We start from the raw sequence: 56,380 nt of genomic DNA, 5'->3' as shown, positions 1-56,380 counted from the left end.
GATCCCCTGCTCGTCCCTGATGCTCGCGGCGTGATGGTGCGTCGCCCCGGCGGACGGTTCGAGGACCTCCTCGCGCCGGTCCGGGGCCGGTCGTCCGTCGTCGCGTCCCGCGGGGGAGTGCCCGTGCACCCGGGGTCCGCCGTCCGGGATTCCTGCGCTGCTCGACTCGCTCATCGTGCTCCTCCTCGCGCCCCTGTGCGGGCATCGGTGCCGCTCGACGCCGCCGATCAGGGGTTCCGATCGCGCCGTGTCAGAGGCGGTAAGTATGCTTATGATAAGGGACCGCAGGTCCCGGGAGTTGCCCTTACAAGGAGGTAAGACAATGGCTGGATACTTCAAGCTGGTGGACGCCCACGACGACGGTTTCCGCGTGAAACTGACCGCTCCGGATGGATCTCTCGTGGCAGTGTCCACCTACTACGCATCGAAGGAAGAGGCGGTCGCGGGGATCGAGCTCATCCGCGAGATCGCCGGCACCGGTCCCGTCGTGGACCACAGCCGCGTCGAGTCCCCCGAGCAGGCCGCATTCCTGTTCGGACTGCAGGCCGGCCCGGGGACCGGCGCTGTCCACCACGAGGCCTGACACGGGCGGCGTCGGCCGCACCAGAGGCGTTCGGGGACACGGTGTACGACTGTATACAGTGTCCCCGGTCGTGGAATAGGATGAAGCTATTCCACAACCTCTCTGAAGGGAGCCAACGTCATGTCGACCGCGGACTCATTCGGCGCGAAGGGCGTTCTCGACGTCGCAGGCGCCAACTACGAAATTTTCCGGCTCAGCGCCGTCGAAGGCGCCGAGAACCTCCCGTTCAGCCTCAAGGTGCTGCTGGAGAACCTCCTCCGCACGGAGGACGGCGCCAACATCACGGCCGACCACGTCCGCGCCCTCGCGGAGTGGGACGCCGCGGCGGAGCCCAGCACGGAGATCCAGTTCACGCCCGCGCGCGTGATCATGCAGGACTTCACGGGCGTGCCCTGCGTCGTCGACCTCGCAACGATGCGCGAGGCCGTCGCGGATCTCGGTGGAGACCCCAAGCGCGTCAACCCGCTCGCACCCGCCGAGATGGTCATCGACCACTCCGTCCAGATCGACGTGTTCGGCAACGCCGGCGCCCTCGAGCGGAACATGGAGATCGAATACCAGCGCAACGGGGAGCGCTACCAGTTCCTCCGCTGGGGACAGACCGCGTTCGACGACTTCAAGGTCGTCCCGCCGGGCATGGGCATCGTGCACCAGGTCAACCTCGAGTACCTCGCCCGCACCGTCATGACCCGCGAGGTCGACGGCGTGCTCCGCGCGTATCCCGACACGTGCGTCGGGACCGACTCGCACACCACCATGGTCAACGGCCTCGGCGTGCTCGGGTGGGGCGTCGGCGGCATCGAAGCGGAAGCGGCGATGCTCGGCCAGCCCGTCTCCATGCTCATCCCGCGCGTCGTCGGCTTCAAGCTCACCGGCGAAATCCCCGCCGGCGCCACCGCCACCGACGTCGTCCTCACCATCACGCAGATCCTGCGCACGCACGGCGTCGTCGGCAAGTTCGTCGAGTTCTACGGCGAGGGCGTCGCGTCCGTGCCCCTCGCCAACCGCGCGACGATCGGCAACATGAGCCCCGAGTTCGGCTCCACCGCCGCCATGTTCCCGATCGACGACGTCACGCTCGACTACCTGCGCCTCACGGGCCGCCCCGCCGAGAACGTGGAGCTGGTCGAGGCGTACGCCAAGGAACAGGGCCTCTGGCACGATCCCTCCCGCGAGATCCGCTTCTCCGAGTACCTCGAACTGGACCTCTCTACCGTGGTCCCCTCGATCGCCGGACCGAAGCGCCCGCAGGACCGCGTGGAGCTCACCAAGGCCAAGGCCCAGTTCCGCGAGGACCTGCGCAACTACTCGGACGACCCGGACCTGACCTTCGCGCCGGGGGGCACGGTGGACGAGGCCTCCCAGGAGAGCTTCCCCGCCTCCGACGCCCCGAGCTTCACGCCCGGCACGACGTCGACGGTCACCGACGAGAACGCCGCACCACGCGAGACGGTCGACGCCGGCACGAACGGCTCCACCCGCCCGTCGAAGAAGGTCGGTGTGTCCATGAAGGACGGCCGCGAGTTCGAGCTGGACCACGGCGCCGTGAGCATCGCGTCCATCACGTCCTGCACCAACACGTCCAACCCGTCCGTCATGCTCGCCGCCGCCGTCCTCGCACGCAACGCCGTCGAGAAGGGCCTCGTGTCCAAGCCGTGGGTCAAGACCTCCATGGCCCCGGGCTCCAAGGTCGTCACCGACTACTACGAGAAGTCGGGCCTGATCCCGTACCTGGAGAAGCTCGGCTTCTTCACGGTCGGCTACGGCTGCGCCACCTGCATCGGCAACTCCGGCCCGCTGGAGGACGAGATCTCGCAGGCCATCCAGGACAACGACCTCGCGGTCACCGCCGTCCTGTCCGGCAACCGCAACTTCGAGGGCCGCATCAACCCGGACGTGAAGATGAACTACCTGGCGTCGCCGCCGCTGGTGGTCGCCTACGCACTGGCCGGCACCATGGACTTCGACTTCGACACCGAGCCCCTCGGCCAGGACGAGGCAGGCGCCGACGTCTTCCTGAAGGACATCTGGCCCAACCCGGTCGAGGTCCAGCAGGTCATCGACGCCTCGATCGACGAGGAGATGTTCACCTCCAGCTACAGGACCATCTTCGAGGGCGACGAGCGCTGGCAGTCCCTGCCCACGCCCGACGGCGACACCTTCGCCTGGGATCCGGAGTCCACCTACGTGCGGAAGCCCCCGTACTTCGACGGCATGCAGCGGGAGGCGAGCCCGGTCGAGGACATCGCCGGCGCCCGCGTGCTGCTGAAGCTCGGCGATTCGGTCACCACCGACCACATCTCGCCTGCAGGGTCCTTCAAGTCGGACACCCCGGCCGGCCGGTACCTCACCGAGAAGGGCGTGCAGCGCAAGGACTTCAACTCCTACGGCTCGCGCCGTGGCAATCACGAGGTCATGATCCGCGGCACGTTCGCGAACATCCGCATCAAGAACCAGCTGCTCGACGGCGTCGAGGGCGGGTTCACGCGGGACTTCTCGCAGCCGGACGCGCCGCAGGCCGCCGTGTACGACGCCGCCGAGAACTACCGCGCGGCAGGCACGCCGCTCGTGGTCCTCGCCGGCAAGGAGTACGGCTCCGGCTCGTCCCGTGACTGGGCGGCCAAGGGCACCGCGCTGCTCGGCGTCAAGGCCGTCGTCGCCGAGAGCTACGAGCGCATCCACCGCTCCAACCTCATCGGGATGGGCGTCCTGCCGCTGCAGTACCCCGCGGGCCAGAACGCCGAGTCCCTCGGGCTCACGGGCACGGAGACGTTCGCGGTCAGCGGCGTCACCGAGCTCAACGAGGGCCGCACCCCCCGCACGGTGAAGGTCACCGCCACCCCGGCCGACGGCGGCTCGCCGATCGAGTTCGATGCGGTCCTCCGCATCGACACCCCGGGTGAGGCCGACTACTACCGCAACGGCGGCATCCTGCAGTACGTGCTGCGCCAGCTCGCGAGCTAGCGACCCGGGTCCCGGGCCGGGGGGAGGCCCCCCGGCCCGGGACCGTCCGCAGGGCCTGCCCTGCCCATCCGCCACGAGACCTCCGAGGAGGGCGCCATGACCGAGTCCGCGGAACTGTCGGCGCGCGTGGACGGCGACACGATCTTCCGCGTCCTCCGCAGCGAGATCCTCGCCGGTGTGCACCCGCCGGGAACGGCGCTGCGGGAAGTGGTGATCTCGGAACGGTTCGGGGTGTCCCGGACACCGGTCCGCGAGGCCCTCAGCCGGCTGCAGCACGAGCGCCTGCTCGAGCGGGCGGCGCGCGGCCTCCAGGTCCCGCAGATCGACGCGCAGGAGGTCATCCAGATCTACGACCTCCGCGTGATGCTCGAGGAGGAAGCCGCAGGCCAGGCCGCCCTCAACCGTGGCGCAGCCGACATCATGCGCCTCGAGGCGCTGCTGGAACGCGACCGCGCGGCCGTCGATCCCGACGACACCACCAAGGTCACCCACAACCTCGAGTTCCACACCTCGCTGTGGGCGTCGGCCCGCAACCCCATCCTCATGGACCTCCTGCAGCGGCTCTCCACCCACCTCATCCACACGCCGCGCTCCACGCTGTCGGTCGGGGACCGCTGGCAGGAGGTCCTCGTCGAGCACGAGGCGCTCATCAGCGCCATCACCGAACGGCGCAGCGACGACGCCCGGGCCATCGCGCGCCGGCACATGGAGACGGCCCGCACCATCCGCCTGCAGCTCCTGCGCACCACGGCGGCGGACTGACGGTGGTGCCCGACGGCGGCCCGCACCGCCTCCTGCTCGACGTCGACACGGGCATCGACGACGCCGTCGCCCTCCTGTACCTCCTCGGGACGCCGGACGTGGCGCTGGAGGCCGTCACCTGCACCGCGGGCAACGTCGGTGCGCGGCAGGTCGCCGAGAACACCCTCGCCCTGCTCGAGCTGTGCGGCCTCACCGGGGTGGAGGTCGCGATCGGCAGCGAGGTACCGCTGGAGATCCCCCTCGTCACCACGGAGGAGACGCACGGGGACCAGGGCGTCGGGTACGCCGTGCTGCCCCCGCCGCGCGGCGGCATCTCTGAGCGCCACGCCGTCGACGTCTGGGTCGGGGCCGTCCGGGACCACCCCGGCGAGGTCACCGGGATCGTCACGGGCCCGCTCACCAACCTCGCCCTCGCGCTCCGCGCCGAGCCGCGCCTGCCGATGCTCCTGAAGGGCCTCGTCATCATGGGCGGCGCGTTCAACCATCCGGGGAACACGACGCCGGTCGCCGAGTGGAACACGCACGTGGACCCGCATGCGGCCAAGGAGGTCTACGCGGCGTACGAGGGCCTGCCGTTCGGGAAGCTGCCCATCGTGTGCGCGCTGGAGACCACGGAGCGGATCGAGTGCACGCCCGCGCACGTCGACGCCCTGTCCCGTGCCGCCGGCGCCGGTCCCGAGATCCTCGACCCGGGGGAGCCCGAGGGGACGCGCAGCAGGAACGGCAATGCCGTCGTCGCCTGCGTGTCCGATGCCCTCCGCTTCTACATGGAGTTCCACCGGCTGTACGACCAGGGCTACGTGGCGCACCTCCACGACCTGTTCGCCGCGATGGTCGCGACGGGGGAGGCGGCCTTCGAGGATCGTCCGGCGACCGTGGACGTCGAGACGGAGTCCTCGCTGACGTTCGGGCAGACGGTCGCCGACGTCGCCGGCATGTGGAAGCGGGCACCGAACGCGCGGATCGTCACGGCCAACGACCCCGTGGCCGTGTTCGAGCTCATGGTGCGCCGGCTGTCCGACGTCGCCCGCCGGCACGGCTGAGGGCGGGCCCTGTTCCTGTCGCCCGGGTCTCCGGGTGCTTCCGTCCCGACACGCGCTGCGGCGGTGCGGGTCCGTGGGGCAGGTGCCCCGCGTCCGGGCGCCCGGCATGGTGGCGCGACCCCCGGTAGACTGGTGGGGCCGCGCGCTGCTGCGCGGCCGGCGCCGAGGTGACATGAGGTGCGTCCCGCCACCCCATCGCGCCCAAGGACTATCGTGAGTTCCTCCCTGACCCTCGCCACCGAGCCCGCCGCCCAGCGGCCGCGCCGGCTCCTGATCGGCCTCGGGGCCGCACTCATCGCGGCCACCTACGTGTTCCTCGTCGTCGTCCAGCCCGCCGAGATCGCCGGCGGGATGGGCAGCACGGCGTCGCTCGTCTCGCTCTTCGGCTTCCTCGGGGGCGGCGCGCTGCTGGTCGGGGGGATCCTCCCGATGCTCAGCACCGGTTCCCTCGTGGTCATGCCGCTGGGCATCGCCCTGAACATCGCGATCGGGCAGATCGCCGGTTCCCTGGGGATGCAGATCTATCTCGACGCCATCGGCACCGTGCTCGTCGCCGTCCTGGCCGGCCCCGCCGCGGGCGCCGCCACGGGTGCGATCAGCAACGCCATCTGGGGCCTCTTCAACCCGTTCGCGCTGCCCTTCGCGGCGGGGGCGGCCCTCATCGGGCTGCTCGCGGGCCTCGCCGCACGGTACGGCGCCTTCCGACGCGTGTACCTCGTGCCCGTCGCAGGGCTCGTCGTCGGGGCGGTGGGCGGACTCGTCGCGGCGCCGGTGGCCGTCTTCATGTTCGGCGCTGCCGGGACGTTCGGGACCAACGCGATCATCGCCGTCTTCCGCTCGATGGGGGACAAACTGCTGGTCGCCGCCACGAAGCAGGGCCTGCTGTCGGACTCGCTGGACAAGATCGTGGTGTTCGTCGTCGTCGCCCTCATCGTCTACGCACTGCCGCAGCGGGCCGTGCGCCGGTTCCCGTTCGCCCGCACGTACCGGGTGCTCGGCAACAGGACCGGCACCCCGGGAAGCAACCCGACCCGCGCCGCGGCCGGCACTTCCACCGCCACCGGTGAAGCCTCCACCCCCGGTGAAGCCTCCACCCCCGGCCGCGGGAACGACACCAGCGTCGCCTGAGCCATGCCCCGCCGCAGGATCTACAACCCCCTGACCGAACTGCTCGCCGCGGTCCTGCTGGTGGTGCTCGTCCTCGTGGTGGACCGCTGGGGTTTCTCCCTCGCCGTGCTGGTCCTCGTGGTGCTCCCTGCCGTGCTGCTGTCCGGCCGGCCCCGGCAGATCGGCCTGGCGATCACCGTCCTCGCGGGGCCCCTGCTCGTCTCCTCCCTGCTGCTGCACGGGCTCTTCTTCCCCGAGGGGACCACCGTCCTGGCCGACCTCGGCGTCGCCCGGGTGACAGCCGAGGGCCTGTCCTTCGCCGCCCTCATGGGGCTCCGCATGACCGTGTTCACCGCGGTGCTGCTCACGGCGGCGATGACGCTGGACATCCCCGACCTCCTCGCCACCATGACGCACCGCGGCTGGAACCGGAAGCTCGTCTTCGTCGTCGGATCCGCCGTCGGGCTTCTCCCGCACGTCGCGCAGCGCGCACGCCACATCACGCGGGCCCAGCAGGCCCGCGGGCTCATCGTGGGGCGCGGTCCGCTCTCCCGCGCGCGGGCCCTGCTGACCGTGCTCACGCCGCTCGTCATCGGGCTGCTCGTGGACGCCTCCGAGCGCACGCGCATGCTCGAAGCCCGCGGCTTCTCGTCCACCGGCCCGCGCACGAGCTACCTGCCGGACACCGACACGGCAGGCCAGCGTGCGGCACGCCGCGCCATGGTCGCCGTCGTCGGTGCGGCCTCCGCCGCCTGGCTCGTGATCGCGGCATGATCAGCCTCGACGGCACCGCCTTCGCCTACGACGACGGCACCCCGGTGCTCGCCGGGATCGCGCTCACCGTGCGCGCGGGGGACCATGTGGTCGTCGCAGGACCCTCCGGGTCCGGCAAGACGACCCTCGCCCGGCTGCTCGCCGGGCTGACCGGCGCCGATGCGGGCTCCACGTTCGCGGGCACCATCACGCTCGACGGCGAGACCGTGCGCTTCCGCGGAGAGCCCGAGGACCCGCGGATCGACCCCGCCGGGTGGAGCGCGAGGGTGGCGTACGTCGCGCAGGGCGCCTGGGGGCAGCTGTCCATGATGTCGTCGACGGTCGCCGAGGAGATCGCCTTCGGCCCTGCGAACCGGGGCGTGCCCGCCCGGGAGCTGCGGCAGGCCGTCGACGACGTCGCGGCCGCCCTGAAGCTGACACCGCTCCTGGCCCGTGATCCCCGACGGCTCTCCGGCGGGCAGCTCCAGCGCGTCATCATCGCTGCGGCGGTGATCCAGCGGCCCGCGATCCTCGTCCTCGACGAGCCGTTCCAGGGGCTCGACGACGACGCCGCCCAGGATGTCTCCGCGGCCCTCGAGGCGCTCCGGAGGACCGGCACCGGGGTGGTGGTCACTGCACCGCTGCTCCCGAGGGAGGCACCGGAGGGCGCGCGCGTCCTGGCCCTGGCCGACGGCCGTCGCGTGTTCGACGGATCGCTGGTCGAGGCCCGGGCGGCCGGACTGCGTCGCTTCGGCATCGGCACGGCGGGGGACCCCCTCCGGTCGGCCGGCCACGCTGTGCCGCGCCCCGTCGATCCCTCGGGGCCCGAGCTCGTCGCGGTACGGGGCCTCGTCCTCCACTACCCGCGGGAGCCCGGCACCACGGCTCCCGCGGGGCTGGCCGGCATCGACCTGTCCGTCCGGGCGGGGGAGGTGGTCGCCGTGCGCGGGCCCAACGGGTCCGGCAAGTCCACCCTGCTGCAGCACCTGAACGGGCTGCACCGGGCGGAGCGCGGCTCGGTGACGTCGGGGGGCGTGCCGGTCGGCCGCCAGCCGACGGGAGCCCTCGCGACCACCGTGGGGTACCTGTTCCAGGACACGGACCAGCAGCTGTTCGAGCGCACGGTCCTGCGTGAGGTCTCCTACGGTCCACGGGCTGCCGGGTTGCGGAAGGACGACGCCGCACGGCGGGCCGCGGCCGCCCTCGACGCGGTGGGGCTCGGCGCCCTGGCGGGGGCCCACCCGTACGAGCTGGGCTTCGTGCAGCGGCGCATGGTGGCGCTGGCGTCCCTCATGGCGACGGGTCCGGCCGTCTGGGCGCTCGACGAGCCCACCGCGGGCCTCGACGAACCGGCACGCGCGTCGTTCGCCGCCCTCGTCTCGCGCCACACCCGGGAGGGCGGCTGCGTGCTCATGGCGACGCACGACGCCGCCTTCGCCGACGCCGTCGCGCACCGGAGCATCTGGCTGGACGGCGGCAGCGTCCGCGCCGACGGTGCGACACCGGGCTGACGTGCTCCCCACCGGGAGGACGCAGCCCCTAGGGTGAACAGCATGGACCTCTTGCGCGAAAGGCAGCGGACGATCGAGGCAGCGGGCGCCGACCTCGCCGTGTTCGAGTACGGCCTCGATCCGGGCCCGTCCACGCCGACCCTCGTCTTCCTGCACGGTTATCCCGATGACCACCGCGTGTTCCACCCGGTCCTCCGGGAGCTCGCGCCCACGCATCACCTGGTCGCGTTCGACACCCGGAACGCGGGCCGGTCCCGTGTCCGCGAGGGTGCGGGCTTCACCGTCGCGGAGCTCGTCGACGATGTCTTCGCCGTGCTCGACGCCGTGGACACGCCGGGCGGGGTGCGCCTGGTGGGTCATGACTGGGGGTCGATCCAGGGCTGGGCAGCGATGCAGGACGAGCGTGCCCAGGGGCTGATCCTCGACTACACCAGCATCTCCGGCCCTGACCTGCGTCACTTCTCCCGGTGGCTGCACGCGCGGTTGCGGACGCCCCGCCTCGCGCCGCAGGGTGCGGGGCAGATGCTGCGCAGCTGGTACGTCGGGTTCTTCCGGCTGCCCGTCCTGCCCGAGGCGCTGTGGAAGTATGCGCTGACCCGGCGCTACGAGCTGACGGCGCGACGCAACGTAGGGCAGGACCCCGTGCGGGGCCTCGCCCTCTACCGGACCAACATGTCCTCGGCGGTGAAGCTCCCCCCGCGGCGTCCCATCACCGTGCCGGTGCACGTGATCGTCCCGCTGAAGGATCCCTTCCTGTCACCGCATCTCGCCGACGGGCTCGAGGAGTGGGTGTCGGACCTGACCGTCACGAGCGTCCCGGGCGGGCACTGGTGGATCGCGGCCCGGCCCCGTGCGTTCGCCGAACTGCTCGATCCTGCGCTGCGGAACCGGGACGCTTCCGACTGATCCCGCGCTACCGGCCAGGGCGCGGCGAGGACCGGCCTACGCCTCCAGCAGCCCCCGGATGTCGTCCGCGGTCAGGGCGGAGGAGAAGACGGCGTCGTCGTCCATGACGGACGTGAACAGCTTCGCCTTCTTCTCCTTGAGCTTCATGACTTTCTCCTCGATGGTCCCCCTGGACACCATGCGGTAGACCATGACGTTCTTGGTCTGGCCGATGCGGTGGGTGCGGTCCACGGCCTGGGCCTCGGAGGCCGGGTTCCACCACGGGTCGAGCAGGAAGCAGTAGTCGGCCTCCGTCAGGTTCAGGCCGAACCCGCCGGCCTTGAGGCTGATGAGGAACACGGGCGCCGTGCCGTCCTTGAAGGAGTCGATGACGTCGCCGCGGTTGCGGGTGGAGCCGTCGAGGTAGGCGTACTCGATGCCGCGGGCGTCCAGCTGCTCGGCCGCCTTCGTGAGGTAGGACGTGAACTGGCTGAACACGAGCGCCCGGTGCCCTTCCGCGAGGACGTCCTCGAGATTCTCGAACAGGACGTCGAGCTTCGCGGACGGGACGCCCGCGTGCGCCGGGTCCACGAGCGAGGCGTCGAGGCTGAGCATGCGGAGCAGGGTGAGGGACCGGAAGACGATCATCCGGTTGCGGTTCATGTCCTCGATCAGTCCGAGGAGCTTCTGCCGCTCGCGCTGCAGGTACGTCTCGTAGATGTGCCGGTGCTCGGGGTGGAGCTCCACCTCCAGGACCTGCTCCTGCTTCGGTGGGAGGTCGGACGCGACGGCCTCCTTGGTGCGGCGCATCATCAGCGGGCGGATGCGCTTGCGGAGCCGCACGAGCGGACGGTTGTCGCCGGTCTTCTCGATCGGCGTGCGGTAGTCCTCGGTGAACCTGCGGGCCGAGGGGAACAGCCCAGGCGCGACGATGGTGAACAGGGACCACAGCTCCATGAGGTTGTTCTCCATGGGGGTGCCGGTGATCGCGAGCTTGAACGGCGCATCGAAGTCCTTCGCCGACTGGTGCACCTTCGACGCGCGGTTCTTCACGAACTGCGCCTCGTCCAGGACGAGCCCGGACCAGGAGTGGTCCTGGTAGGCGGGGAAGTCCAGGCGGAAGAGCGTGTACGAGGTGATGACGACGTCGGCGTCGCCCACCTGCTCGCCGATCGGGACGCCGGAGGCGCCCTGCGTGTCGGTGATCGCGACGACCTTCAGGCCCGGCGCGAAGCGGTGCGCCTCGTTCGACCAGTTGGGCACCACGGAGGTGGGCGCGACGACGATGAACGGCGCGTCGAGCCCCGACGTCTCCTTCGCGTGCACCATGAGGGCCAGGGCCTGCAGGGTCTTGCCGAGCCCCATGTCGTCGGCGAGCACGCCCCCGAGGCGGTGGCGCCACAGGAACGCGAGCCAGCTGAAGCCCTCCGCCTGGTACGGGCGCATGTCGGCGACCAGGCCCGCCGGGGCCGGGGTGGCCTCGACGTCCTCGAGCTCGAGCAGTCCGCTCACGGCGTCCCGCCAGGACTGCGCCTGCTCGGTCTCCTCGGCGAGATCCTCGAGATCCGCCCACAGCCCGGCCTGGTAGCGGCTGATCTGCAGCCCCGACTCCGGGTCCCACTCGCTGAGCGCCCGCGCTTCCTCGATGAGCTCACGGAGCTGCTCGAAGACGGGCTGGTCGAGCGAGAGGTAGCTGTTGTCGACGAGCTTCAGTTTCTTCTGGCCCTGGGCGAGCGCACGGAAGACGGAGTCGAAGGGGATGGTGCGGCCGCTGACCGTCACCATCACGCCGAGATCGAACCAGTCGCGGTCGTCCGTCTCGACGGTGCTGATCCGCAGCGTCGGTGTCTCGGTCAGTTCCCGGTAGTCGGGCTTCTCGCCGACCACCTCGACGCTCACGCCGTCCAGCTCCAGGAGCCGTGGCAGGACGTCCTCCGCGAAGTCGACGGCCTGCATATCCTCGAGCCTGATCGAGCGCAGCGGGACGGGTCCGAGGGCCTGGCGTGCCGAGGCCGCGAGGGCGTCCTCGACGTCGGCCTCGCGGTAGCCGTCGTCGCTGCCGGGACCTCCGCGGCGGAACGGCCGGCGCTGCACGGCGTCGCCGAGCGCGTAGTCGAAGTGCCAGTCGAGGACCACCGACCCGTCCGCGCCGTACGCCGTGGTGAGGACCAGCGTCGGGGGCTGGATCTCGGGGAGCTCGACACTGCCGTCGCTGCTGTCCACGTGGATGGACTGCCGCAGCTTCGGGTAGTAGTCCCGCAGGAAGAGGGACTTCTCCTCCTCGGGCACGACGACGGCGTGGCCACGCTGCAGGAGCTCGATGTCCTTGGGCGTCAGCCGGCGGGACGTCGGTGCGAGGGTGATGGTGTCATCGGGGGCGACGGTGTAGACGCCGTGCGTGCTGATGACGTGGGCGGTCTCGGACGGGTGGGGCCGGCCGTCGACGTCGAGGGCCGGGCACAGGCGCAGCGAGCCGTCCTCCGCCTCCGTCGCGTCGAGCTTCAGCGTGGCGCGGTCCGCGAGGTCGATCGTCACGGACTTCTTCGAGCCCACGAATGCGATGCCGAGGCGCCGGGCCTCGTCCAGCAGCTGCCAGAGCATGGGGTTGCTGAAGTCGTCCAGGTACAGCCAGGAGTCGTTGTTGCCGAAGTAGTTGACGCCGGTGCCGCGGTGCAGCGCGGGGAACTGGGAGAACCACCGGTGCTGGTCCGGGTCCAGCGTCAGGCCGTACGTCTGGTAGCTGATGCTGCCCCACGACAGGTTGTTCTTGATCCACTTGCCCTTGCCGTTCTGGCTGACGGGGCGCACACCGAGGCGCGTGTTGAGGGTGCGCTGGCCCTGGCGCTGGGCGGCCGAGCCCCAGCGCTGCACGGCGACCTCGGGGGTGCGCAGCTCGAACTGCAGGCCGAGAGGCGTGCGCGGCGCGGGGGAGTCGACGGCGGTACCGGCCTCCAGCAGGTCCGTGAGGGACGCCTGCCAGCCCGCGGGGACCGACGAGGGGGGAGCGGTCCGGGCACCGAGGTCGCGCTCGTGCTGCGCGAGCAGGTTCTCCGTGTTGCTCTGCAGGGCCGTGGCCGCCACGTGCTTGCAGTCCGCGCCGACAGGGCAGCTGCAGAAGTTCTCGAGCGGACGGAAGCGCCCGTCGCCCTTCAGTCCGAGGCGCAGCTTGGTCCGGTAGTCGTTCGGTGCGGTGCCGCGGACCTTCCCGGTCAGCAGCTTGGAATCGGCGTCCCACGTGAGGGAGCTGACGGCACCGTCCTTCGCGTAGGTCTGCCCGCGCTGGAACGCAGCGCCGCCCACGATCCGGATGATGTCGGTGACATCGACCATGGGGTGGGTGGAATTGGGCATAATTCCATGCTCTCATGCGGTGGTGACGCTCCCCTCGCCCGGCGCTGCGTTTCGGGGGAGAGGCGCGGGCGCCGACGGGGGCGCGGTCGGATCGGGACGGGAAGCACACCCGGAGCCGATCCCGAAACCGCCGGTCGGGCCGTGGCCGCGATCCTGCGGTGCCGGGGCCTGCCCTACTGTTGACAAGGGGACTCATGGCCGCCGCGGGTGGTCCCGACCGGAAGAGGAAGAACGTGTTCGAAGCAGCAAGCATCATCTACGCGGCAGCAGGGCTCGCCGTGTTCGCGGCTGCCCTCCTGCCCCGCCTGCTCAGCCGGGCCCCCGTCTCGATGCCGATGGTCTTCCTCGCCGCCGGGATCCTCATCTTCTCCTTCGCACCCGACCTGCCCACCCCGGACCCGCTCGAGTACAGCGACGTCACCGTCCACCTCAGCGAGGTCTGCGTCATCATCTCGCTCATGGGGGCAGGGCTCGCACTGGACCGCAGGATCGGCCGGCGCCGGTGGTCCACCACCTGGCGCCTCCTCGGGATCGCCATGCCCCTGTGCATCCTGGTGCTGACGCTGCTCGGGATGTGGGTGCTGGGCCTCGGCATCGCGTCGGCCCTCCTGATCGCCGCCGCGCTGGCTCCCACGGACCCGGTCCTGGCCTCCGAGGTCCAGGTGGGCGAGCCCTCCGAGTCCGAGGAGGACCTCGAAGCCGAGGACGAGGTCCGCTTCGGGCTGACCTCCGAGGCCGGCCTGAACGACGGCCTCGCGTTCCCGTTCGTGTACCTCGCGATCCTCCTCAGCACGGTCGGGACCGCTCCCTCCGCGTGGTTCCCGGAGTGGATCCTGCTCGACGTGCTCTGGCGCATCACGATCGGCTGCGTGTTCGGGTACGGCGTGGGCAAGCTGCTGGGCCGGATCTTCTTCCGCACGCCCCTCAAGAGCGTCCGCCTCTCGAACTACTCCGAGGGTTTCGTCGCGCTCGCCGCCACCTTCCTGACCTACGGGGTGACCGAGGCCGTGGAAGGGTACGGCTTCATCGCCGTGTTCGTGTGCGCGGTCACCATCAGGGCGGGGGAGCAGACCAACGGCTACCACGGGGTCCTCCACAGCTACATCGAGCAGCTCGAGCGCCTCCTGACCATCGTCGTGCTCGTCCTGCTCGGCGGCGCCGTGGCCCGCGGCCTGTTCGACGGCCTGCGCCCGCTCGAGGTCGTGGTGGCCGTCGCCTTCATCCTGCTGGTCCGCCCGATCACCGCCTGGCTCAGCCTCGCCCGCGGCAAGACGGGGCCCCGGGAGCGGGGCGTCCTGGCATTCTTCGGCGTCCGCGGCATCGGCACCGTCTACTACCTCGGCTATGCACTCTCCAAGGGTGATTTCTCCGCCGACGAGAGCACCGTGTGGCGTATCGGCGGCCTCGTGGTCGTCCTGTCGATCGTGGTGCACGGCATCACCGCAGGGCCGGTCATCAATGCCCTCGACCGCGCGCGCATGCGCAAGGCGGCCGCGCAGGGCGACGAGGCGCAGGCGCCCGTCACTCCGGTCTAGGCACCCCGCCCGCCGGACGGTGAGCCGGTCGCGCGGCGTTCGAGCATGCTCCGGACCGCGAGCCCTCCGACGAGCGCCCAGAACGCCCCGCCGATCCCCAGGACGGACAGGCCGGACGCCGCGAGGAGGAAGGTCACCGCGCCGCTCATGCGACCTGACGCGTCCCTGAGGGACGCCGTCACCGCCGTCGCCATGGTGCCGATCAGGGCGAGCCCGGCCACCGCCTCCAGGAGCCCGGCGGGCGCGGCGCCGACGACGACGACGAGCGCGCCCGAGCCTGCGGCGAGCACCAGGTAGGACAGCCCGGCGGTGAGGGCCGCGATCCACCGGCGGTCCCGGTCCCCCGCCCCCTCGCCGGCGGTCAGCGCGGCGGACAGGGCAGCGAGGTTGACGGCGTGTCCGCCGAACGGCGCGACGACGGCGGTCCCGGCTCCCGTGAGGGCCAGGGCGGGCCGCCAGGGGGCCTCGTAGCCGAAGGAGGAGAGCACGGCGACGCCCGGGAGGTTCTGCGACGCCATCGTGACCACGTACAGCGGCAGGGCGATGCCGAGGACGGCGGCCGGTTCCAGCACCGGGACGGTGAACGCCAGGGATGGCGCCAGGGACGACGCGTCGATCGCCGTGCCCGCGAGTCCGAGCTGGACGCCGATGACGCCCAGGGCCGCGACGAGCGCGAGGGGGACCGACCACTTCGGGGCGAGGGCCGATGCGGCGAGCCAGACGAGGATCACCGGCAGCACCAGGAGCGGGATGGTGCCGATCGACTGGAACGGCGCCAGGCACAGGGGGAGCAGCACGCCTGCGAGCATCGCCTGGGCGAGATGCTGCGGGATGCGGGCCACCAGCCGGCCCAGCCACGGCACGGCCGCAGTCAGCGCGATCAGGACGCCGGTGACCAGGAAGGCGCCGACCGCCGCGGGCCAGCCGCCGGACGGGACGGCGGCACCGGCGAGCAGCGCGGCGCCCGGGGTGGACCACGAGAGCGTGACGGGGATGCGGTACCGCAGCGACAGCAGGACGATCCCGAGACCGACGACGACGGTCAGCGCCAGCAGCCCGGAGGCGGCCTGCTCGGCCGACGCGCCGGTGGCCCGCAGGCCCGCGAGCACGACGGCGAACGACGAGGTGAAGCCCACCAGCGCGGTGACGATGCCGGCGAGGACGGGTTCGTGCAGGCCGGGCCGCACGGAGGATCCGGTGTGCACCGCGTGACTCCTGTCGGTGGCGCCGCAGCGCCCTCGGAATTCGTTCTGTATACGGAACGGCCAGAGTAGGATGCGGGGATGCCCCAGGACAAACCGGACCGTAATGAGTCGCTGCGCTCCGCCGTCGCCCGCAGGATCACCGCCCTGCGCCACGACCGGGGGCTCTCCCTCAGTGCCCTGGCGCTGCAGGCGGGCATCGGGAAGGGGACGCTGTCCGAGCTGGAGGCGGGGACCCGCAACCCGACCCTCGGAACGCTGTACGCGCTCGCGGGTCCCCTCGGGGTGCCGCTCACCGGACTCGTCGGGGACGGGACGGGGCGCGGTGTCTCCGACGGCGTCGTCGAGGCCCGGCTGCTCACGGTACGCGCGCACGACGACGGCGGGATCACCGAGGTCTTCTGGCTCACCATCGCGTCCCCGGGGACGCGGGTGTCACCGGCCCACGGAGCGGGAACGGTGGAGCACTTCCGCGTGGTGCGGGGCAGCGCCCGCGTGGGTGTGCGCGGCGCCGAGCAGGACGCGCAGGCCGGCGAGACGCTGTCCTGGCGCGGGGACGCGGTGCACTCCTACGCGTCGACGGACGGGGTCGCGGAGGGGGTCCTGACCATCGAGACGCCGGTGCGCCCGGACCGACCGCGCGCCGGCGGGTAGCCGGTCAGGCGTGGCGTCGCTGCCCGAGCTCCCGCTGGACGGCCTCCACCTCGCCGCTGAGCGCCGGCAGGCGGGGGAAGTCCTGTTCCACCGCGAGCCCGCGGACGAGCAGATCCGCGAGGGGCCCGGCGCCGTCCTCCGTCACAGGGGCGTGACGTAGGCGCCGGCGATCCCGCCGTCGACCATGAACTGGCTCGCCGTGATGAAGGACGAGTCGTCCGAGGCGAGGAAGGCGACGGCGGCGGCGAGCTCGTCGGGCTCGGCGAAGCGACCCAGCGGGATGTGGACGAGGCGGCGCCGGGCCTGTTCGGCGTCGCTGGCGAACAGCTCCCGCAGCAGGGGGGTGTTGACCGGACCGGGACAGAGCGCGTTCACCCGGATGCCCTGCCGGGCGAACTGGACCCCCAGCTCGCGGCTCATGGACAGCACGCCGCCTTTCGAGGCGGAGTAGGAGATCTGGGACGTGGCGGCGCCGAGGACCGCCACGAAGGACGCCGTGTTGATGATCGAGCCTCGTCCCTGCGCCTGCATGTAGGGCAGGACGTACTTGCAGCAGTAGTACACGCTCGTCAGGTTCACCTCCTGGACCCGGCGCCACGCGTCGATCCCCGTGTCGAGGATGGAGGAGTCGTCGTCGGGTGAGATCCCCGCGTTGTTGAACGCGATGTCGACGGAGCCGTAGGTCTCCAGGGCGAACGCGTACATCGCCTGGACATCGTCCGCGCGGGTGACGTCGGCGCGGATGAAGCTGCCGTCGAACTGCTCTGCCAGCCCCGTCCCGACCGCGTCCGGGCAGATGTCGGCGATCACCACACGCCCGCCCTCGTGGGCGAGGCGGCGGGCGGTGGCCAGGCCGATCCCCGATGCGCCCCCGGTGACGACCGCCGTCCGCCCCTCCAGCCGGTTGGTCACGAGTCCGTTGTAGGGCAGGGCTGTCATGGGCTCTCCTTGTGGTCGATGAACGATGGTCGGGGGACGCGGTTCAGGCGTCGGTGGCGAGGAAGACGTTCTTGGTCTCGCTGAACGCGTCGAGGGCCTGGGGCCCCAGTTCCCGGCCGAGGCCGGACTGCTTGAAACCGCCGAACGGGGTGGAATACCGGACGGAGGAGTGCGAGTTGACGGAGAGATTCCCGGCGTCGATGGCCCGTGAGACGCGGAGCGCACGGCCGACGTCCCGGGTCCAGATGGACCCGGACAGGCCGTAGGCCGAGTCGTTGGCGATCCGCACGGCATCCGCCTCGTCCTCGAACGGGACGACGCAGACCACCGGGCCGAAGATCTCGTCGGTGAAGGCGGCGGACCGCGGATCCGACGGCGTGATGACGGTGGGCGGGAACCAGAAGCCGGGCCCGTCCGGGGCGGCACCCTGGAAGGCGATGTCCGCGGTCTTCCCGTCCCCGTCGTAGACGAACCGCGCCACGGAGTCGCGCTGGGCGGCCGAGATCAGCGGACCCATGCGCGTCTCCTCGAGCCGGGGGTCGCCCACCCGCACGGATTCCACCGCCGCTCCGAGCATGCCGAGGACGTCGTCGTAGACGGACCGCTCGACCAGCACCCGCGACCGCGCGCAGCAGTCCTGCCCCGCGTTGTCGAACGCCCCGTCCGGTACGGCTGCCGCGGCCTTCTCGAGGTCGGCGTCGGCGAAGATGACGTTGGCGCTCTTCCCCCCGAGTTCGAGGGTCACGCGCTTGACCTGCTGTGCGCAGCCCGCCATGATCTGCTTGCCCACGCCGGTGGAGCCCGTGAACACGACCTTCCGGACCGCCGGATGGGTGACGAACCGCGCGCCGACGACGCCACCCTTGCCCGGCAGGACTGTGAAGACCCCCTCGGGGATCCCGGCCTGCAGGGCGAGCTCGCCCAGCCGCATCGCCGTCAGGGGGGTGAGTTCGGCCGGTTTCAGGACCACGGTGTTGCCGGCGGCGAGCGCCGGGGCGAAACCCCAGGCGGCGATCGGCATCGGGAAGTTCCACGGGACGATGATGCCGACGACGCCGAGCGGCTCGTGGAAGGTCACGTTCACTCCGCCCGCGACCGGGATCTGCTGCCCCAGGTGGCGTTCCGGGGCTGCCGAGTAGTACGTCAGGACGTCGCGCACATTGCCGGCCTCCCAGCGCGCGTTCCCGATCGTGTGGCCGGCGTTGGCGACCTCGAGTGCGGCGAGTGCCTCGATCTCGGCATCGACGGCTGATGCGAAGCGCCGAAGCAGCAGGGCGCGGTCCGCCGGAGCCACCTGCCGCCACGCGGGAAAGGCGGCGGCTGCACGCAGGATCGCGGCGTCGGTCTCCTCGAGCCCCGCCATGGCGACCGTGCCGATGGCCTCCTCGGTCGCGGGGTCGAGGATCTGGTGGGTGGAGCTCATGACGCGGTCCTTTCCGAGGCGCGATGGATGGCGAAGGCGCGGGCGGCGTCGACGAAGCCCCCGAACAGGCGCCTGTCCTGCCCGTTCTCCTCCGGGTGGAACTGGACGCCGAGGATCCACCCTGCGGGCCCTCCGGCGGCCGCTTCGACCACCTCCACCGTCCCGTCCGCGGCCAGCGCCGTCACGCACAGTCCCTCGGCGACCCGGTCCAGGCCCTGATGGTGGTAGCACGGGCTCGACGCCCGCTTCCCCAGCAGCTGCCGGGCGATGGATCCCGGTTCGGTGGTGAAGTCGACGCTGCCGAAGACGCCCGGGGCGGGCTGGTACTGCGCCGCATCCCGCCGCACCTCGGGCAGGTGCTGGTGCAGCGTCCCGCCGAGGGCGACGTTGAGGATCTGCGCGCCCCGGCAGATGGCGAACAGCGGTATGCCGGCGTCCAGCGCCGCGCGCGCCAACGCGAGGTCGTGGTCGTCGCGTTCGGGCTGGGCCACCGTGGTCGGGTGCGGTGCGGCGCCGTAGTGGGCAGGATCGACGTCGGTTCCGCCGATGACGATCAGGCCGTCGAGCAGGCCGAGGACGGACGGATCGGTTCCGACGGGAGGCAGCAGCACGGGGGTTCCGCCGGCCTCCACGACGGCCTGCACGTAGGTGCCCGGCACGATGGCCGCGGTGCCGTCCCAGACACCCCAGGAAGCGGACTGCCAGTAGGTGGTGAGGCCGACCCTGGGCCGGTAGGTCTCGTGTGCCGGCCCGTTCGTCAGCACGGCGTCCTAGTGTCGTTCAAACCCGCGCCGCACTTCCCAGTCCGTCACCGCGGCGTTGAACTGCGCGAGCTCGACGTCGGCGTAGTGGGTGTAGTGCTCCACCACCTCGTCCCCGAAGACCTCGTGCGCGATCGCGGAACCGGCGAAGAGGTCGCGGGCCTCCTTCATCGTGGCGGGGACGTGTTCGGCGTCCGAGTGGTAGGCGTTGCCGTCCATCCGGGGCGGCAGTTCCAGTTCGTTCTCGACGCCGTACAGTCCGCCGGCGAGCATGGCGGCCAGCGCGAGGTAGGGGTTCGCATCCGCGCCCGGCAGCCTGTTCTCGAGGCGGGCGGAGGACCCATGGCCCACGAGGCGGACCGAGCAGGTCCGGTTGTCCAGGCCCCACGCCACGGCCGTCGGCGCGAAGGAGCCCTCGGCGAAGCGCTTGTAGGAGTTGATGTTGGGTGCGTAGAAGAGCGTGAACTCGCGCATGGTGGCGAGCACCCCCGCGATGAAGTGGTCGTAGAGCGGCGTTCGCTGGTTCCCCGCCTCGTCCCAGAACACGAGTCCGCCGTCGTCGCTGCGCAGGGACATGTGGATGTGGCAGGAGGAGCCCTCCCGCTGGTTCGGTTTGGCCATGAAGGTCACCGACTGCCCCCGCTGCGACGCCATCTCCTTCGCCGAGAGCTTGTAGACACTGTGGTTGTCGGCCGTCACGACGACGTCGTCGTACTTGAACGCGATCTCGTGCTGGCCGAAGTTGCACTCGCCCTTGGCCGACTCGACGATCATGCCCGCCTCGTACATGGCGTTGCGGATGTCCCGCAGGAGTGGCTCGACGCGCAGGGACCCCAGGATCGAGTAGTCCACGTTGTACTGGTTGGCCGGCACGAGGTCGCGGTAGTTCTTCAGCCCGGCATCCTCGAACGAGTCGTTGTAGACGATGAACTCCAGCTCCGTCCCGGAGAACGCCCGCATGCCCCGGGCGGCCGCCCTCGCCGCCTGCGCCTTGAGGATGCTGCGCGGAGCGACCTGGACGGAGCCGCCGGTGGTGTAGGACAGGTCCGACTGGATCATGACCGTGCCCTCCCGGTAGGGCAGGCGCCGGATGGTGTCGAGGTCGAGGTCGAACACCATGTCCCCGTACCCGGTCTCCCAGCTCGACATCGCATAGCCGTCCACCGTGTTCATGTCGGTATCGACCGCCAGCAGGTAGTTGCACCCTTCCGTGCCGTGGCCGAGGACGGTGTCGAGGAAGAACCGGCCATGGATCACCTTGCCCTGCAGCCTGCCCTGCATGTCGGTGAACGCCAGGACGACGGAGTCGATCTCATCCGCCTGGATCGCGGAGGTGAGCTGGTCGACGGTGAGCATTCTCTCGCTGCGGGGATGCGGATCCATGAGCTTCCTTCTGTCGTACGGTGTGGCGCCGTCGCCACGGGGCGGTCAGCGGTCAGGCCAGGTCGGATTCCTCCTTCTCCAGCAGGGCGAATTCCTCCTCGGGAGCGCTCGCCACCAGGTGATGGCGGCTGTAGAACCAGAAGTAGGCGAGCGCGGCGAGGAAGATGGCCGCGGTGATGGAGGCCGCGAGGATGTCGACGAAGAAGGTGGCCACGAGGGCGATGACGGCGAGCACGAGGGCGATGCCCGTGGTCACCACGCCACCCGGCGTCCGGTAGCCCCGCTCCAGTCCGGGTTCGCGCACCCTCAGGAAGATGTGCGAGAGATTGAGCAGGACGTAGGACACCGTCGCACCGAACACGGCGATGTTGATGAGGAGCCCGCCGTTGCCGGTCAGGGCCGCGAGCAGGAAGCCGATGGTCCCCGGAACCAGGAGCGCCACCCACGGTGTGTGGCGCTTCGACGTGAGGGACAGGACGCGGGGGAGGTAGCCGGCCCTCGAGAGGGCGAACAGCTGCCGTGAATAGGCGTAGACGATCGAGAAGAAGCTCGCGACGAGGCCGGCCAGTCCTGCGTAGTTGACGAAGTCGGCGAGGACGGAGTCCCCGCCCGCTGCCGCCCGCAACGCTTCGGGGAGCGGGGAGTCCGATTGACCCATCGCCTCGGCGCCTGCCGCCCCCGGCACCAGGAAGAGCATGAGCGCGCCGAAGACCAGGAGCAGCAGCATGGCGACGATGATGCCCCGGGGCATGTCCCGTGTCGGGTCGTTGGATTCCTCGGCGGCGAGGGGGACGCCCTCGATGGCCAGGAAGAACCAGATCCCGAACACCAGCGCGGCGAGGACTCCGGAGAACCCGTAGGGCAGGAAGGCCGACGATCCGACCGACCCGTCGGGGACGATGTCGAAGAGATTGGCGGTGTCGAAATGGGGCAGGAGCCCGACGGCGGTCACCACCAGGGCGATGACGGCGACCACGGTGATGCCGAAGATCAGCTTCAGCGCCTCGCCGACGCCCCAGAGGTGGATCCCGATGAAGATGATGTAGGTCACCAGGTAGACCGGCCACGAGTTGGTGATGCCGAAGAGCCCGAGCGCCTCGATGTAGCCGCCGATGAACGTGGCGATCGCGGCGGGCGCGACCGCGTACTCGATGAGCACCGCCATGCCCGTGGCGAAGCCTCCGAGCGGGCCGAGGGCGCGGCGGGCGAACCCGTAGCCGGCGCCGGCCGTCGGCAGCGCCGACGACATCTCGGCCAGGCCGAAGACCATGCAGGTGTACATGATGCCCATCAGGATGAAGGCGATGAGCAGGCCGCCCCAGCCACCTTCGGCGAGCCCCAGGTTCCAGCCCGAGAAGTCCCCCGAGATGACGTAGGCGACGCCGAGCCCCGCCAGCAGGACCCAGCCCGCGGCCCCGCTCTTGAGTTTCCGGTGCTTGTGGTACTGGTCGTCGACGGCTGTGTAGTCGATATTCCTGTGTGCCACGAGAACCCCTTGGTTGGACGGCCGGATGGGAGTACGGGTTGGGCAGGCCTTTCTGGGCGGAGCATGTTCACGCCAGCGACATTGGACTGAAATCAGTCCAATGAGTGCCCCAATCGTCGTCGCCGCGATCCGGTTCGTCAAGAGGTGCGAGGAGGGCGGCATGTGGTCGATGCGTAAGCTGTGAGCATGGACGACCCCGCGGACCCGGCCTTCCGGCTCATCCAGCCGGCACGCAGGGGGAACGCGTTCGAGGAGACGGTCGAACGTCTCCTGCACGCCATCAAGCTGGGGGTGTTCCCCGCCGGGTCGCGGCTTCCGCCCGAACGGTACCTCGCCGAGCATCTGGGTGTCTCCCGTTCCACCCTGCGGGACGGCTTGGCGGACCTGCAGACCGCCGGTTATCTCACCGTCCAGCGCGGCCGGTACGGCGGCGCCACCGTGAGTGCGGCTCTGCCCAGCAGCAGCGGGGGTCCTGCCTCCCTGCGACGATCCGAGGTGGAGGACGTGCTCGCCTTCCGTGCTGTCGTGGAGCCCGGCGCGGCCCGCCTCGCCGCCCGGACGGTGCGCACGGATGTGGTGCGCCGCAGCCTCCTCGGAGCCCTGCAGGCGGTGGCCGAGGCGGACGCCGCCCAGTACCGTCCCCTGGATGCGCGGCTGCATCTGGCCATCGCCGAGGCGGCGGGGTCGCCGTCGTTGGCGCTCGCGGTGGCCCAGGCGCGGTCCCGCACCAATGACATGCTCGACCGCATCCCCTTCCTGGCCGTCAACCTCAACCATTCCAACCGTCAGCACGCAGCGATCGTGAAGGCGGTGCTGAGCGGTAGCCCGGAGCGCGCGCAGGCGGAGATGACAGCCCACCTCGAGGGCACCGCCGCCCTCCTGCGGGGATTCCTCCTCGACGACGCCGAACCCGACGACGCCGAACCCGACGACACCGGACCCGACGACACCGGACCCGACGACACCGGACCCGACGACACCGGACCCGACGACGCGGAGGACCGGGTGGCGGGCGGGGCGGACGCGCAGGAAGGACCGTAGCGCCGTCCGGGCCTCGTCGGGGCGCCGTGGCTTCCTCCGCGGACCTCTCCCGGCCGCCCGGGAAATAGATGTGCGCAGGCAACTGTTCCGTCAGGAGGTCCGCGGCACACCCCGCCGTGGTTCCCGAATCGGAAGGTGCACCCATGACTGTCCCGCTGTCCATCCTGGATCTGGCCCAGGTCGCCGAAGGCTCCACGCCGGCGGAGACCTTCGCGTCGAGCGTCGCGCTCGCCCAGCATGCCGAGCGGTGGGGGTACCGCCGTATCTGGTACGCGGAGCACCACAACATGGGCAGCATCGCGTCCTCGGCCACGAGCGTGCTCATCGCCCACGTCGCCGCGCACACGTCGGCCATCCGCCTCGGCTCAGGGGGCGTCATGCTGCCCAACCACTCGCCGCTCACGATCGCCGAGCAGTTCGGCACCCTGGAGAGCCTGCACCCGGGCCGGATCGACCTCGGCCTGGGCCGTGCGCCCGGCAGCGACCAGGTCACCGCCCGGGCCCTGCGCCGCGACCCCGCGGCGGCCGACAGCTTCCCCCAGGACGTCCTCGAGCTGCAGGGCTACCTGACCGGTGAGACCCGCGTGCCCGGCGTCCAGGCGACCCCGGGCAGGGGCGCGAACGTCCCGCTGTACATCCTCGGGTCCTCGCTGTTCGGTGCACGGCTCGCCGCCGCCCTCGGCCTGCCCTTCGCCTTCGCGTCGCACTTCGCACCGCAGGCGCTGCAGGATGCCGCGTCCCTCTACCGCCGGGAGTTCACACCGTCGGCACAGTCCGCGGAGCCGCACTTCATCGCCGGTGTGAATGTCATCGCCGCAGACAGCGCGAACGACGCCCACCACGAGTTCCACGAGGCGATGCTGCGCCGCGTGAGCCTGCTCCTGGGGCGCGGACAGACCTTCACGCGGGAGGAGGCCGAGGCCATCCTCGCCTCACCGGGCGGCCAGCAGATGGCAGGGATGGCGCGCTACAGCGCCGTCGGGACGCCCGACGTCGTCCGCGACTACCTGCAGCAGTTCGCGGAACGGTTCGGGGCCGACGAGCTCATCGTCGCGACCCAGGCCGGGAGCACCGGCGCCTGGCTCCGATCCTTCGAGCTGCTGGCCGATGCGATGCTCCCGATCGCCGCCCAAGGATAGCCGATCAAAGAAGTTTGGGTTCCTGCTTGCCATTACCCTCCAAGGTTTGGTTAAGTGGGTCTCGGTTGTAGTGTTGCGCATTTGTATTTCACGCGGTGTAGCCCTCAGGGCTGGACCGTGTCTCTGAAAAAGCGGACAAGCACGCCGCGACTGGGGCGCTCCGAAAGTCGGAGTGCGTCTGAATTTCAGAAGGATAAACAAAAATGGCAACAGGTACCGTGAAGTGGTTCAACGCTGAAAAGGGCTTTGGATTCATTGCTCCCGACGACGGAAGCGCAGACGTGTTCGCACACTTCTCCGCCATCAACGCGAGCGGCTACCGCTCGCTTGACGAGAACCAGAAGGTCAGCTTCGACACCGAGCAGGGCCCCAAGGGTCCTCAGGCGTCGAACATCCAGCCCCTCTAAGGCTCGGATCTTCCACTAGATCTTTCGCGTAAGAAGCAGGTCGGACCCCGGTCCGGCCTGCTTCTTCGTTTGACCTGTCAGTGTCAGCGCGGCGGGGCGGCCGCGTCGCCCGCTCCGGACGGCCCGCCGCGTGCGGACGCGACGCACGAACTGCCTCACGCCTCCTCGGCACAGAGACCGATGAACGCGCCCAGCTCCTCCAGCGCCGCCGGTGTCGAGGGCATGTGCTCGGTCAGCCGCGGTGATCTGACGACGACGGCACGCCACTGCCCCCGTGAGACGGCGACGTTCACCCGGTTGCGGTTGAGCAGGAACCCGATGCCGCGGGGGGCTTCGGCCGCGGAGGACGCCGTCATGGTGACGATCACGACGGCCGCCTGCTGGCCCTGGAACCGGTCCACCGTGCCCACCCGGACGTCGTCCAGACCGGCTGTGCGCAGCGCCTGCCGCGTGAGCTGCACCTGGGCGTTGTACGGGGCGACCACCAGGAGGTCCTCCTGCGCGAGCGGACGCGGCCCGGCCCCCTGCTCCGGCGTCCATGCCAGGCCGAGGTGGCGCCGGACCTGCGCGACGACCTCCGCGGCCTCCTCCGCGGACGCCGTCGCGTTGCCCTCGTGCGCGACGACGACGCACTCGATGCCGGGGCCCACGCCGTCGAGGTGCCGCCCGCGTGCCGCCGTGGCCGTGGTCAGCCGGCCGTCGTAGGCGAAGACGGACACGGCGCGGCACAGGTCCGGGTGCATGCGCCAGGTGTCCGCGAGGAAGTAGCCGAACCGTGCGGGCAGCGTCGCGTGCCCCGCGGACAGCCAGCCCAGCGCGGATTCGTCCACCGGCTCCGGGTGGGTGCCCTGCGTGACCTGGGGGAGCTGCTGCGGGTCGCCGAGGAGGAGGAGCCGACGCGCGGCACGTGCCACGGCCATGGTGTTCGCGAGCGAGAACTGTCCCGCCTCGTCGATGACGAGCAGGTCGAGGGAGCCCGCCGGCACCCTGCTCCCGGTCATCGTCCAGGCCGTCCCTCCCACCAGGCAGCCGCCCGCACCGCCGACCAGGCGCTCGACGTCGTCGTCGGACCGTTGCGTCCAGGGTGTGTCCGGTGCCTCCGTACGCTTGGCCACCTGGTCGGTGGGGACACCGGCCTCGACCGCCCGCCGCAGCAGGTTCTCGACGACGGCGTGCGACTGCGCGACGACGCCGACCTTCCACCCGAGGCGGACCAGCCGCGCGACGACGTCCGCACCGACGTGGGTCTTGCCGGTGCCGGGTGGGCCCTGCACCGCGAGGTAGGAGTCCTCGAGGAGCTGCAGGGCGGCGGTGATGGCCTCGGCGTACCCGTCGGGATGCGGCGGTGCCGGCGGCAGGTCGGCGCCGCCCGCGAGGCGCGGAGGGAGGCGCCGGAGGAGATCGAGCGCGGGACCCGCGGGCACGACCGGAAGTGCCCGGCCCACCCGGTCCGCGAGGGCGGCCAGCGCGTCCTGCAGGGATCTCGTCATGAGCGGCTGGTCGGGGGCCAGGGCCAGGGGCAGCTCGGGGCGTTCGGGGGCCCCGCGCCGCAGCTTCTCCCTGACCACCACGGTGGCGACGCCGTCGGCGTCCTCGGACAGCTCCGTCACCTCGACCCCGAACCAGCCGCCGCGTCCCGAGCCGCTGTCGATGCTGTCCGCCTCGGAAGGGACGGGGGCGTCGTAGACCGCGAAGCAGGTCGAGCCCTTCCGGAGGTCCGCGCCGGCCGACAGCGTGCCCGTGGCCTTCAGCAGCCGCACGGGGTTCGCGCGGGGCGTGGGCTTCGCCCAGTCCTGCACCACCTCGAGCGAGCGGAACACCAGCACGTCGCGGGCCCCGTCCCACTCCTCGGCCGGCGCCGCGAGCCTGTCGAAGTGGGACCACCAGAACTGCTTCCGTTCCCGGCGGTGGTACCCGACGGCGGCGGCGACGAGCGCGACGGCCTGCTGGTCCGGGTCCTTCGCCGTCCCAGCCGGCAGCCCGGCCAGATATTCCAGCAGCCGGGCCTCCTCGGGGGCGGGGCCGGGGACGGCGGGGTCCTCGGCCGGCGGAGCGGGACGGCCCCGGGTCGGCGGAGCGGGGGCACGGTGCCCGGCCGTCGCGGCCCTGCCGGCCGCACGATCGCGTGCGTGCGGTCCGGGACCGTGCAGCGGCGCGAGCGTGAGCAGCCAGTCGCGGAGCCCGAGCGTCGAGAGGCAGTCGTAGCGGTTGTACTCGGTGATGCCGGCGAGGATCTCCGCCGCGACGGTGTGCTCCCCGGCGTCGCGCGCTGCGCAGTAGGCCGCGTACGCGACGACCGACGCCCCGGCGTCCTTCACGTCCCCGCTGCGGAGGGCACCGCCCATGTACAGCGGCTCGAGTTTCTTGAGGCTGTAGGACCGCTCGGAGATGCGGAGGCTGTGGCGCACGGTGTCGTAGAGGTCCACGAGCACGCCCTCGCGGAGCAGGGTGTCCACGGCGTCCTCGCCGATCACGTGGACGAGGGACAGCCGCCGCAGTGCACTCTTCTCGTAGGCCGCGTAGTGGTAGACGTGCAGGTCGGGGTACTGCCGTCGCCGGTGCTGGACGTAGTCGAGGAACCCGACGAACGCCGCGCGCTCCTCCGCGCGGCTGTGGGCCCAGAAGGGGCGGAAGGGCGGCTCGCCGCCGTCGTCCGCCGGCTGCTCGACGACGCCGAACAGGTATTCGATGCCCCAGCTGCCGTCGTCGGGATCCTGCCAGAGCGGATCGCCCTCGAAGTCGAAGAAGATGTCCCCTCGGCTCCGCGCGGGCAGGGACCCCAGCGTGTGGCCGGGGAGGACGCGGTAGGACAGCGTGTGCTCCTGGCCCCCGGCGTCGTGCCAGGCGACGCCGCCGTCCACCGCGATCGTGCCCACCTGCAGACGCGCCTGTTCCTGCAGCCGCGCCAGGGCGGCGTCCTCCGGCCGGTCGGGCAGCGCGGCCAGCCCGTCGATCGTGGCGATGCCCGACTCGCGGAGGCGCGCCCTGCGGTCGGTGGTCATCCCGGCGACCAGCAGGAGGTCCCGTGAGGCCAGCACCTGCTCGGCGCAGTAGTCGCACCGCCCGCACGCCGTCACTCCGGGCGCACCCCAGGCCACCGGGTCCGGGCGGCTGCGGTGCCCGTGCACGAGCTCGAGGAAACGGGCGCGGCGCTCGCGGACCACGGGGAGGAGGTCGGGCAGCCGGTGGACGCTGCGGCTGCGGTCGCCGAGAACGAGCGTCACGTCGTCCGCCGTGGGGATGAACGCCTGCTGCAGCTGGTCGCCGTAGGCCGCGAGCTGCAGCAGGGCGCCGACCTTCGCATGGCGGGCGAGCTTCGTGTCCCACACGGCGTAGGCACCGTCGTCCTGCCGCACGAGGAAGTCCGAGCGGCCATGGAACACGCCGTCGAAGAACGCCGCCTGGAACACGACGGACGCACCGGAGCGCAGCGCCCGGAGGGACTCCTCGTGCTTGGCCACCAGGGTGGCGCGGTCCATGGACGCCGCGGGTTCGACCTCGTACACGCCCGTCGGGTTCCCCGGGGACCAGGGCCCGTGCTCGGCGGTCAGCTCGTCGAGGACCCGGTGCTCGTGCACATCGCCGAGGACGGCGGCGCGCTGCAGCATCTCGTCCACGGGGAACTCCGCCCGCGGAGCCCGCCCGAGCTTCTCGTCGAGGATCCGCAGGAGCCGGTACGGGCACTCCGACGCCGTGACGAGGTCCGTCGCGGAGAACACGAGGTCGGGGGAGGCGGCGTCGGCGGCGAGCAGGAACATGGGCCGCTGATCCTTTCGTCGTTCCGGCGGGGGACAGCAGTCCATCACGGGCTGCCGACAGTCCTGTGGCGGACGTCACCGGGAGACGCGTGTTGCCTCCGGAACGGCCGACCTCTGCACGGCGCACTGCACGGCGCACTGCACGGCGCAGGAACCACCGGCACCACAGGATACCCGGCACGGCCGGGACCGCCCCCCCGGAGGACCCGCGTCGAGCACCGACACCGGTGCGCGGGTCCCGCTGCGGACCAGGGGGGACCGCGGTGCACGCCGGGGGTCTGGGAGAATTGGGTGCACCGACCACCGACCGACCAGGAGCCCCATGAACCCCCGCACGCTTTTCCGCACCGTCGCCGCAGCGGAGGCGGTGACCTGGGCCTTCCTGCTGCTGGGCATGTTCCTGAAGTACGTCACGCGGACCACCGAGGCCGTCGTCCCGCCCGCGGGGGCCGTGCACGGTTTCGTGTTCCTCTGCTTCGTGGCCACCGTCGTCTTCGTCTGGGTCAACCAGCGCTGGTCGGTGCTGACGGGCCTGCTGGGCCTCGCCTCGGCGGTCGTCCCCTTCGCCACCGTCCCCTACGAGCGGTGGATCGAGCACCGCGGACAGCTCGCCCGGTCCTGGCGCCTGGCCCCTGGGGCCGAAGCGCCGCGCACCCGCGCGGAGCAGGTCCAGGCGTGGGTGCTGCGCAGCCCGCTCGTCGCGCTGCTGGTCGCCGTCACCGGGATCTCCGTGGTCTTCAGCGTCCTGCTGCTCGTCGGCCCTCCCGGATCCTCGAGCTGAGGTACGCATGAGCGACCTGCGGAACACCACCGACGACGAGCGCTTCTTCCTCCACAGCGGCCGCCGCTGGCGCAAGACCGACCCCTCGCTGCCCGAGGACGTGAAGGCCCGCCTGATGTCCCACCTCGGGCGCGGACGCTCGGGAGTACGCAACAGTGCCAAGGGCGACGACGGCGCCGCCCTGCCCCGCGCCCGGCGCACCGTCCAGCTCGCCAAGGAGGGCCTCGGCGAGCGGGGGACCCCCTGGTGGGAGCAGTCCGCGGCGGAACGCACCGCACGGTGGACCGCCGCACTGCAGGAGCTCGACCGCCTGCAGCCGAAGAGACCCGGCCGCGCTGCCGACCGCGGGCCGGGGGGAACGGCCGGCGATGACTGACGGCGTCACCGGACCCGCAGTGCGTGCCGAGATCCTGCGGATCGCCGAGCAGCGGGGGAGCGAGAAGACCCTGTGCCCGTCCGACGCCGCCCGCAGTATCGGCGGGGACGCCTGGCGGGACCTCATGCCGGCGGCGCGGCGCATCGCCTTCGACCTTGCGGGGGAGGGCCTGGTCCACGTCACCCAGCACGGCGAACCGGTGGCGCCCGACGCCCGCGGCCCGATCCGCATCCGCTGGATCGACGGCCGCGCCGCGACGACGGACGACGGCCCCTCGGGGGAAGCGCCGTCGTCCGGGTGATGCCGGGCCCCGGGGGGCCCGGCCTGTTCAGTCGTTCGTCAGGGACAGTTCCGTACCCTTCCACTCCACGGGTTCCGCATGCAGCGACCGGTAGGTCACCGCGGAGTCCCAGCTGTGGAACAGCAGGTAGAGCCCGCCCTCGGGAGCGGTGACCAGATCCTGTCCGCCCGGCCCGATGTAGCGGTCGCCGCCGAAGGAATCCGAGGTGAGGAAGGGTTCCGGTGCCTTGTCCCAGGGTCCCTCGAGCGCCGGGGCCGAGGCCTGGCCCACGTTGTAGGACCGCCCGCCGTAGTCGTTGCTGGAGTAGAGCAGCACGTACCCGCCGTCACGCGGCACGACGGTCGGGGCCTCGACGAGGTCGCCCTCCCACGGGAGGTCCTGCTTGATGAGCTTCTGCGGCGGTCCGGTGAGTGACAGGCCGTCCGCCGAGAGCGGCGCCGTCTGGATCCAGGTGTCCTTGTCGCAGCAGTTGCCGTCGTTCTTCCAGACCAGGTGCAGGCCCTCGTCCGTCACGAAGGTGCTGGCGTCGATGGCCCCGCCCTCGTCCTCGGGACAGACGATCATGGAGTCCCCGACGACCGTGAAGGGTCCCGCAGGATCGGTGGCCGTGGCGACACCGATGCACTGCAGCGTCGGATCGAAGTTGGTGCTGGTGAAGTAGAGGACGAACCGGCCGTCCGCGACCTCGGTCACCTCGGGCGCCCACGTCTTGCCGGGGATGATCCAGGACGGGAGCTCCGGCAGCGCGTCGTCGTCGAGCTGCTCCCACTCGACGAGGTCCGTGGACGTCGCCACCTGCACGTTCCTGCGGTTTCCCATGGTCGCGTAGGCGTAGTAGGTGTCGTCCACCTTGAGGATGTCGGGATCGGCGAACTCCGCGTCCAGGACCCGGGTGGGGTTCTGCTCCTCGGCCGTGGCTGCGGGTGCGGGTCCCGAGGTTCCCGACGGGGCGCACCCGGCGGTCGCCGCGGCAAGCGCGGCGACCGCCAGAAGGCCGAGCAGGCGGGCCGGGAGCGTTCGGCTCAACCCTTCACCCCGGACCGGGACACGCCTTCGATGATGAAGCGCTGGAGGAAGACGAACAGCGCCAGTACCGGGACGCTGGCCACCACGGCACCCGCCATCAGCAGGTCGTAGCGGACCGCATTGGCCGACTGCAGTGTGCCGAGGCCCGGCGGCAGCGTCTGCACCTCGGGGGTGAACAGCACGTAGACCGGCCACAGGAAGTCGTTCCAGTTGCCGAGGAACGCCAGCAGTGCGAGCGTCGCCATGGCCGGTTTCGCGAGCGGCAGGATGATGCGGGTGAACATCTGGAAGCGGTTCGCGCCGTCGATCCGCGCGGCCTCCTCGAGATCGTCCGGCAGGGAGATGAAGAACTGCCGCATGAAGAACACGCCGAACGCGGAAGCCGCCGTCGGCACGATGATCGCGACGAGCGAGTTCAGCCAGCCGAGGTCGCTGACGAGCAGGTAGTTCGGGATCACGAGGATGACCGGGGGTACCAGCAGCGTCGCGACGATGATCGCGAACACGATCTTCTTGCCGCGGAAGTTCATCCGCGCCAGGGGGTACGCGGCCAGGGAGGCGGTCACGACGACGAGCGCCGAGTGGAGGATCGCCGCCACCATGCTGTTGAAGAACCACCGCAGCACCGGGGTGTTGGTCCCCGGTGCCAGGAGCGTCTGGTACGCCTCCAGGGAGAAGGGATCGGGGATCCACGACGGCGGGATGGACGTCGCCTCGGCGCGCGTCTTGAACGAGGTGACGATCATGAAGATCACCGGGCTGATGAAGATCAGCGCCACCACCGCGAGGAGGACGATCTTGGCGAGGGTGCCGGGCTGGAGCTTCCGCGCCGGCTTCCCCGAGGGGTCGCCCGTCCTGGCGGTACGGGTTTCGACGGTCGAACTCATCGGGCATCCTTCCGTTCGCGGAACAGCCAGAAGACCACGAGGCTCAGGGCTATGAGGAAGAGGGTCAGCACGTAGCTCATGGCGGCTGCGCTGCCCATCTGGAAGTTGCGGAGGCCCGTGTCCGCGATCTGGTAGATCGCGGTGCGGGTCTCCCTGCCCGGTCCGCCCTGTGTCATGAGGTAGGACTGGCCGAACATGTTCACGGACGCGATGAGCGTCGTGAGGGCCACGAAGGACAGCACGGGCCGGAGTCCGGGGATGGTGACGTTGACGAACTGCTGCCAGGCGCCGGCGCCGTCCATCCGGGCCGCCTCATAGAGTTCCGCGGGGATGTCCTGCAGGCCGGCGAGGTAGATGACGGCGTTGAAACCGAGGGTCCACCACACGGTCACGCCGACGAGGGCCACCCATGCGGCCGGGGTCGACGTGGTCCAGGCGATGTCGCTCGGCAGGCCGACCAGTCCGAGGTAGTAGTTGACCAGGCCGATGTTGTTGTCCAGCAGGTAGCGCCACATCACGCCGATGACCGCGACGCCCAGGACGTAGGGCGCGAAGTAGACGGCCCGGAAGAAGTTCCGGCCCGGGAACTTCTGGGACATGAGCAGTGCCACGGCGAGCGGGATGACGAGCAGGAGGGGCACGCTGAACAGGGTGAAGATGCCCGTGGCGCGCATCGATCCCCAGAAGTTGGTGAAAGGCCCGGTGCCGGGCTTGAACAGCTCGGCGTAGTTCTCGAGTCCCACGAACGGCTTGAGCGGCCTCGTGTAGTCCCAGGTGTGGAGGCTGATCCAGGCGCCGAAGATGATGGGCACCAGGACGAAGGCGATGAACAGGACGAGATACGGGGCCAGGAACAGCCACGGCGTGGCTGCGGCCTGCTTCCGGATCCCACGGGACGATGACGTCCCCGACGGGCGGGGTGCCCCCCTCCGCGAGGAGGCACCCCTTCTTTCGTTCAGCGTGGTCATGGTACTTACTCCCCGAACGACGCTTTGTTCTCTTCCATGAGCTTCGACGCGTTGTCCGCGGCCTCGGTCATGGCGTCCTCGGGGGACTCTTCGCCGAGGACGGCCTTGTTGACGCCGACCTCGAGGGTCTCCGTCTGGACCTGACCGATACCGGGGACCGGGGGGAGGAACCGCATCGCGTCGATGTCCTCGGCGATGGCCTCCTGCGGCTTGCCGTCGAGGGCGCCCGCAGCACGGACCGATTCACGGGCGGGGATCATGCCGGAACCGGCCCACTCGGCGGAGTTCTCGCTCATCCAGGCGACGAACACCTTGGCGGCGTCGGCCTTGTCGGGATCGGGCTGCGCCTGGCGGGGCAGGAAGAAGTTGTGCGAGCTGGCCCACACGGCCTTCTCGTCACCGATCGTCGGGATGGGAGCCGCGGCGTACGGCAGGCCCGCGGCCTCGAGGTCGTTGAACTGCCAGATGCCGTCCCAGGTGATCGAGTTCTCGCCGTTCTTGAACGCGACGTACTGCGAGTCGATCGCGACGTTCGAGGGGCTGTAGCCGTCCTCGACGATGCCGCGCTGCCACTCGATGGCCTTGAGGCCCTCGTCCGACGCGAAATTGGCCTTGGAGGCCTCGCCGTCGTAGGGCTCGTTGCCGTACTGCCACTGGAGGGAGAGGTTCATGAGGTGGCTGGGCCACAGCGTCGGCATCCAGAACGGGGTCTTGTAACCGGCCGCCTGGAGCTTCTTCAGTGCGTCCTCGAAGGACGCGGCATCGGTGGGGGCCTCGGTGATGCCGGCCTTCTCGAAGTGCTCGGTGTTGTAGTACATGGCGAGGGAGTGGACATCCAGGGGGATGCCGAACCGCTCGTCCTGGTAGACGCCGGCATCCCAGACTTCCTGTGTGAAGTCGTCGCCGGTCAGTTCCAGTGCGTCCGTGAGGTCGTCGACCGGCACGATGACGTTGCGTGCCGCCATCGTGGACAGCTGGTCCAGGTGCATGACGCCGACGTCGGGTCCCTCACCGGCGGTGACGGCCGCTGGGAGGCGCTGGTAGAAGTCGGCCCACTGCATGGTGTTGGAGGTGACCTTGATGTTCTCGTGCTCGGCGTTGAAGTCCTCGATCATCTTCTCCATGAACGGGCCGTCGCCGCCGGTGAAGCCGTTCCAGAAGGAGAGCTCGACGGCGGGGCCGTCGTACTCGCCGGTGAATTCGCTGGCGGCCTGCTCGCTGCCGGAGCTGCCGCACGCGGTCAGGCCCAGCAGTGCGACGGCCCCGACGGCTGTCGCAGTCGTCAGGCGCCCGCGCAGGGATCGCTTGGGATGAGTCATGGTGTCCTCCTCGTTGAAAACGTTGCGCACTTCCAGGTGAGTGGCTCGGCGTGTGACCGAGCTTACAGCGCTGTAAAAATGGTGTCCAGCAATTCCCGCGGGAAATACCGGGCACCGGTGGCGTCGCGGGGATGCCGTTTTACACTGGGATCGACCTGAGGAGAAGCAGATGAAGAAAGTCCGGCTCGCCGATGTGGCGGAGGTGGCGGGCGTGTCGATGAAGACGGTGTCCAACGTCGTCCACGACTACCCGCACGTCGCCCCGGAAATGCGCCGGAAGGTCCAGCAGGCGATCGACGAGCTGGGGTACAAGCCCAACCTGACGGCCCGTCGCCTGGCGACGGGCAAGACCGGCATGATCGCCCTCGCGATTCCCGAGATCGACCACCCGTACTTCTCCGAACTGTCGCGGTACATCGCCGAGGAGGCGAGCCGCCGGGGCTACCGGGTCATCGTGGAGCAGACCCTGAGCAATCCCCTCACGGAGAGGAAGGTGCTGAACGACCGGGAGGCCGGACTCGTGGACGGCATCATCTTCCATCCCGTACGGATGCAGTCCGAGGAGGTCGCCCGGTTGCAGCGCGATGTCCCCGTGGTGCTCCTCGGGGAATCGACCATGCCCGTCACCGCCGACCACGTGATGATCGACAACGTGGCGGCGGCGCAGGAGGGCGTGCAGCACCTGCTGGGCGAGGGGCGGCGCCGCATCGCGTTCCTCGGCGTGGTCTCCGGGGATACGACGGGATCCACGGACCAGCGGCTGCTCGGCTACCAGCAGGCCCTCGTCGGGGCGAACCTGCCCCTGGATCCGGGCCTGGTGCTGTCGGTGGCCGACTTCACGCCCGAGGAGAGCGCGAGGGCGGTCGGTGCCGCCGTCGCGTCAGGCCTCGCGTTCGACGGCCTCGTCTGCCGCGACGACAGGTTCGCCACGGGAGCCCTGTCCGCCCTGCGGCAGGCCGGGGTGCAGGTGCCCCGCGATGTCGCCGTCGTCGGATGGGACGACACCGAGCTCAGCCGCTGGGCGAGCCCGCCGCTGACCTCGGTCGCTCCCGACAAGCGCGAGCTGGCTGCTACGGCCCTCGAACTCCTCCGGCAACGGATCGACGGCTTCCAGGGGATCGGCCGGCACCGGATCGTCCCCCACTCCTTGATCGTCCGCGACAGCGCCCCGGTGTCCCGTCCGGTTCTGATGCCCTGACCCGTGCTTTACAGCGCTGCAAATGTGCGGCAGGATATCCGCATGCGCACTCCAGATGAAGTCACAGCCAGCGCCCAGGACGGAACCTACCCGAGGCCCCAGATCGTCCGGGAGCAGTGGGCGGACCTCTGCGGCGAGTGGGACTTCAGCTACGACGACGACGACGCCGGCGTGGCGGATCACTGGTTCTCGGCGGCCCGTCCGTTCCCCCTGACCATCACCGTCCCGTTCCCGCCGGAATCGGTGCGCTCGGGTGTGAACGACACCGGGTTCCACCCCGTCGTCTGGTACCGGCGGACCATCACACGCTCGGACATCGCCGACAGCGGCAGGTCGGGCGAGGACGATCGCCTGCTGCTGCACTTCGGCGCCGTCGACTACCGGGCCACCGTATGGATCAACGGGCAGCTCGTCGGATCGCATGAAGGCGGCCAGAGCCCCTTCACCTTCGACATCACCGGTCATGCGGCGGGTGCGTCGGAGCTCTCGCTCGTCGTCCGGGCCGAGGACGACCCCCACGACGTCGCCCAGCCCCGCGGGAAGCAGGACTGGCTCGAGGACCCGCATGTTATCTGGTACCACCGCACCACGGGCATCTGGCAGCCCGTCTGGCTCGAGTCCGTTCCGTCCGCCTTCATCGAGGGCGTCGTCTGGGAACCCGACGTGCCGAAGGGCCTGGTCCGGCTCGAACTCGAGCTCTCGCCGCAGCGGCACACCGCCCGCACCGTACGGGTGGACCTGGGTTTCGCGGGGCACCCGCTCGGCACGTACACGACGTCGGCGGTGCAGCCCCGCGTCGTCCTCGACTGCGTGATACCGCACCAGGCCAACGGCCAGGCCTACGAGTCGCTGCTCTGGTCACCGGAGTACCCCCGCCTCATCGACGCTACCGTCACCCTCCTCGGTGGCGACGGATCCGTCGTCGACGAGGTGCGCTCCTACTTCGGGCTCCGCAGTGTCGGCACCGCGGGCAAGCACTTCCTCCTGAACGACCGCCCGTACTACGTGCGTTCGGTCCTGGAGCAGGGTTACTGGCCCGATTCGCTCCTCGCCGCCCCCGATGCCGGCGCCCTCCGCGAGGAGGTCCAGCTCATCAAGGACCTCGGCTTCAACGCCGCGCGCCTGCACGAGAAGGTGGAGGACCCCCGCTTCCTGTACTGGGCGGACCGCCTCGGCCTGCTCGTGTGGGGGGAGATGGGCAGCACCTTCGAGTTCTCGCCGATCGCGATGGAGCGGGTCGCCCGTGAATGGGTGAGCGTCGTCCAGCGCGACCGGTCCCACCCGTGCATCGTGACCTGGGTGCCTCTGAACGAGAGCTGGGGGGTGCAGCAGATCGCCCACAGCCCGGAGCAGCGCCACTTCGCGCAGGCCATGTACCACCTGACGAAGGCGCTCGACGGCTCCCGGCCGGTCATCTCGAACGACGGGTGGGAGCATGTGGAGTCGGATCTCTTCACCGTCCACGACTACGCGACCAACTACGCAGACCTGCACGCGCACTACCGGGACGCGGAGGCCTTCGGTGTCCTCGCTGCGGGGGTCGGCCCGGCCGGGCGTCGCCTCAGCGTGCTGCCGGACCTGCCCCGGACCGAGCCCGTCATGGTGTCCGAGTTCGGCGGGATCCTGTATGCGCCGAACAGCCCGATCGACACGTGGGGCTACTCGGTCGCCGTCTCCGGCGAGGACTTCGCCGACCGGCTGCAGGCGCTGTTCTCGGCGCTGTACGAGAGCCCTGTCCTCTCGGGGTTCTGCTACACGCAGCTGACCGACACCCTCCAGGAGGCGAACGGCCTGACGGACGAGAACCGGAAGCCGAAACTCCCGGTGGCGGAGATCCGGAAGATCGTCATGGGGAGCTCCTGGCGGGAGACGGACGCGTGACCTCCCGGGGCTGAGCGGGTCGACGCCCACACCCCGCCAACGAACGACGGCGGCACCCGGGTGGGTGCCGCCGTCGTCGTCCGTGCGGTGCGGGGTCCGTGAGGAGCTACTTCCGCGCGAGCTCGGGGTGGTGGAGTTCGGTGACGTCGGGGTGCGCGCGTGCCCGGCCCTTCAGCATGTTGGAGCCGTAGGAGGACAGCATGGGGTTCTCGGGGTCGTCCGAGATGCCGCGCGTGGCAGCCCGCAGGTCCTCGGTCAGGGGGACCGGCTCGATCACGGCGTCGAGGCGGGGGGACCAGAAGAACGGGACGGCGTAGCGGTCCACGCCGGGCGGTGGAGCGGTGACGCGGTGGATGGTCGCCGCAAGGTAGCCCTCCGTGGCGACCTGGAGCATCTCGCCGAGGTTGACCACGAGCGCACCCGGGATCGGGGTGACCGGGACCCAGGTGTCGGCGCCGTGGGGGAGGACCTCGAGGCCGCCCACCTGGTCCTGCAGGAGCAGCGTCACGAACCCGTAGTCGGCGTGGGCTCCCACGCCCTGCGAGCCGGCTCCCTCGACGACACCGCCCACGTAGTGCACGAGCTTGGCCATCCAGGCCGGGGTGCGCTCGAAGGGCTCGGCGAAGTAGTCCTCCGGGAGGTGCAGGGCGACGGCGATCGCCGAGAGGAGCTCGGCGCCGACGCGCGACATCAGGGCCGCCCACGCCATGGCCTTCTCCTCGAGTTCGGGGAGCGCGGTGCGGGGCCAGAGGTTGGGACCCTGCAGGAGCCAGAACGGCTCGTCGGCGGGATAGTCGGCCACCGGCTCCCGCTCGGGGGAGAAGTCGATCTGCTCGCGGGCATCGGGTCGGCCGCGCGTGATCTCGGTGCCGAGGCCGGCGTACCCGCGGAAGTGCGGAGACGACCGGTTGTGGATCCTGAGGCGTTCCTCCAGGGGGAGGTCGAAGAAGCGGCGGGTCACGTCGAAGAGGTCGTCCACCTGCGTGGGGGTGGCGCCGTAGTTGATGATGTGGAAGAAGCCGACGGTGTGGGCGGCGTCGCGCAGTTCCTCGATGAACCCCGGGGTGAAGGATCCATCGGCGGAACGGGCGGTGCTGAGGTCAAGGGTGGGGATCGATCCCGTGGACTGCTGCATGCGCAGGAGATTACGCCCGACGACGAACCGGCCCTTCCTTTGCGTTACGCCGTATTGCGGCTGCCCCCGTGGGCACCGTCATCACCGTCGGCGTCCCCGGCTCCCACGCCGCCGTCGGAACCGTCCGCACGCTGTCCTCCGACACCTGCCAGCGCGCGGACGGCACGCAGGCCGGCGTCGGATCCCCTCCAGTGGCGGACGAGCGCATCCGGACCGGCGGCCCGCACCACCGCCCGCAGGACGACGGCGATCACGACGACGTCGTCCGCGTAGCCGATCACGGGCAGGAAGTCCGGCACGAGGTCGATCGGCATCACGAGGTACGCCACGAGGAGGCCGAGCATCACGCGTGCACGCACCGGGACGGAACGATCCGCGGTGAGACGTCGGACGAGTCCGAGGAGGTCCGGGCCGAGGCGCAGCGCGTCCCGCAGCGGGATCACGTCGGGGTGCCGCCGCGCGTAGACGGCGAGGCACGCGAGGAGGAACGCGTAGGCGGCCAGGAGTGCGATGGCCCCGTGCAGCACCGTCTCCCAGTTCATGCGCCTCCCCGCGATCGTCGTGCCCGGACGGGCAGGCTTCGACTGTAGCCCGGCAGGGGCCCGCCGGGCCGTCAGGCGGCGAGGGCCGCCTGCAGTACCGCCGCGATGCTCTCGGTGACCTGCTCCTCCGTGATGGCCTCGGGATCGGCCGCGCACTCGACGGCCATCCCGTTCACCGTGGCCAGCAGGATGGTCGCGAACACCAGGTAGTGCGCGGGGTCCGACGGCCCGCCGAACGCGGCGGCCCGCTCGGCCAGGGTGGTGGCGAGGATAGTGCGCCGGGTGCGGCGGTGCTCCCGGAAGACGGCGCCGACGTCGGGATCACGGCCGGCCTGCAGGGCGAACTCGACGACGAGAGCGTGCCAGCGCTGCTCGCGCACCACCCCGCGGGCGAGGTGGCGGGCGGCATGCTGCACCGTCTCGTCCAGCGAGGTCAGGTGGTCCACCTTGCTCAGGACGTCGGCCGCAGTGTCGGCGAGCCGTTCGCCCAGGAGCGTGGCGAAGAGTTCCTGTTTCGAGCCGAAGTTGGAGTAGACGGCGCCCTTCGTGTAACCCGCGCGCTGGGCGATCGTGTCGAGGCGGGCCGCAACGTAGCCGATCTCCTCGAAGACCTCGAGGGCTGCCGCGAGCAGTCCCGCGCGGACGTCCTCCCGCCGCGGGCGGCGTCGGGGGCTGCCGCTCGTCGCCCCGCCGTCGGTGTGCATGGTCGTCATTCGTCCTCCTGCGATTACGATACCATTGGTATTGAATACTTCAGGTATTGAAATCGAAGGACACATGGCCATCTCCCCGCGCACCCCGCATCGCCCCCCGGCGGACGTTCACACCGCGATCCCCGCCCTCACCGTCGAGGGCCTCACCCTGCGCGTCGGGCAGCGGACGATCTTCGACGGCGTCACCCTCGAGGTCCCCACCGGATCGCTGGCCGTCCTCGCCGGACGCTCGGGGACGGGCAGGACCGCCCTCGCCCTGGCGCTCGCCGGGCGGCTCGTGCCGACCTCCGGGCGAGCCGTCGTCCTCGGCCACGCGCTGCCACGGCATGCCGGCGAGGTGCGCCGCCGGGTCGGCTTCACCGGGAACGGGACCGTGGTGCCGCTCGACGGCACGCTGACCGTCCGGCACCACGTGGCCGACGCCCTGAAGCTGGCCGCCCCGTGGTGGAGGCCCGGGGCGTCCCGGAACCAGGTGGACCGTGTCATCACCACCGCCAACAGCCTGCTCGGAGCTCTCGAGGAGGCCTTCGGCGACGATCCCGCTGCCGCAGCACTCGCGCAGGCCCGGCTCCACGGCAGTGAGCTCGTCCGTGACGCCTCGCCCGTGGCACGCTTCACGCTCGGCGTCGCCCTCGCCCTCATCCCGGGCCCGGATGTCCTCGTGGTCGACGACGTCGACCAGCTCCGCACGGCCGACGAGCGCCGCGCCGCCTGGGCCGCGCTCCTCACCGTCGAGCGGACGCACCGCGACGACGCCGCACCGCTGACCGTCGTCGCCACCTGCCAGGACGTCCGGGAGCTCGACGCCGTGGGTGGCGCCGGACACCGGATCAGCGCCCTGCCGCTGCGGCCCGTCGTCGTGCACGTACTCGGCGCCGACCCGGCACCCGCGGCCTCCACCGAACCGTCCGCACCGACCTCAGCCTCCGAAATCAGGTGACACCGTGTTCTCCCTGCTCCGCACGGAACTCTCCCGCTTCCGCATCACCCTGAAGGCCCGCGCCGCCCTCCTGGTCATCGCGGTCATCCCCGCGCTGTACGGCGGGCTGTACCTCGCCGCCAACTGGGATCCCACGGGGAACCTCGAGCACCTCACGGCCGCCGTCGTCAACGAGGACCAACCCGCCACCGCCGCCGGCCCCGACGGCTCCGCGAGCACCATCTCCGCCGGCGCCGATCTCACCGACACCCTCACCTCCTCCGACGATGCCGGGTTCACCTGGGTGGAGGTCGGCCGGGAGGACGCCGACAGGGGGCTCGACGACGGCACGTACGCGGCGTCGCTGGACATCCCCGCGGAATTCTCCTCCACCCTCGCGTCCGTCGGCGGCGACGAGCCCGCGCAGGCGATGCTCGGCATCACCACCAACGACGCCGACAGCTACATCGTGGGCCAGGTCGGCAACACCGTGGCGGCGGGCCTGCAGCGCCAGGTGCGCTCGGGTGCCACGGCGGACTACCTCGACAGCATCTACCTCGGCTTCTCCTCCCTGCACGGGAAACTCACCGAGGCGGGCGAGGGCGCAGTGAAGCTCGCCGACGGCGCACGCAGCGCCGACGAGGGGAGTGCCTCGCTCGTCGTCGGCCTCGGCAGCCTCGTCGAGGGCAGCACGAAGCTGTCCTCCGGAACCGCCCAGGTGGCCGGAGGCGCTGCCGATCTCTCGGCCGGCGTGGGTGATCTCGCCGCCGGTCTGGGGCGCCTCGACGCCGCGACGGCCGGTCTGGTCCCACAGTCCCGGCAACTTGCGCAGGGTGCGGCCTCGGCCGCCACGGGCGGTGCGACCCTGAGGGATGGTGCTGCCCAGCTCGCCACCGGGACGCAGGCCGTCGCCGACGGCGCCGGCAGGCTCTCTGCCTCCGCCACCACGCTGGCCGACGGAACCCGTCAGGTCGCGGACGGCGTCGGGCAGGTCGGGAACGGGGCCGACGCCCTCTCCGCAGGCGCCACCGACCTCCAGTCCGGGGCCGGGCAGGCAGCGGTCGGATCGCGCACCGTCGCCGTCGGACTCGCGCAGCTCACCGCGGACTATGCCGCCCTGTCCGACGCCGAGCGGCTCGCCGCCCTCCAGCAGCTCGGTGCCGGTGCGGACGCGGCGGCCACCGGGAGCGAGCAGATCGCGTCCGGGGCCGGGACACTTGCTGCATCGGCCGGTGACCTCGCCGCCGGTGCCCGCGCGGCGTCGACGGGAGCCGCCGGTGCGGCCGAGGGCGCAGGCCTGCTCAGTGCCGGTGCCGCCGATCTCGCCACGGGCGCCGGGGGAGCGGCCACCGGCGCGGGGTCGGTGTCGCAGGGCGCCGCCGATCTCTCCGCGGGGCTCACCCAGCTCTCGGACGGGACGGCGACCCTCGCAGCGAACACCCCGGCTCTCCGCGACGGGATCGTGTCGGCCTCCGGCGGTGCGGTGCAGCTCGCCACCGGAGCGGCCACGCTCAGTACGGGCGCGGCGGAGGCCTCCGGGGGAGCGGCGTCGCTCTCGGAGGGCTCCAGCCAGGCCTACGACGGCGCCAGCTCGCTCGAGGGCGGGCTCAGCCGACTCTCCAGCGGAGCGCAGGACCTCGCGCAGCAACTGGACCAGGGTGCGCAGCAGGTGCCGGACTACACCGAGGGGCAGCGCGCCCGGCTGAGCGGCGTGGCCTCCGCGCCGGTGGCTATCGAGCGGACGCACGCCAACGCCGTGGATGCGTATGGCGAGGGTATGGCGCCCTACTTCATCCCGCTGGCCCTGTGGGTGGGCGGCATCGTCACGTACATCGTCCTGCGTGCCCTGTCTCCCCGGGCGCTGGCCTCCACGGCGGCCTCCTGGCGCATCTCCACCGCCGGCTACCTGCAGGGCGCCGTCTTCGCGGTCCTCCAGTCACTGGTCCTGCTGGGGATCCTGGTAGCAGGTGTCGGCCTGACCACCCCCCATCCCGTGGGGCTGCTGGCCTTCACGATCCTCACGGCGCTGGTCTTCACAGCGATCCATCAGGCGCTCGTTGCGCTGCTCGGCGGTGTCGGTCGGCTCGTGGCGCTGGTGCTGCTCATGCTGCAGCTCACCTCCGCAGGCGGAACCTATCCCGTGGCGACCGAGCCCGGATTCTTCCGGTTCCTGAGTCCGCTCCTGCCGATGACCCACGCGGTGACCGGCCTGCGCCACCTGATCGCCGGCGGAGACCTCGGCATCGTCTGGCTCGCGGCCGCCCAGCTGCTGGTCTTCTTCGTCCTCGCAGGGGCGCTCTCGGTCTTCGCGTCCCACCGTGGCCGCTCGTGGTCCATGGAGAAGCTGCATCCCAGCCTCGCGATCTGACAACTCCTCCTGCACATGGGGGGCGGGCGACATGCGCCCCGGCAGAGGACCTTATAGGTTGGGACGGTACCGACCATCCATCAGGAAGGCACCATCCCATGATCTTCATCGTCGTCAAGTTCACCGTGAAGCCCGACTGGAGTGACCGTTGGATCGACCTGACGCGGGACTTCACGGAGGCGACGCGCCGGGAACCGGGGAACCTCTGGTTCGAATGGTCCCGCAGCATCGAGACGCCCGATCAGTTCGTGCTCGTCGAGGCGTTCCAGGACGACGCGGCGGAGGCACACGTGAACAGCGACCACTTCTCCCAGGCGATGCAGGACATGCCACAGGCGCTCGTGAAGACGCCGGAGATCATCAGTGAGCGGATCGCCGCCGAGGGCTGGGGCCTGATGGGCGAGCTCACCGTCGACTAGGCGTCGGGCGTTCTCGGGTCACCGTCAGGCGTGTGGCAGGCGCTCCCGCCCCTGGGGGCGCCTGCTACCCCTGACCGCCGGGGAGGGACTGTTCCAGGATGAAGTCGTCCTCGAAGCGATCACCCAGCTGGAAGCGCTTGGTCCCCACGCGACGGAACCCGTGCTTCGTGTAGAACCGGAGGGCCCGCGCGTTCTCCTGGTTCACACCGAGCCACACCCCCGGCAGTCCCGACGCGGCAGCGAGTTCGAGTGTCCGCTGCATCAGGGCCGCGGCCGCACCGCGACCGTGCTGGTCGGGGTGGACGTAGAACTTGCTCAGCTCCACGGTGGGCGAGATCGAGAGTGCGGCGAGCACGTCGGGGTCCGAGGGCTGATCCAGTACCACCATGCTCCAGCCCGCGATGCTCCCCCCGTCGCGCAGGCAGAGGATGGTGTGCTGCGGCGATTCGATGTACGCGGCGAAGCGCTCGGCGGAGAGCTGGGTCGCGATGTGTCGGGCGATGTCCTCGGGGGGCGAGTCGACCGGGCAGGCCAGGGGGAAGGTGACGGCGGCGACCGCTGCGAGCTGCGCCGCGTCGACGGCTGTCGCCGTCGTGATCTCGATCGTCCCGCCCCCGCCGGTGCCTGTGCCCGCACCCACGCCGGCGTCGCCTGTCCCGTCCGTGGTCCTGTCGATTCTCATGATGCCAATGTATTCCGAACGGCAGCAGGACGCGGACCCGAAGGCCCGCGTCCTGCTCGGTTCGCGGTGCGTCCCGGGAGTCCGGGCTGCAGTGCTAGTCGAAGACCGGTTCACCGTCGCGGGTGAGCTTCCAGTTCTCCTCGAAGAACGTGGCCGGGTCGATGGTGCCCTCGGTGATGAGGTAGTCGATCAGCAGCTGCCGGATCTCCGTGGTCTGGTTCACGAGCACCGGAGCCGTGGCGATGTGCGGGAAGTTGCCGCCGCCGGACTGCCGGTAGTTGTTCGTGGCCACGGCGAAGCGCTGCGCCGGATCGATCGGCGCCCCGTTGTAGCTGAGGTTCACGATCCGCTGGCCGACCGGCCTGCTGATGTCGATGTCGTAGGAGACACCGGACATCATGTCGTAGTTGTAGTCCGGGGTGCCCCCCGCGTTGGTCAGCGTTGCCGGGTCCACGGCGGCACCGGGAGCGGTCTGGTCGAAGTACTTCGCCGAGTACTCGAGGTAGTCCTCGACCTGGGCGCCCGTCATCTCGACACCGAAGAGGGTGTTGGGGAAGACGTAGAGGCCGGCCATGTCACGGATGGTGACGGGCCCCTCGGGCACCACGGCGGCGCGGTTGAACGGCGCCACGATCGAGAGGACGGGCAGGTCGGCGTTCGGGGTGCCGTCCAGTGCCCTGTTCACGGCCTCGGCCTGGACCGTGTTCACGAAGTCCATGACCGCGGTGTCGCGGAAGCGCGCATCCGCCGCCGACATGGTCTGCGTCGCGGTGCCGATGGCGGTGTTCACGTAGTCGATCGTGCGCTGGTGCTGGCCGGCGGCGATGGCCGAGATGGCCGGGTCCGCAGGCACGGTGTTGGTGTTGAGCAGTTCGGCGTTCGCGGAGGTCACGTCCCACTGGCCGCGCACCTTCGTCAGCTCGAAGTCCATCACCGAGAGCCGCATGCCCCAGTTCTTGGGTTCGGTCAGCAGGACCTGCTCGCCGGTCTGCTGGTTGGTGACGAACCGCTCCGGGATCTCCTGGTGCTCGTGGCCCGCGAGGATCGCATCGATCCCGGGGACCTGCTCGGCGATCAGCGTGGAAGCGTTCTCGACGGGCAGGGCGGTGCCGTAGGAGGACTTGCCGGAGGGGCCGGAGTGCGAGCTCACGACGACGACGTCGGCGCCTGCGGACCTCATCTCGGGGACGTACTTCCGGGCCTGCTCCACCATGCCCTCGAAGCGCAGCTCACCCTCGACATTGTTCCTGTCCCAGATGGCGCTGCCGGGCGTGGTGAGCCCCAGGATGCCGACCCGGATGGGCTTCTGCCCCTTGAGCGTGACCGTCTTGATGATGTACGGGGTGAAAGCGTCCTGGCCGGTGGTCCGGTCCTTGACGTTCGCGCCGAGCAGCGGGAAGTCGAGCTGGTCCTCGTACGTGCGCAGCAGCGGGAGGCCGTAGTTGAACTCGTGGTTGCCGAGCGTCGTGGCGTCGTACCCCATGGCGTTCATCGCGGCGGCCATCGGGTGGGTCTCGCCGGTCTCGGTCACGGGCTCGACAGTGGCGAAGTAGTCCGTCAGGGACGTGCCCTGGATGGTGTCGCCGTTGTCGATCAGGAGGGTCGACTCCTCGCCGCGGTCCGCACGGACCTGGTTCACGAGCGTGGAGATCTTGGCGAGCCCGACGTCGTTGCGCGCGGCATCGTCGTACTCCGCGTTGGTGAAGTAGTTCCAGTTCTCGATGTAACCGTGGAGGTCGCTGGTGCCCATGACCGTGATGGTGGCCGTGGAGTCCCTGGGACCCTGAGCTCCGCCGGGTGCGGCGGACGCTGCGGGCGCGAGTCCGAGTGCTGCGACGCAGCCGACGGCGACGGCCGCCGCGACGCGGCGATGCCCCCTGGTGGAAGAGTGTGACACGTGAAATCAGCTCCTGTTGATGGTGCGGTGGCGCCAGCCTATCGGTGACGGGTGACACACTGGTGACGGCGACATGACCCGGGGTGAACTGCCCGGTGCGGCCGCCCGGACAGCGCCGGCGGTCGCCCGGCCGGAACAGATCGACGAGGATCACGATGACAACCGATACAGAACAGCAGGACGCCTACCGCGAGGACATCCTGGCCGGCTACGACGTCCGGACGCTTCCCCTGCGACCCGACGAGGAGGGCGACGTCGTCGCCACGCTCGTGCGCCGGACCCTCCCCGCCGGCTCGCGCCGGGCCGTACTCTACGTGCACGGTTTCGTGGACTACTTCTTCCAGACCCACCTTGCCGACGCCTGGCTGGCGGCAGGCTTCGACTTCTATGCGCTGGACCTCCGCAAGTACGGACGGTCCCTCCGGGAGCACCAGACGCCGAACTACATCACGTCGCTGGAGGCGTACGACGAGGAACTCGACGAGGCAGCGCGCATCATCCGCGAGGAGGAAGGCCATGACGTCCTCGTGGTCATGGCCCACTCGACGGGCGGACTGGTCACGTGCCTCTGGGCGCACCGTCGCCGCGGCCGCGGGATCGTGGACGCCCTCGTCCTCAACAGCCCCTGGTTCGACCTCAACGCGAGCCGGTTCCAGCGCACCCTCGGCACCGCTGCCGTGCACCGCCTCGGGACGCTTCGACCGCGCGTCGTCGTCGGCAGGCTCGGCTCCGCGTACGGCCGGTACCTGCACCGCGAGTCGGGAGGAGCGTGGGACTACGACCTGACGTGGAAGCCCCACAGCGGGTTCCCCGTCGTCGCGGGCTGGCTGCGCGCCATCCGCCGCGGCCACGCGGAGCTGAACCGCGGCCTCGCCATCGACTGCCCCGTGTTCGTCGCCTGCTCCGACGCGACCTCGGACCCGGTGAAGGAGCCCGCGCGCATCTCGTCCACCGACGTCGTGCTCGACGTCGCGCACATCGCCGGGCGGGCGCCACGGCTCGGCAGGCTCGTCACCCTGGTGCGCATCGCGGGCGGCATCCACGACCTCGCGCTGGCACCGGAGCCGGCCCGGTCGCAGTTCTTCGAGGAACTCGGACGCTGGCAGGAGGCCTACGTCCCGGCCGGCCGGGGATGACGGCGTAGCCGGGTCCGGCTGGAGGCCCGCGGCCGGGCCCGTACGGCTCCGGCTTCAGCGGGTTGCTGCCCCGACGTCGTAGGTCAGCATGGCGAACTGCCCCTGCTGCTCGACCGACCGCAGCGTCAGCCGGTCCGATTCGACCCGGAGCGGCAGCAGCGGTGCTCCCGACGCCAGGGCGACGGGCGCGACGGCGATCCGGATCTCGTCGAGCAGGCCGGCCGCGAGGAACTGGCCCGCCAGGTCACCGCCGCCGACGACCCAGATATCCCGGTCGCCCGCAGCGTCGCGCAGCTGCTCGAAGACCGGCCGGACGTCCCCGGACACGAGGCGGACGTCCGCACCCTCCGGGATCGGCAGCTCCCTGCTGGTGAAGACGAACGCGGGGCGGTCGCCGTACAGGGCACGCCACTTCGCCGGCTCGTCCAGCAGCCCCTCGAAGGCCAGCACCCACTCGTACGTCGTCGAGCCCTCGACCAGCACGCCCACGGTGTCGAGGAAGCGCTCGTACTCCTCCGGGGGCGGGGGCTCGACGGCGAAGAGCCACTCCAGCGAGTTCTGCTCGTCGGCGATGAAGCCGTTGAGGGTGGTGGCGGTGTGGAAGACGACGCGGGGCATGCGTCATTCCATCATGCGCTCGACGCGCTCGGTAGGGGTCGAGGCGCGGCGGTTCTGGACGAGTGCGCCCACCGGGTCGGAACGTCCGGTGGGCAGGAGTGCGGATGCCCGCGGGGGAGGGGCAGCCGGTGGGCGGATCCGATGATCTCCGCGGCAGGCAGCGCCCCGGGGAGCGGGCCGTGCCGCGCTACCCCTGCGCCTCGACCCCGCCGACGAACCGCCGGACGAGGGCATCGAACTCCTCCTCGCGCTCGATCTGCGGCATGTGCCCGCACTTCTCGAACAGATGGACCTCGGCGTGCGGGAACACGGTCCGGGCATGCTGGAGGTGCGACGCCGGCAGGATGCGGTCCTCGCCGCCCCACACCACGAGGGTGGGCTTGTGCTGGGCGGCGACGGTGCGGAGGAGCTCGGTCCGCCAGCGACGGCGTACGCCGCGGACGGTGCCGAGGTGGCTCGCGACGGCGAGCAGCACGTCGTCGTACACCGGGTTCCGGCCCACCTCCTGGGCGTGGTCGAGCCGTTCCTCCGTGACGAACCGCTTGTCGAAGAACAGGGCCCGCTCCGTGCGGTAAGCGGCCTTGCGGGACTTGTCCTTCATGAGGCGTCGGCCGAGCGGGCGGATGGCGAGCAGGCGCAGCGCGATCGTCACCTCACTGCCGAACCCGGCGCTGTTCACGAGCACCAGGCTCCGCACGCGCTCGGGTTCGAGGGCGCTGATCTTCATCGCGACGGCACCACCGAGCGAGTTGCCCACCACGTGGAGCGGCCGGTGCTCCCCGAGGGCGTCGAGCGCCGCGATCACGAAGCGGGCCATCGACTCCATGGTGTACCGGCCGGCCGTGCGCTCGGACAGGCCGAAGCCGGGCAGGTCCACGCTGATCACCCGGTGGTCCGGGGCGAGGCGCCCGTAGAGCCCCTCCCAGTCCTCGAGGCTGCGGCCGATCCCGTGCAGCAGCAGGACGGGCGGCATCTCCCGGGCGCCCGCGTCGCGGTAGCGGACCCGGACGCCGTCCACCCGCAGGTAACCGTCGTCGCCCCCGGCCGCGGTCGTCCCCGGGGACGCGCCGCCGCCGGGCCCGACGCCGGGCCCGGCGCCGTTCACCGGCGTACCTTCCCCGCGAGGCGGGCGAGGCTCGTGGCGCGGCGCTCGAGGGTGCCGAAGGACATGGGTGCCACGCGGGCGACGACGTCGGGCAGTTTCGCGCTGAGCCCGATCAGCAGGCGGGCCTTGCGGGTCTTGACCGCTTCGAGCATGAGTTCGGCGGCACGGTCCGCGGGGAAGGTGAGGAGCTTGTCGAAGTCCTCCTTCGCGTGCTTGACGTCGCGGTCGCCGAGGTTCCCGCCGATCCGCGCGTTGAGGGCGATGTTCGTCCGGATACCGCCGGGGTGCACGCTGGTGGTGCCGATACCGCGGGGGAGCAGTTCGTTGCGGAGGGCCTCCGTGAATCCGCGCAGCGCGAACTTGCTGGCGGAGTAGGCGGTCTGGCCGCTCGGTCCTACGAGGCCGAACAGGCTGGAGACGTTCAGGATGTGCCCGCCGGGTGCGATCCGCGGGAGGAGCCGGTGCGTGAGCAGCACGGGTGCGGTGAAGTTGATGGCCATGACCCAGTCGAAGTCGTCCATGCTGATCTGGTCGAAGCGGCCCGCGAGGGCCACGCCGGCGTTGTTGACGAGCAGGTCCACGCGGTCGGTCGCGGCGAGCAGGTCGGTGGCGAGGCGTTCGACGGCGTCGCGGTCCGCGAGGTCGGCGGTGAATGTCGTGACGCTGCTGTCCGGGTAGGTGGAGCGGATCGATGCGGCGACGGCCTCGAGGCGGTCCGTGTCCCGGTCGACGAGCAGCAGGGTGCTGCCGCGCTCGGCGAGGCCACGGGCGAGGTGCTCGCCCATGCCTCCGGCTGCGCCGGTGACGACGGCGGTGGACCCGGCGAACTGGAAGGGTTGGATGCTCACGCGTGGATCTCCTGGAGGTCGGGGGCGGGGGTGGCGGGTGGGGTGGGCGCGTCGAAGACCATGCTCTTCGCGAGGTTGCCGTGCAGGGCGGTGGGGGCGTCGAGCAGGTAGTTCTGCCGCATGGTCCACGGTTGCCGGTCGCCCTGCTTGGGGAACGCCGAGACGGCGCGCTGGACGTACCCGGAGGTCAGATCCAGGATGGGGCGCGCCTTCATGGGGCCGTCGACGGCGGGCGCCCCGGAGCGGTGCCCGTGGCGGTCCATGTACCGGATGAGGCGGCAGACGTACCGGGAGCTGAGGTCCGCCCGCAGTGTCCACGAGGCGTTCGTGTAGCCGACGCACAGGGCGAGGTTGGGGACGCCGCTGACCATCAGCCCCCGGTACACCCAGGAGTCGCCGAGGTTCACCGGGGCGCCGTCGACGGTGAAGGTCGCGCCGCCGAGGGGCAGCATCGAGAGCCCGGTGGCGGTGACCACGACGTCGGCCGCGAGTTCCTGCCCGGACGCCAGGCGGATGCCGTGCGGGGTGAACGTGTCGATGGTGTCGGTGACCACCGACGCCGTGCCCTGCTTCATCGCCCTGAACAGGTCCGCGCTGGGGGCGACGCACAGGCGCTGGTCCCAGGGGTTGTAGGCGGGCGTGAAGTTCTCGGCGACCGTCTTCTCGTCGCCGAGGATCCGCGCGGTCTGGGTGCGGATGAGCTTCTTGGCGAGCTCCGGGCGGCGGCGGCACAGCTGGTAGAACGCCTGCGTGAACAGCACGTTCTTGGCACGGGCCACATGGTGGGCGATACCTGCGGGCAGGTGGCGGCGGGCGGCGTCGGAGAACCTGTCGCGGCTCGGCACGGCCGTGATGTAGGTGGGGGAGCGCTGCAGCATGGTCACGTGGGCGGCGTCCTTCGCCATGGACGGCACCAGGGTGACAGCGGTGGCGCCGCTGCCGATCACGACGACGCGCTTGCCCGTGTAGTCCAGGTCCTCCGGCCAGAACTGGGGGCGGGCGATCTCACCCTCGAACGCGTCGAGGCCGGGGAAGGTCGGCTCGTATCCGTGGTCGTAGTCGTAGTACCCACTGCAGAGGTAGAGGAATCCGCACGTGAGCCGGCGGCGCTCGGGGGTAGACCCGGCGTCGTCGTCCGTGACATCCAGTTCGAGGGTCCACCGGGCGTCCTCCGAGGACCAGACGGCGCTGACGAGTCGGGTGTGGAACCGGATGCTGTCCCGGATGCGGGGCTCCTCCGCGGTGTCGCGGATGTACGTGAGGATGGACGAGCCGTCGGCGATCGCCTTGGCCTCGGTCCACGGGCGGAACGGGTAGCCGAGTGTGAACATGTCGCTGTCGGAGCGCACGCCCGGGTAGCGGAAGAGGTCCCACGTGCCGCCGATGGCACTGCGTGCCTCGAGGACGGCGAAGCTCTTGCCCGGCAGCTCCGTCGAGACCCGGTAGGCGGCGCCGATGCCGGAGAGGCCTGCGCCCACGATGACGACGTCGAGATGTTCGGTACGGGTTTCCATGCTTCCCATTCTTGCGGCGAACCCGCCCGTGTACTTGACTTCACGCGACAGCTATTTACCCTTGGACGACATGGGCTCCGTCATCCGATCCGCCGGCATGCGCGGCTTCCGCGACGTCGTCGAGCAGTTCGGGGGGGATCCCGCGGCACTCGCGGCGCAGTACCGCGTGCCGCTGGAGGCGATCGACAGCGACGACGTCCTCGTCTCCGACATCGCCATGGCGAAGCTCCTCGAGGGCGCTGCCCGCGCCCTGCCCTGTCCGGACCTCGGCCTGCGCATCTCGGAGTACCAGGACATCGGCATCCTCGGCCCGCTCGCGGTGGCCATCCAGAACTCGCCGACCGTCGGCGCGGCCCTGGAGTGCGCCTCCCAGTTCCTGTTCCTCCACAGCCCGGTGCTGCGGTTCACCATCGTCGCGGACCCGGAGGGGCGGCCCGGGGAGGTGGGCCTCTGCTACGGCTCCGCCGAGGGCGCCCCTCCGCGCCAGGCCACCGACGCGATCCTCGCCTTCTCGCACCGTATGCTCCGCTTCCTGGTGGACGGGCCCTACGGCCTGCACTCCGTCCACCTCTCCCACGTACCGAGGGCGCCCGCCGCCCGCTACACGGAGTTCTTCGGGGCGGAGGTGCGGTTCGGCCAGGGGGCATCCCTCCTGCGTGTGCCGAGGAGCCTGCTGGACCGTCCGCTCGCCGGTGTGGACGGCACGTTGCGGGAGATCGCGCTCGATTACCTGCGCAGCCGCTTCCCCGAGCCGGGACGTGTGGTCGCGCCCCAGGTCCGCAACGCGATCGATCGCATGCTCGGCACGTCGCCACCGCGCATCGACTCCGCCGCGAAGCTCCTCGGCATGCACGCGCGGACCCTCCAGCGGCGGCTCGCCGCCGAGGGGACGTCCTTCGAAGCCCTGCTCGACGACGCCCGCCGAGACGCGGCGCTGCGGCTGCTCACCCGGACGGACCTGCCGCTGCAGCAGGTCGCGGCGCTGGTGGGGCTGTCCGAGCAGTCCGCGCTCACGCGCTGCGTCCGCCGGTGGTCCGGGCGGACGCCGCGGGCCGTGCGGTCCGGCAGCGGGGTGGAGCAGGGCCCCGCCTACACTGGCAGGCAGGAGTCGGGGGCTGGAAGGGGGAGCGGTGGCCGGGATCACGAGCGCTGACGTGGCCCGCGAGAGTGGTGTCTCGCGGACGACCGTCAGCTACGTCCTGACCGGCCGGGAGGGTGTCACGATCTCCGAGGAGACCCGGCGCCGCGTCCGCGAGACCGCGGTCCGTCTCGGCTACGCGCCGTCGGCCGCCGCCCGCGCCCTGCGTACCGGTCGCAGCGACCTGGTGCTGTGCATCCTGCCCGACTGGCCGGTGGGACCGGTGATCGAGACGCTGCTGGACGGACTGGCCGACGAGCTGTCCGGCCGCGGTCTGTCGGTCCTCGTGCACCACGGGCGCCGTACCCGCCCGCTCGCCGAGCTGTGGCGTGCCGTCACCCCGCGTGCGGTGATCGGCTTCGCCCCCTTCGCCGACGAGGACCTCCTGATGATGCGGCAGGCCGGGATCCAGGTGCTGGGGACCCTCGGCGAGGAGCATCAGCGGGACCGGGCCCTTCCGTCGGAGACCCAGCTCGCGATCGGCGCCCTGCAGGCCCGGCGCCTCGCCGCGCGCGGTGTTTCGCGCCTGGGCTACGCATGGCCCACCGATCCCCGGATCGAGGACTTCGCGAGGGATCGCCTGCTCGGCGTGCAGCGTGCCTGCGCGGACCTCGGCCTTCCGGAGCCGCTCGTCCACCCGGTCGCGCTCGACGTCTCCGCTGCGGCGGCCGCGGTCCGGGCCTGGCGGGATCAGGGCGTCACCGGTATCACCGCCTACAACGACGACGTCGCGCTCGCCGTGCTCGCCGGACTGCGCGCCGAGGGACTGGCCTGCCCCGAGGACATGGCGGTGGTGGGGGTCGACGACGTCCCGGCTGCGGCGCTGGCGGCGCCTCCGCTCACGACCGTCGCACAGTCCATCGAGATGCAGGCACGCTACCTCGCGGCCCTGGTCCTGGCGGATCTCGACGGGTCCCCGGTGAAGCCCGAGCATCCGGGGGATGGTCTGCGGCTCGTGGAGCGGGAGTCGGGCTGACTGCCCTCCGGTCTGAACCAGCCCGCGCGCGAACCTGATGCGGTGCACCCACGTGGGGAACCCGACCTGGGTGCACCGCCGGGCCGGGCATGGGGCCCAGGCCAGGTCCGATCCTCGCGTACGACGGGAAGGGCCGGAGCGGTGTGAACTGCTCCGGCCCTTCCTGTTTCTGCTCGTTCCCTACCGGTCCGCTACGGAGCGGGGTACCGCACCACGTAGCTCGGCGTCCCGGTGTTCGCATTGCTCACGGGGGCGCCGGTGTTGTTCACGACGTGGTCGATCGTGCCCGCACCCAGGTTCACGGTCAGGAGGTGGTTGAGCACCACGCCGGGGGTCTCCGGCACCTCGAAGCCGCGGGTGGCGTGGATGCTCGGGTCCACGTTCGTGAAGACGTACGATCCGCCGCCCCACAGGGTGTGGTCCTCGACGTCGTCGGCCACCTTGTAGCCGGCCCAGCCGAGGACGCCGTCGTGCTGCCAGGCCTCCTGGTTGGGCGGGTCGTACGGCAGCTCGTTCTGGAAGAAGACCGTGCGGCCCCTCTCACCGTTCCAGATGACGTTGTACTCCTGGTAGTGCTCCACGAAGAGGCCCGTCGCGGTGACGTCGTCACCGTTGACGATCACGCCGTTCCGCCCGGTGCTGACGTCCCAGCCGAATGCGCCGTCGTTGCCGTGGTCCGCCCGCCACACCCAGGTGTGGTCGATCAGCACGTGGTCGCTGTTGATCTCGAGGCTGACGTCGGCCTTGCCCACGTGCGGGCCGCCGATCCTGAAGTAGACGTCGCTCAGCGTCGTCGGGTTCGCCGGGTCGCTGTGCTTCGCGCCGCTGTTGCCGTTCTTCGTGCCCACCTGCAGCAGGACGGGGGAGTTCACGGTGCCGCCGTCGATCGTGACGCCGGCGATGACGACGCCGGGCACGTCCGCGACGCGCATCGGCGTGGCTCCGTTCACGGCGGTGAGGGTCGCGTGGCCGAGGCCGAGGACCACCGTGTCGGCGCGCTTGACCGCGATGGTCTGGGCGATGTCGTAGACGCCCGGGGTGAGGAGGAGGTGCTGGCCGCGGGCGAGCGCGTTGTTGATGGCCTGGACGGAATCGCCCGGCCGTGCGACAAAGAACTCGGACAGCGGGACGGTGCGCCCGGCCGTCGGGCCGTCACCCCACGAGATGCCGCGCGACTCGGTCTGGGCGGAGGGCACGCGCACGCTGTAGGACCCGGCAGCGTCCGCGAAGAGGAATGGCTTCTCGCGGCTGACCGGGGTCCGGTCGAGCGTCGTGTACGGGGGAGTGGGGAAGGACTCGTCCGTGGGGGCGCCCTCGGTCCCCGAGAACACCGCGTTCCAGACGCCGTTGGACCAGCTGCCGATCTCCGCGTTGCGGGTGAACCACTGCTGCTGGGACCCGTTGACGATGTCGCCGGCCTTCGAGTCGGCGAGGTAGCCGCCACTAGCGTACTGGGGGCCGGCGGTGCAGTAGTCCATCAGCGAGAGCGTGCCACCGGTGACGTCGACGCGCCGGAGCGAGACGGCCTGGGACACGGCCCAGAAGTTCGCCGTCGAGCGGCAGCCGTCCTGGCCCGCGCCGTTGATCTCGAGCGTGAGGTTCGAGAGCGTGCGCCAGAAGTTGTTCAGCGCGATGCAGTTGCCGGTGCCGTTGTCCTCGAGGCAGCGGTTGTAGACCTCGATCTTGCCGTTGATGGTCACATCCGAGGGGGAGGCGCCGAGGCCGGCGACCTCCGTGTAGTAGCCGACCTTGAACTGCAGGGGTTCGGCGTCCGTGCCATAGGTTCCCGGCAGGAAGAGGAGGGCTTCGCGCTCGGTGCCCATCTCGTTGTCGATCTGCCGGGCGTTGACGGCGTCCACCGCGGCCTGGATCTCGCTGACGGGCATGCTCGGGTCGAAGATGGTCACGTTGGGGCCGAAGTCGGGGGCCGACACCGGGGTAGCCTTCTGGGTGGCGACCGGCGTCGTACCTGCCGGTGCCGGTGCCGGTGACGGCGCTGCGACAGCGGCGACTCCCGTGCTGCTGGCCAGGAGCACGGTGGCTCCGAGGGCCGCGGCCAGGCGCGTACGCCCGGTCCGGGTAGAGTGGGGGATGGTCATGCGGGGAGGTTCCTCTCCGTCGAGGTGGTCCTGAACAGGGCGATTGGTGAATCGTGTCACCAGGTCGTCAGGAAAGTACATCCCCGGCGGCGGATGAAGTCAAGGAACGGCGGAGAGCGAGGCGTCGGCGTTGAACGAGGGCCCTCCCGGTGGTAGAGCTTGGTAGGAGCCGTCGATCGCCGTCGGCAGCAATGACAGCCCCCGACCGAGGAGACACCATGGCAACGCCCGACGACGCAGAGCGCACCCTGAACGACTGGAGCCGCACCCTCGGCCAGGCCCTGCAGGTCCTCGACCTCGAACTGGACCACTCGAGGATCCTGGAGCTCGCAGCACGGACCACGCACCTGCTGTCCGCGGACGCCGGTGTGATCAGCGCCTTCATGGTCGGTTATGCCGCGGGCACCGTCACCACCAGGGGTCGGGCCGAGACCGACGCCGCCATCGAGAAGGCCGTGAAGACCGTCCTGACCGTCATCGAGAAGGACGAGCAGACGAACGAGCAGGCAGGCTGGACCGGCTCGGCCCAGTGACGCGTCACTGGGCCGCGGATTCGCCGCTCCGCTTCGACGCGAGGCGTGCGAGCGTCCATGCCATGACGACGGCGACGACCGCAGCGGCGGCGAGGCCGAGGCCCGCATAGCCGAGCAGCACGAGGGTGGGGCCCGCGAGGGCTCCGCCCAGGGCGCCCGCACCGTTCATCACGAGGTCGGAGAAGCCCTGGACGGGCGCCCGTTCCGAGGCGTCCACCGCGCCGGCCAGCAGCGCCGACGCCGATATCACGCACGCCGACCAGCCGAGGCCGAGCAGCACCAGACTCGCGGTCACCCACGCCTCGGACCCGGAT

49 protein-coding genes and 1 pseudogene (2 of these 50 cut by a window edge) are annotated in these 56,380 nt (G+C 70.8%); 25 read left to right on the top strand and 25 right to left on the bottom strand.

All coding sequences use genetic code 11. The features are described 5' to 3' along the window. Nucleotides 1-174, bottom strand: the 5' portion of a protein-coding gene (locus ACX80P_RS07385) for a hypothetical protein (protein WP_459277412.1). Its footprint begins 135 nt before the window's first position; the window shows 174 of its 309 coding nt (coding positions 1-174); its start codon is at nt 172-174; its stop codon lies beyond the left edge, outside the window. A 148-nt stretch (nt 175-322) separates the two neighbouring features. Between ACX80P_RS07385 and ACX80P_RS07380 the strand changes: the two genes are divergently transcribed. The 8 genes from ACX80P_RS07380 (at nt 323) to ACX80P_RS07345 (ending at nt 9,629) form a co-directional block, all read left to right on the top strand. Further along, nucleotides 323-583 carry a YegP family protein gene (locus ACX80P_RS07380; protein ID WP_459277411.1) on the top strand — a complete coding sequence of 87 codons (261 nt, stop codon included), beginning with the start codon at nt 323-325 and terminating at the stop codon, nt 581-583. A gap of 120 nt (nt 584-703) precedes the next feature. Beyond that, the gene (locus tag ACX80P_RS07375) at nt 704-3,547 is read left to right on the top strand and encodes an aconitate hydratase (RefSeq protein WP_459277410.1); all 2,844 of its coding nucleotides are present in this window, start codon (nt 704-706) and stop codon (nt 3,545-3,547) included. A gap of 96 nt (nt 3,548-3,643) precedes the next feature. Next, nucleotides 3,644-4,309, top strand: coding sequence for a GntR family transcriptional regulator (locus ACX80P_RS07370; protein ID WP_459277409.1), 666 nt, complete (start codon nt 3,644-3,646; stop codon nt 4,307-4,309). A 2-nt stretch (nt 4,310-4,311) separates the two neighbouring features. Continuing rightward, nucleotides 4,312-5,352 (top strand): nucleoside hydrolase, encoded by a 1,041-nt coding sequence (locus ACX80P_RS07365; protein WP_459277408.1) that lies wholly within the window; start codon nt 4,312-4,314, stop codon nt 5,350-5,352. Between the two features lie 213 nt (nt 5,353-5,565). Continuing rightward, nucleotides 5,566-6,480 carry an ECF transporter S component gene (locus ACX80P_RS07360; protein WP_459277407.1) on the top strand — a complete coding sequence of 305 codons (915 nt, stop codon included), beginning with the start codon at nt 5,566-5,568 and terminating at the stop codon, nt 6,478-6,480. 3 nt (nt 6,481-6,483) lie between these two features. Further along, complete coding sequence (locus tag ACX80P_RS07355) at nt 6,484-7,233, top strand: energy-coupling factor transporter transmembrane component T (RefSeq protein WP_459277406.1); 750 nt, start codon at nt 6,484-6,486, stop codon at nt 7,231-7,233. Continuing rightward, on the top strand, nt 7,230-8,723 hold the full coding sequence (locus ACX80P_RS07350; RefSeq protein WP_459277405.1) for an ABC transporter ATP-binding protein: 1,494 nt from the start codon (nt 7,230-7,232) through the stop codon (nt 8,721-8,723). The genes ACX80P_RS07355 and ACX80P_RS07350 overlap by 4 nt, the downstream gene beginning before the upstream one ends. A 42-nt stretch (nt 8,724-8,765) precedes the next feature. Then, nucleotides 8,766-9,629: an alpha/beta fold hydrolase gene (locus ACX80P_RS07345; RefSeq protein ID WP_459277404.1), complete on the top strand. Its 864-nt coding sequence runs from the start codon at nt 8,766-8,768 to the stop codon at nt 9,627-9,629. Nucleotides 9,630-9,665: 36 nt separating this feature from the next. Here the strand turns inward: ACX80P_RS07345 and ACX80P_RS07340 are convergent, their stop codons facing one another. Beyond that, entirely contained in the window at nt 9,666-12,959 is a 3,294-nt protein-coding gene (locus ACX80P_RS07340; protein WP_459277403.1) for a DEAD/DEAH box helicase, read from the bottom strand. Nucleotides 12,960-13,192: 233 nt separating this feature from the next. Between ACX80P_RS07340 and ACX80P_RS07335 the strand changes: the two genes are divergently transcribed. Then, on the top strand, nt 13,193-14,494 hold the full coding sequence (locus tag ACX80P_RS07335) for a cation:proton antiporter (protein WP_459277402.1): 1,302 nt from the start codon (nt 13,193-13,195) through the stop codon (nt 14,492-14,494). On the opposite strand, the gene ACX80P_RS07330 is transcribed toward ACX80P_RS07335, so the two are convergent. Then, nucleotides 14,491-15,699 (bottom strand): benzoate/H(+) symporter BenE family transporter, encoded by a 1,209-nt coding sequence (locus tag ACX80P_RS07330; protein WP_459277401.1) that lies wholly within the window; start codon nt 15,697-15,699, stop codon nt 14,491-14,493. The genes ACX80P_RS07335 and ACX80P_RS07330 overlap by 4 nt on opposite strands. A gap of 78 nt (nt 15,700-15,777) precedes the next feature. Here ACX80P_RS07330 and ACX80P_RS07325 point away from each other — a divergent pair, with 78 nt between their 5' ends. After that, a complete protein-coding gene (locus ACX80P_RS07325) occupies nt 15,778-16,350 on the top strand; it encodes a helix-turn-helix domain-containing protein (protein ID WP_459277400.1) in 573 nt (190 codons plus the stop codon). Nucleotides 16,351-16,354: 4 nt separating this feature from the next. Here the strand turns inward: ACX80P_RS07325 and ACX80P_RS07320 are convergent, their stop codons facing one another. The 6 genes and pseudogenes from ACX80P_RS07320 to eat all read right to left on the bottom strand — a co-directional run bounded on the left by ACX80P_RS07320 (nt 16,355) and on the right by eat (nt 22,342). Next, the gene (locus tag ACX80P_RS07320) at nt 16,355-16,495 is read right to left on the bottom strand and encodes a hypothetical protein (RefSeq protein ID WP_459277399.1); all 141 of its coding nucleotides are present in this window, start codon (nt 16,493-16,495) and stop codon (nt 16,355-16,357) included. Further along, the gene (locus ACX80P_RS07315) at nt 16,492-17,289 is read right to left on the bottom strand and encodes a 3-oxoacyl-ACP reductase (RefSeq protein WP_459277398.1); all 798 of its coding nucleotides are present in this window, start codon (nt 17,287-17,289) and stop codon (nt 16,492-16,494) included. Before ACX80P_RS07315 ends, ACX80P_RS07320 begins: the two co-directional genes overlap by 4 nt. 43 nt (nt 17,290-17,332) lie before the next feature. Next, a complete protein-coding gene (locus ACX80P_RS07310) occupies nt 17,333-18,712 on the bottom strand; it encodes an aldehyde dehydrogenase family protein (protein WP_459277397.1) in 1,380 nt (459 codons plus the stop codon). Continuing rightward, on the bottom strand, nt 18,709-19,476 hold the full coding sequence (locus ACX80P_RS07305; RefSeq protein WP_459277396.1) for a gamma-glutamyl-gamma-aminobutyrate hydrolase family protein: 768 nt from the start codon (nt 19,474-19,476) through the stop codon (nt 18,709-18,711). Before ACX80P_RS07305 ends, ACX80P_RS07310 begins: the two co-directional genes overlap by 4 nt. Nucleotides 19,477-19,560: 84 nt before the next feature. Continuing rightward, nucleotides 19,561-20,433: pseudogene (locus tag ACX80P_RS07300) on the bottom strand (glutamine synthetase family protein); the annotation flags it as partial. A 475-nt stretch (nt 20,434-20,908) separates the two neighbouring features. After that, a complete protein-coding gene (gene eat / locus ACX80P_RS07295; protein ID WP_459277395.1) occupies nt 20,909-22,342 on the bottom strand; it encodes an ethanolamine permease in 1,434 nt (477 codons plus the stop codon). A gap of 186 nt (nt 22,343-22,528) precedes the next feature. On the opposite strand from eat, the gene ACX80P_RS07290 reads away from it, so the two are divergent. The 3 genes from ACX80P_RS07290 (at nt 22,529) to ACX80P_RS07280 (ending at nt 24,929) form a co-directional block, all read left to right on the top strand. Next, a complete protein-coding gene (locus ACX80P_RS07290; protein ID WP_459277394.1) occupies nt 22,529-23,383 on the top strand; it encodes a FadR/GntR family transcriptional regulator in 855 nt (284 codons plus the stop codon). A 143-nt stretch (nt 23,384-23,526) separates the two neighbouring features. Next, a complete protein-coding gene (locus ACX80P_RS07285; protein ID WP_459277393.1) occupies nt 23,527-24,522 on the top strand; it encodes an LLM class flavin-dependent oxidoreductase in 996 nt (331 codons plus the stop codon). Between the two features lie 203 nt (nt 24,523-24,725). Then, entirely contained in the window at nt 24,726-24,929 is a 204-nt protein-coding gene (locus ACX80P_RS07280; RefSeq protein WP_026533290.1) for a cold-shock protein, read from the top strand. Nucleotides 24,930-25,084: 155 nt separating this feature from the next. Here ACX80P_RS07280 and ACX80P_RS07275 read toward each other — a convergent pair whose 3' ends face one another. Continuing rightward, nucleotides 25,085-28,687 (bottom strand): TM0106 family RecB-like putative nuclease, encoded by a 3,603-nt coding sequence (locus tag ACX80P_RS07275; protein WP_459277392.1) that lies wholly within the window; start codon nt 28,685-28,687, stop codon nt 25,085-25,087. 322 nt (nt 28,688-29,009) lie between these two features. Between ACX80P_RS07275 and ACX80P_RS07270 the strand changes: the two genes are divergently transcribed. Genes ACX80P_RS07270 through ACX80P_RS07260 form a run of 3 tightly spaced genes read left to right on the top strand, consistent with a single transcriptional unit; the run spans nt 29,010 to nt 30,145 of the window. Then, on the top strand, nt 29,010-29,468 hold the full coding sequence (locus tag ACX80P_RS07270; protein WP_459277391.1) for a DUF3817 domain-containing protein: 459 nt from the start codon (nt 29,010-29,012) through the stop codon (nt 29,466-29,468). A gap of 7 nt (nt 29,469-29,475) precedes the next feature. Next, nucleotides 29,476-29,844, top strand: a complete 369-nt coding sequence (locus ACX80P_RS07265) for a 2-polyprenylphenol hydroxylase (RefSeq protein ID WP_459277390.1) — start codon at nt 29,476-29,478, stop codon at nt 29,842-29,844. Continuing rightward, nucleotides 29,837-30,145: a DUF3253 domain-containing protein gene (locus ACX80P_RS07260; RefSeq protein WP_459277389.1), complete on the top strand. Its 309-nt coding sequence runs from the start codon at nt 29,837-29,839 to the stop codon at nt 30,143-30,145. The genes ACX80P_RS07265 and ACX80P_RS07260 overlap by 8 nt, the downstream gene beginning before the upstream one ends. A 27-nt stretch (nt 30,146-30,172) precedes the next feature. On the opposite strand, the gene ACX80P_RS07255 is transcribed toward ACX80P_RS07260, so the two are convergent. From ACX80P_RS07255 to ACX80P_RS07240, 4 genes are read right to left on the bottom strand one after another with little or no spacing between them, the layout of a single operon-like run. After that, on the bottom strand, nt 30,173-31,171 hold the full coding sequence (locus ACX80P_RS07255; RefSeq protein WP_459277388.1) for a glycoside hydrolase family 43 protein: 999 nt from the start codon (nt 31,169-31,171) through the stop codon (nt 30,173-30,175). Further along, on the bottom strand, nt 31,168-32,058 hold the full coding sequence (locus tag ACX80P_RS07250) for a carbohydrate ABC transporter permease (protein ID WP_459277387.1): 891 nt from the start codon (nt 32,056-32,058) through the stop codon (nt 31,168-31,170). The genes ACX80P_RS07255 and ACX80P_RS07250 overlap by 4 nt, the downstream gene beginning before the upstream one ends. Next, nucleotides 32,055-33,026, bottom strand: coding sequence for a carbohydrate ABC transporter permease (locus ACX80P_RS07245; protein ID WP_459277386.1), 972 nt, complete (start codon nt 33,024-33,026; stop codon nt 32,055-32,057). Before ACX80P_RS07245 ends, ACX80P_RS07250 begins: the two co-directional genes overlap by 4 nt. A gap of 5 nt (nt 33,027-33,031) precedes the next feature. Further along, the gene (locus tag ACX80P_RS07240; protein WP_459277385.1) at nt 33,032-34,345 is read right to left on the bottom strand and encodes an ABC transporter substrate-binding protein; all 1,314 of its coding nucleotides are present in this window, start codon (nt 34,343-34,345) and stop codon (nt 33,032-33,034) included. 169 nt (nt 34,346-34,514) lie between these two features. On the opposite strand from ACX80P_RS07240, the gene ACX80P_RS07235 reads away from it, so the two are divergent. Further along, nucleotides 34,515-35,543 (top strand): LacI family DNA-binding transcriptional regulator, encoded by a 1,029-nt coding sequence (locus ACX80P_RS07235; RefSeq protein ID WP_459277384.1) that lies wholly within the window; start codon nt 34,515-34,517, stop codon nt 35,541-35,543. Between the two features lie 42 nt (nt 35,544-35,585). Next, nucleotides 35,586-37,424 (top strand): glycoside hydrolase family 2 protein, encoded by a 1,839-nt coding sequence (locus ACX80P_RS07230; RefSeq protein ID WP_459277383.1) that lies wholly within the window; start codon nt 35,586-35,588, stop codon nt 37,422-37,424. 106 nt (nt 37,425-37,530) lie between these two features. Here ACX80P_RS07230 and ACX80P_RS07225 read toward each other — a convergent pair whose 3' ends face one another. The 3 genes from ACX80P_RS07225 to ACX80P_RS07215 all read right to left on the bottom strand — a co-directional run bounded on the left by ACX80P_RS07225 (nt 37,531) and on the right by ACX80P_RS07215 (nt 39,814). Beyond that, on the bottom strand, nt 37,531-38,559 hold the full coding sequence (locus tag ACX80P_RS07225; protein ID WP_459277382.1) for an isopenicillin N synthase family dioxygenase: 1,029 nt from the start codon (nt 38,557-38,559) through the stop codon (nt 37,531-37,533). Between the two features lie 44 nt (nt 38,560-38,603). Continuing rightward, nucleotides 38,604-39,101, bottom strand: a complete 498-nt coding sequence (locus tag ACX80P_RS07220) for a YkvA family protein (protein ID WP_459277381.1) — start codon at nt 39,099-39,101, stop codon at nt 38,604-38,606. Nucleotides 39,102-39,172: 71 nt separating this feature from the next. Continuing rightward, entirely contained in the window at nt 39,173-39,814 is a 642-nt protein-coding gene (locus ACX80P_RS07215; protein ID WP_459277380.1) for a TetR/AcrR family transcriptional regulator, read from the bottom strand. Between the two features lie 64 nt (nt 39,815-39,878). On the opposite strand from ACX80P_RS07215, the gene ACX80P_RS07210 reads away from it, so the two are divergent. The 3 genes from ACX80P_RS07210 to ACX80P_RS07200 all read left to right on the top strand — a co-directional run bounded on the left by ACX80P_RS07210 (nt 39,879) and on the right by ACX80P_RS07200 (nt 43,520). Further along, nucleotides 39,879-40,754: an ATP-binding cassette domain-containing protein gene (locus tag ACX80P_RS07210; RefSeq protein WP_459277379.1), complete on the top strand. Its 876-nt coding sequence runs from the start codon at nt 39,879-39,881 to the stop codon at nt 40,752-40,754. A gap of 4 nt (nt 40,755-40,758) precedes the next feature. Beyond that, on the top strand, nt 40,759-43,101 hold the full coding sequence (locus ACX80P_RS07205) for a YhgE/Pip family protein (protein ID WP_459277378.1): 2,343 nt from the start codon (nt 40,759-40,761) through the stop codon (nt 43,099-43,101). A gap of 98 nt (nt 43,102-43,199) precedes the next feature. After that, nucleotides 43,200-43,520, top strand: coding sequence for a putative quinol monooxygenase (locus tag ACX80P_RS07200; RefSeq protein ID WP_459277377.1), 321 nt, complete (start codon nt 43,200-43,202; stop codon nt 43,518-43,520). A 64-nt stretch (nt 43,521-43,584) separates the two neighbouring features. On the opposite strand, the gene ACX80P_RS07195 is transcribed toward ACX80P_RS07200, so the two are convergent. Both ACX80P_RS07195 and ACX80P_RS07190 read right to left on the bottom strand, forming a co-directional pair. Beyond that, the gene (locus tag ACX80P_RS07195) at nt 43,585-44,202 is read right to left on the bottom strand and encodes a GNAT family N-acetyltransferase (protein WP_459277376.1); all 618 of its coding nucleotides are present in this window, start codon (nt 44,200-44,202) and stop codon (nt 43,585-43,587) included. Nucleotides 44,203-44,296: 94 nt separating this feature from the next. Next, the gene (locus tag ACX80P_RS07190) at nt 44,297-46,099 is read right to left on the bottom strand and encodes a bifunctional metallophosphatase/5'-nucleotidase (protein WP_459277375.1); all 1,803 of its coding nucleotides are present in this window, start codon (nt 46,097-46,099) and stop codon (nt 44,297-44,299) included. A 155-nt stretch (nt 46,100-46,254) separates the two neighbouring features. Between ACX80P_RS07190 and ACX80P_RS07185 the strand changes: the two genes are divergently transcribed. Further along, nucleotides 46,255-47,235 carry an alpha/beta hydrolase gene (locus ACX80P_RS07185; protein ID WP_459277374.1) on the top strand — a complete coding sequence of 327 codons (981 nt, stop codon included), beginning with the start codon at nt 46,255-46,257 and terminating at the stop codon, nt 47,233-47,235. Nucleotides 47,236-47,289: 54 nt separating this feature from the next. Here ACX80P_RS07185 and ACX80P_RS07180 read toward each other — a convergent pair whose 3' ends face one another. The 4 genes from ACX80P_RS07180 to ACX80P_RS07165 form a co-directional block, all read right to left on the bottom strand. Then, nucleotides 47,290-47,853: a dihydrofolate reductase family protein gene (locus ACX80P_RS07180; protein WP_459277373.1), complete on the bottom strand. Its 564-nt coding sequence runs from the start codon at nt 47,851-47,853 to the stop codon at nt 47,290-47,292. A gap of 187 nt (nt 47,854-48,040) precedes the next feature. Beyond that, nucleotides 48,041-48,958, bottom strand: a complete 918-nt coding sequence (locus tag ACX80P_RS07175) for an alpha/beta fold hydrolase (protein WP_459277372.1) — start codon at nt 48,956-48,958, stop codon at nt 48,041-48,043. Then, on the bottom strand, nt 48,955-49,806 hold the full coding sequence (locus ACX80P_RS07170) for an SDR family NAD(P)-dependent oxidoreductase (protein WP_459277371.1): 852 nt from the start codon (nt 49,804-49,806) through the stop codon (nt 48,955-48,957). Before ACX80P_RS07170 ends, ACX80P_RS07175 begins: the two co-directional genes overlap by 4 nt. Then, nucleotides 49,803-51,320 (bottom strand): flavin-containing monooxygenase, encoded by a 1,518-nt coding sequence (locus ACX80P_RS07165; protein ID WP_459277370.1) that lies wholly within the window; start codon nt 51,318-51,320, stop codon nt 49,803-49,805. The genes ACX80P_RS07170 and ACX80P_RS07165 overlap by 4 nt, the downstream gene beginning before the upstream one ends. A 70-nt stretch (nt 51,321-51,390) precedes the next feature. Here ACX80P_RS07165 and ACX80P_RS07160 point away from each other — a divergent pair, with 70 nt between their 5' ends. Both ACX80P_RS07160 and ACX80P_RS07155 read left to right on the top strand, forming a co-directional pair. Continuing rightward, complete coding sequence (locus ACX80P_RS07160; RefSeq protein ID WP_459277369.1) at nt 51,391-52,473, top strand: AraC family transcriptional regulator; 1,083 nt, start codon at nt 51,391-51,393, stop codon at nt 52,471-52,473. Further along, nucleotides 52,451-53,434 carry a LacI family DNA-binding transcriptional regulator gene (locus ACX80P_RS07155; protein ID WP_459277368.1) on the top strand — a complete coding sequence of 328 codons (984 nt, stop codon included), beginning with the start codon at nt 52,451-52,453 and terminating at the stop codon, nt 53,432-53,434. The genes ACX80P_RS07160 and ACX80P_RS07155 overlap by 23 nt, the downstream gene beginning before the upstream one ends. A gap of 191 nt (nt 53,435-53,625) precedes the next feature. On the opposite strand, the gene ACX80P_RS07150 is transcribed toward ACX80P_RS07155, so the two are convergent. Then, nucleotides 53,626-55,533, bottom strand: a complete 1,908-nt coding sequence (locus tag ACX80P_RS07150) for a pectate lyase-like domain-containing protein (RefSeq protein ID WP_459277367.1) — start codon at nt 55,531-55,533, stop codon at nt 53,626-53,628. Between the two features lie 218 nt (nt 55,534-55,751). On the opposite strand from ACX80P_RS07150, the gene ACX80P_RS07145 reads away from it, so the two are divergent. Continuing rightward, nucleotides 55,752-56,066 carry a DUF6457 domain-containing protein gene (locus ACX80P_RS07145; RefSeq protein ID WP_459277366.1) on the top strand — a complete coding sequence of 105 codons (315 nt, stop codon included), beginning with the start codon at nt 55,752-55,754 and terminating at the stop codon, nt 56,064-56,066. Between the two features lie 4 nt (nt 56,067-56,070). On the opposite strand, the gene ACX80P_RS07140 is transcribed toward ACX80P_RS07145, so the two are convergent. Continuing rightward, on the bottom strand, nt 56,071-56,380 hold the end of the coding sequence (locus ACX80P_RS07140) for an MFS transporter (RefSeq protein WP_459277365.1). It continues 1,010 nt past the right edge of the window; the window shows 310 of its 1,320 coding nt (coding positions 1,011-1,320); its start codon lies off the right edge, out of view; its stop codon occupies nt 56,071-56,073.

This window comes from Arthrobacter arabinosi, from assembly GCF_054511115.1.
This window is presented reverse-complemented; position numbering and strand designations above follow the sequence as displayed.

Coding starts and splice junctions, on each gene's coding strand:
- ACX80P_RS07380 (WP_459277411.1), top strand. CDS start 323: ATGGCTGGATACTTCAAGCTGGTGGACGCCCACGACGACGGTTTCCGC.
- ACX80P_RS07375 (WP_459277410.1), top strand. CDS start 704: ATGTCGACCGCGGACTCATTCGGCGCGAAGGGCGTTCTCGACGTCGCA.
- ACX80P_RS07370 (WP_459277409.1), top strand. CDS start 3,644: ATGACCGAGTCCGCGGAACTGTCGGCGCGCGTGGACGGCGACACGATC.
- ACX80P_RS07355 (WP_459277406.1), top strand. CDS start 6,484: ATGCCCCGCCGCAGGATCTACAACCCCCTGACCGAACTGCTCGCCGCG.
- ACX80P_RS07350 (WP_459277405.1), top strand. CDS start 7,230: ATGATCAGCCTCGACGGCACCGCCTTCGCCTACGACGACGGCACCCCG.
- ACX80P_RS07345 (WP_459277404.1), top strand. CDS start 8,766: ATGGACCTCTTGCGCGAAAGGCAGCGGACGATCGAGGCAGCGGGCGCC.
- ACX80P_RS07340 (WP_459277403.1), bottom strand. CDS start 12,959: ATGCCCAATTCCACCCACCCCATGGTCGATGTCACCGACATCATCCGG.
- ACX80P_RS07325 (WP_459277400.1), top strand. CDS start 15,778: ATGCCCCAGGACAAACCGGACCGTAATGAGTCGCTGCGCTCCGCCGTC.
- ACX80P_RS07315 (WP_459277398.1), bottom strand. CDS start 17,289: ATGACAGCCCTGCCCTACAACGGACTCGTGACCAACCGGCTGGAGGGG.
- ACX80P_RS07310 (WP_459277397.1), bottom strand. CDS start 18,712: ATGAGCTCCACCCACCAGATCCTCGACCCCGCGACCGAGGAGGCCATC.
- ACX80P_RS07290 (WP_459277394.1), top strand. CDS start 22,529: ATGGACGACCCCGCGGACCCGGCCTTCCGGCTCATCCAGCCGGCACGC.
- ACX80P_RS07285 (WP_459277393.1), top strand. CDS start 23,527: ATGACTGTCCCGCTGTCCATCCTGGATCTGGCCCAGGTCGCCGAAGGC.
- ACX80P_RS07280 (WP_026533290.1), top strand. CDS start 24,726: ATGGCAACAGGTACCGTGAAGTGGTTCAACGCTGAAAAGGGCTTTGGA.
- ACX80P_RS07275 (WP_459277392.1), bottom strand. CDS start 28,687: ATGTTCCTGCTCGCCGCCGACGCCGCCTCCCCCGACCTCGTGTTCTCC.
- ACX80P_RS07270 (WP_459277391.1), top strand. CDS start 29,010: ATGAACCCCCGCACGCTTTTCCGCACCGTCGCCGCAGCGGAGGCGGTG.
- ACX80P_RS07265 (WP_459277390.1), top strand. CDS start 29,476: ATGAGCGACCTGCGGAACACCACCGACGACGAGCGCTTCTTCCTCCAC.
- ACX80P_RS07260 (WP_459277389.1), top strand. CDS start 29,837: ATGACTGACGGCGTCACCGGACCCGCAGTGCGTGCCGAGATCCTGCGG.
- ACX80P_RS07250 (WP_459277387.1), bottom strand. CDS start 32,058: ATGAGTTCGACCGTCGAAACCCGTACCGCCAGGACGGGCGACCCCTCG.
- ACX80P_RS07245 (WP_459277386.1), bottom strand. CDS start 33,026: ATGACCACGCTGAACGAAAGAAGGGGTGCCTCCTCGCGGAGGGGGGCA.
- ACX80P_RS07240 (WP_459277385.1), bottom strand. CDS start 34,345: ATGACTCATCCCAAGCGATCCCTGCGCGGGCGCCTGACGACTGCGACA.
- ACX80P_RS07235 (WP_459277384.1), top strand. CDS start 34,515: ATGAAGAAAGTCCGGCTCGCCGATGTGGCGGAGGTGGCGGGCGTGTCG.
- ACX80P_RS07230 (WP_459277383.1), top strand. CDS start 35,586: ATGCGCACTCCAGATGAAGTCACAGCCAGCGCCCAGGACGGAACCTAC.
- ACX80P_RS07225 (WP_459277382.1), bottom strand. CDS start 38,559: ATGCAGCAGTCCACGGGATCGATCCCCACCCTTGACCTCAGCACCGCC.
- ACX80P_RS07220 (WP_459277381.1), bottom strand. CDS start 39,101: ATGAACTGGGAGACGGTGCTGCACGGGGCCATCGCACTCCTGGCCGCC.
- ACX80P_RS07215 (WP_459277380.1), bottom strand. CDS start 39,814: ATGACGACCATGCACACCGACGGCGGGGCGACGAGCGGCAGCCCCCGA.
- ACX80P_RS07210 (WP_459277379.1), top strand. CDS start 39,879: ATGGCCATCTCCCCGCGCACCCCGCATCGCCCCCCGGCGGACGTTCAC.
- ACX80P_RS07200 (WP_459277377.1), top strand. CDS start 43,200: ATGATCTTCATCGTCGTCAAGTTCACCGTGAAGCCCGACTGGAGTGAC.
- ACX80P_RS07195 (WP_459277376.1), bottom strand. CDS start 44,202: ATGAGAATCGACAGGACCACGGACGGGACAGGCGACGCCGGCGTGGGT.
- ACX80P_RS07185 (WP_459277374.1), top strand. CDS start 46,255: ATGACAACCGATACAGAACAGCAGGACGCCTACCGCGAGGACATCCTG.
- ACX80P_RS07180 (WP_459277373.1), bottom strand. CDS start 47,853: ATGCCCCGCGTCGTCTTCCACACCGCCACCACCCTCAACGGCTTCATC.
- ACX80P_RS07165 (WP_459277370.1), bottom strand. CDS start 51,320: ATGGAAACCCGTACCGAACATCTCGACGTCGTCATCGTGGGCGCAGGC.
- ACX80P_RS07160 (WP_459277369.1), top strand. CDS start 51,391: ATGGGCTCCGTCATCCGATCCGCCGGCATGCGCGGCTTCCGCGACGTC.
- ACX80P_RS07150 (WP_459277367.1), bottom strand. CDS start 55,533: ATGACCATCCCCCACTCTACCCGGACCGGGCGTACGCGCCTGGCCGCG.
- ACX80P_RS07145 (WP_459277366.1), top strand. CDS start 55,752: ATGGCAACGCCCGACGACGCAGAGCGCACCCTGAACGACTGGAGCCGC.